Origin of the sequence: Enterobacter sp. EC_50 (assembly GCF_019584525.1) — a bacterium.
Lineage (GTDB): Bacteria > Pseudomonadota > Gammaproteobacteria > Enterobacterales > Enterobacteriaceae > Enterobacter > Enterobacter roggenkampii.
In genome coordinates, this window is record NZ_VDAF01000023.1 from 1 (window position 1) to 57,671 (window position 57,671).

The 57,671-nt window shown below is 54.2% G+C and carries 47 protein-coding genes and 5 pseudogenes (1 of these 52 running past the window's edge); 26 read left to right on the top strand and 26 right to left on the bottom strand.

Annotated features, from left to right (window positions below):
* Positions 1-163 precede the first annotated feature (163 nt).
* On the bottom strand, positions 164-517 hold the full coding sequence (locus FHC48_RS17955; RefSeq protein ID WP_025911432.1) for a helix-turn-helix domain-containing protein: 354 nt from the start codon (positions 515-517) through the stop codon (positions 164-166).
* Between the two features lie 337 nt (positions 518-854).
* Between FHC48_RS17955 and FHC48_RS17960 the strand changes: the two genes are divergently transcribed.
* Both FHC48_RS17960 and oqxB read left to right on the top strand, forming a co-directional pair.
* Entirely contained in the window at positions 855-2,030 is a 1,176-nt protein-coding gene (locus FHC48_RS17960) for an efflux RND transporter periplasmic adaptor subunit (RefSeq protein ID WP_059362909.1), read from the top strand.
* Between the two features lie 24 nt (positions 2,031-2,054).
* Positions 2,055-5,210 (top strand): multidrug efflux RND transporter permease subunit OqxB, encoded by a 3,156-nt coding sequence (oqxB, locus tag FHC48_RS17965; protein WP_021241210.1) that lies wholly within the window; start codon positions 2,055-2,057, stop codon positions 5,208-5,210.
* Between the two features lie 66 nt (positions 5,211-5,276).
* On the opposite strand, the gene FHC48_RS17970 is transcribed toward oqxB, so the two are convergent.
* The 3 genes from FHC48_RS17970 to FHC48_RS17980 form a co-directional block, all read right to left on the bottom strand.
* Positions 5,277-5,756 carry an Rrf2 family transcriptional regulator gene (locus tag FHC48_RS17970; protein ID WP_008502426.1) on the bottom strand — a complete coding sequence of 160 codons (480 nt, stop codon included), beginning with the start codon at positions 5,754-5,756 and terminating at the stop codon, positions 5,277-5,279.
* Positions 5,757-5,893: 137 nt separating this feature from the next.
* Positions 5,894-7,282, bottom strand: coding sequence for a HAMP domain-containing sensor histidine kinase (locus FHC48_RS17975; RefSeq protein ID WP_059362911.1), 1,389 nt, complete (start codon positions 7,280-7,282; stop codon positions 5,894-5,896).
* The gene (locus tag FHC48_RS17980) at positions 7,282-7,959 is read right to left on the bottom strand and encodes a response regulator transcription factor (protein ID WP_021241213.1); all 678 of its coding nucleotides are present in this window, start codon (positions 7,957-7,959) and stop codon (positions 7,282-7,284) included. The genes FHC48_RS17975 and FHC48_RS17980 overlap by 1 nt, the downstream gene beginning before the upstream one ends.
* Before the next feature lie 203 nt (positions 7,960-8,162).
* Between FHC48_RS17980 and FHC48_RS17985 the strand changes: the two genes are divergently transcribed.
* Positions 8,163-8,999 (top strand): MipA/OmpV family protein, encoded by an 837-nt coding sequence (locus tag FHC48_RS17985; RefSeq protein WP_059362917.1) that lies wholly within the window; start codon positions 8,163-8,165, stop codon positions 8,997-8,999.
* 107 nt (positions 9,000-9,106) lie between these two features.
* Here the strand turns inward: FHC48_RS17985 and FHC48_RS17990 are convergent, their stop codons facing one another.
* On the bottom strand, positions 9,107-9,583 hold the full coding sequence (locus FHC48_RS17990) for a hypothetical protein (protein WP_032651682.1): 477 nt from the start codon (positions 9,581-9,583) through the stop codon (positions 9,107-9,109).
* Between the two features lie 175 nt (positions 9,584-9,758).
* On the opposite strand from FHC48_RS17990, the pseudogene FHC48_RS23695 reads away from it, so the two are divergent.
* A pseudogene (locus FHC48_RS23695) lies at positions 9,759-9,975 on the top strand (VOC family protein); the annotation flags it as partial.
* Positions 9,976-10,375: 400 nt separating this feature from the next.
* On the opposite strand, the pseudogene FHC48_RS17995 reads toward FHC48_RS23695, so the two are convergent.
* From FHC48_RS17995 to FHC48_RS18010, 4 genes and pseudogenes are all read right to left on the bottom strand, one after another.
* Positions 10,376-10,959 (bottom strand): annotated as a pseudogene (locus FHC48_RS17995) (IS1 family transposase).
* Between the two features lie 50 nt (positions 10,960-11,009).
* Complete coding sequence (locus FHC48_RS18000) at positions 11,010-11,969, bottom strand: CBS domain-containing protein (RefSeq protein WP_259281175.1); 960 nt, start codon at positions 11,967-11,969, stop codon at positions 11,010-11,012.
* Between the two features lie 438 nt (positions 11,970-12,407).
* Positions 12,408-12,887: a hypothetical protein gene (locus FHC48_RS18005; protein WP_059363329.1), complete on the bottom strand. Its 480-nt coding sequence runs from the start codon at positions 12,885-12,887 to the stop codon at positions 12,408-12,410.
* A gap of 227 nt (positions 12,888-13,114) precedes the next feature.
* On the bottom strand, positions 13,115-13,522 hold the full coding sequence (locus FHC48_RS18010; RefSeq protein ID WP_119312100.1) for a cell envelope integrity TolA C-terminal domain-containing protein: 408 nt from the start codon (positions 13,520-13,522) through the stop codon (positions 13,115-13,117).
* A gap of 292 nt (positions 13,523-13,814) precedes the next feature.
* Between FHC48_RS18010 and FHC48_RS18015 the strand changes: the two genes are divergently transcribed.
* A complete protein-coding gene (locus FHC48_RS18015) occupies positions 13,815-15,536 on the top strand; it encodes a SulP family inorganic anion transporter (protein WP_059363463.1) in 1,722 nt (573 codons plus the stop codon).
* Positions 15,537-15,900: 364 nt separating this feature from the next.
* Here FHC48_RS18015 and FHC48_RS18020 read toward each other — a convergent pair whose 3' ends face one another.
* The 3 genes and pseudogenes from FHC48_RS18020 to FHC48_RS18030 form a co-directional block, all read right to left on the bottom strand.
* Positions 15,901-16,470 (bottom strand): hypothetical protein, encoded by a 570-nt coding sequence (locus FHC48_RS18020; protein ID WP_059363461.1) that lies wholly within the window; start codon positions 16,468-16,470, stop codon positions 15,901-15,903.
* Between the two features lie 153 nt (positions 16,471-16,623).
* On the bottom strand, positions 16,624-17,238 hold the full coding sequence (gene dmsD / locus FHC48_RS18025) for a Tat proofreading chaperone DmsD (RefSeq protein ID WP_059363460.1): 615 nt from the start codon (positions 17,236-17,238) through the stop codon (positions 16,624-16,626).
* A 93-nt stretch (positions 17,239-17,331) separates the two neighbouring features.
* Positions 17,332-18,366, bottom strand: a pseudogene (locus FHC48_RS18030) (molybdopterin dinucleotide binding domain-containing protein); the annotation flags it as partial.
* A gap of 57 nt (positions 18,367-18,423) precedes the next feature.
* Here FHC48_RS18030 and FHC48_RS18035 point away from each other — a divergent pair.
* From FHC48_RS18035 to FHC48_RS18055, 5 genes are all read left to right on the top strand, one after another.
* Positions 18,424-20,025: a site-specific integrase gene (locus tag FHC48_RS18035; RefSeq protein ID WP_220420555.1), complete on the top strand. Its 1,602-nt coding sequence runs from the start codon at positions 18,424-18,426 to the stop codon at positions 20,023-20,025.
* Positions 20,026-20,519: 494 nt separating this feature from the next.
* Positions 20,520-20,888, top strand: coding sequence for a hypothetical protein (locus tag FHC48_RS18040; RefSeq protein WP_220420556.1), 369 nt, complete (start codon positions 20,520-20,522; stop codon positions 20,886-20,888).
* Between the two features lie 652 nt (positions 20,889-21,540).
* On the top strand, positions 21,541-22,299 hold the full coding sequence (locus FHC48_RS18045) for a Rha family transcriptional regulator (protein ID WP_045295918.1): 759 nt from the start codon (positions 21,541-21,543) through the stop codon (positions 22,297-22,299).
* A gap of 329 nt (positions 22,300-22,628) precedes the next feature.
* Positions 22,629-23,120, top strand: coding sequence for a hypothetical protein (locus tag FHC48_RS18050; protein WP_220420557.1), 492 nt, complete (start codon positions 22,629-22,631; stop codon positions 23,118-23,120).
* 81 nt (positions 23,121-23,201) lie between these two features.
* Entirely contained in the window at positions 23,202-24,191 is a 990-nt protein-coding gene (locus FHC48_RS18055) for a hypothetical protein (protein ID WP_220420559.1), read from the top strand.
* Positions 24,192-24,916: 725 nt separating this feature from the next.
* On the opposite strand, the pseudogene FHC48_RS18060 reads toward FHC48_RS18055, so the two are convergent.
* Positions 24,917-26,344 (bottom strand): annotated as a pseudogene (locus FHC48_RS18060) (molybdopterin-dependent oxidoreductase); the annotation flags it as partial.
* Positions 26,345-26,475: 131 nt separating this feature from the next.
* Positions 26,476-26,745 carry a DUF1161 domain-containing protein gene (locus FHC48_RS18065; protein WP_008502417.1) on the bottom strand — a complete coding sequence of 90 codons (270 nt, stop codon included), beginning with the start codon at positions 26,743-26,745 and terminating at the stop codon, positions 26,476-26,478.
* A 98-nt stretch (positions 26,746-26,843) separates the two neighbouring features.
* Between FHC48_RS18065 and FHC48_RS18070 the strand changes: the two genes are divergently transcribed.
* A complete protein-coding gene (locus tag FHC48_RS18070; protein WP_008502416.1) occupies positions 26,844-27,560 on the top strand; it encodes a YnfC family lipoprotein in 717 nt (238 codons plus the stop codon).
* A gap of 142 nt (positions 27,561-27,702) precedes the next feature.
* On the opposite strand, the gene speG is transcribed toward FHC48_RS18070, so the two are convergent.
* Both speG and FHC48_RS18080 read right to left on the bottom strand, forming a co-directional pair.
* Positions 27,703-28,263, bottom strand: a complete 561-nt coding sequence (gene speG, locus FHC48_RS18075; protein WP_008502415.1) for a spermidine N1-acetyltransferase — start codon at positions 28,261-28,263, stop codon at positions 27,703-27,705.
* Complete coding sequence (locus tag FHC48_RS18080; RefSeq protein ID WP_008502414.1) at positions 28,263-28,601, bottom strand: DUF1283 family protein; 339 nt, start codon at positions 28,599-28,601, stop codon at positions 28,263-28,265. Before FHC48_RS18080 ends, speG begins: the two co-directional genes overlap by 1 nt.
* Before the next feature lie 152 nt (positions 28,602-28,753).
* On the opposite strand from FHC48_RS18080, the gene FHC48_RS18085 reads away from it, so the two are divergent.
* The 5 genes from FHC48_RS18085 (at position 28,754) to FHC48_RS18105 (ending at position 34,567) form a co-directional block, all read left to right on the top strand.
* Positions 28,754-29,080, top strand: coding sequence for a YnfA family protein (locus FHC48_RS18085; RefSeq protein WP_059361347.1), 327 nt, complete (start codon positions 28,754-28,756; stop codon positions 29,078-29,080).
* A gap of 111 nt (positions 29,081-29,191) precedes the next feature.
* Positions 29,192-30,406, top strand: coding sequence for a starvation-sensing protein RspA (gene rspA / locus FHC48_RS18090; RefSeq protein ID WP_025911411.1), 1,215 nt, complete (start codon positions 29,192-29,194; stop codon positions 30,404-30,406).
* A 14-nt stretch (positions 30,407-30,420) separates the two neighbouring features.
* Complete coding sequence (locus tag FHC48_RS18095) at positions 30,421-31,440, top strand: Zn-dependent oxidoreductase (RefSeq protein WP_059363459.1); 1,020 nt, start codon at positions 30,421-30,423, stop codon at positions 31,438-31,440.
* Positions 31,441-31,513: 73 nt separating this feature from the next.
* Entirely contained in the window at positions 31,514-32,881 is a 1,368-nt protein-coding gene (locus FHC48_RS18100) for an MFS transporter (RefSeq protein WP_008502410.1), read from the top strand.
* A 222-nt stretch (positions 32,882-33,103) separates the two neighbouring features.
* A complete protein-coding gene (locus FHC48_RS18105; RefSeq protein WP_059363458.1) occupies positions 33,104-34,567 on the top strand; it encodes a mannitol dehydrogenase family protein in 1,464 nt (487 codons plus the stop codon).
* Between the two features lie 43 nt (positions 34,568-34,610).
* On the opposite strand, the gene ydfZ is transcribed toward FHC48_RS18105, so the two are convergent.
* Complete coding sequence (gene ydfZ / locus FHC48_RS18110) at positions 34,611-34,814, bottom strand: putative selenium delivery protein YdfZ (RefSeq protein WP_014883679.1); 204 nt, start codon at positions 34,812-34,814, stop codon at positions 34,611-34,613.
* A gap of 287 nt (positions 34,815-35,101) precedes the next feature.
* On the opposite strand from ydfZ, the gene FHC48_RS18115 reads away from it, so the two are divergent.
* A complete protein-coding gene (locus tag FHC48_RS18115) occupies positions 35,102-35,533 on the top strand; it encodes a universal stress protein (protein WP_059363456.1) in 432 nt (143 codons plus the stop codon).
* 35 nt (positions 35,534-35,568) lie between these two features.
* Here FHC48_RS18115 and FHC48_RS18120 read toward each other — a convergent pair whose 3' ends face one another.
* Positions 35,569-36,255 (bottom strand): GntR family transcriptional regulator, encoded by a 687-nt coding sequence (locus FHC48_RS18120; protein ID WP_008502405.1) that lies wholly within the window; start codon positions 36,253-36,255, stop codon positions 35,569-35,571.
* Between the two features lie 91 nt (positions 36,256-36,346).
* Positions 36,347-37,093 carry a bifunctional NADP-dependent 3-hydroxy acid dehydrogenase/3-hydroxypropionate dehydrogenase YdfG gene (ydfG, locus tag FHC48_RS18125; protein WP_023292548.1) on the bottom strand — a complete coding sequence of 249 codons (747 nt, stop codon included), beginning with the start codon at positions 37,091-37,093 and terminating at the stop codon, positions 36,347-36,349.
* 142 nt (positions 37,094-37,235) lie between these two features.
* Between ydfG and dcp the strand changes: the two genes are divergently transcribed.
* Complete coding sequence (gene dcp, locus FHC48_RS18130) at positions 37,236-39,269, top strand: peptidyl-dipeptidase Dcp (RefSeq protein WP_059363453.1); 2,034 nt, start codon at positions 37,236-37,238, stop codon at positions 39,267-39,269.
* 303 nt (positions 39,270-39,572) lie between these two features.
* Positions 39,573-42,155, top strand: a complete 2,583-nt coding sequence (locus tag FHC48_RS18135) for an EAL domain-containing protein (protein ID WP_059363451.1) — start codon at positions 39,573-39,575, stop codon at positions 42,153-42,155.
* Positions 42,156-42,272: 117 nt separating this feature from the next.
* Here FHC48_RS18135 and uspF read toward each other — a convergent pair whose 3' ends face one another.
* Both uspF and FHC48_RS18145 read right to left on the bottom strand, forming a co-directional pair.
* Positions 42,273-42,707 carry a universal stress protein UspF gene (gene uspF, locus FHC48_RS18140; RefSeq protein WP_045335951.1) on the bottom strand — a complete coding sequence of 145 codons (435 nt, stop codon included), beginning with the start codon at positions 42,705-42,707 and terminating at the stop codon, positions 42,273-42,275.
* Between the two features lie 245 nt (positions 42,708-42,952).
* Positions 42,953-43,624, bottom strand: a complete 672-nt coding sequence (locus FHC48_RS18145; protein ID WP_059363448.1) for an MgtC family protein — start codon at positions 43,622-43,624, stop codon at positions 42,953-42,955.
* A 454-nt stretch (positions 43,625-44,078) separates the two neighbouring features.
* Here FHC48_RS18145 and FHC48_RS18150 point away from each other — a divergent pair, with 454 nt between their 5' ends.
* Complete coding sequence (locus FHC48_RS18150) at positions 44,079-45,284, top strand: MFS transporter (RefSeq protein WP_023327355.1); 1,206 nt, start codon at positions 44,079-44,081, stop codon at positions 45,282-45,284.
* Positions 45,285-45,304: 20 nt separating this feature from the next.
* Here FHC48_RS18150 and FHC48_RS18155 read toward each other — a convergent pair whose 3' ends face one another.
* Entirely contained in the window at positions 45,305-46,294 is a 990-nt protein-coding gene (locus FHC48_RS18155; protein WP_008502392.1) for a 2-hydroxyacid dehydrogenase, read from the bottom strand.
* A gap of 364 nt (positions 46,295-46,658) precedes the next feature.
* Between FHC48_RS18155 and FHC48_RS18160 the strand changes: the two genes are divergently transcribed.
* The 5 genes from FHC48_RS18160 to FHC48_RS18180 all read left to right on the top strand — a co-directional run bounded on the left by FHC48_RS18160 (position 46,659) and on the right by FHC48_RS18180 (position 51,107).
* On the top strand, positions 46,659-47,414 hold the full coding sequence (locus tag FHC48_RS18160; protein WP_023327356.1) for a DUF4225 domain-containing protein: 756 nt from the start codon (positions 46,659-46,661) through the stop codon (positions 47,412-47,414).
* Between the two features lie 2 nt (positions 47,415-47,416).
* Positions 47,417-47,740, top strand: a complete 324-nt coding sequence (locus FHC48_RS18165) for a hypothetical protein (protein ID WP_008502390.1) — start codon at positions 47,417-47,419, stop codon at positions 47,738-47,740.
* A gap of 214 nt (positions 47,741-47,954) precedes the next feature.
* Entirely contained in the window at positions 47,955-50,588 is a 2,634-nt protein-coding gene (locus FHC48_RS18170; RefSeq protein WP_059363443.1) for a YdbH family protein, read from the top strand.
* Positions 50,589-50,590: 2 nt separating this feature from the next.
* Positions 50,591-50,782, top strand: coding sequence for a YnbE family lipoprotein (locus FHC48_RS18175; RefSeq protein WP_008502388.1), 192 nt, complete (start codon positions 50,591-50,593; stop codon positions 50,780-50,782).
* A 7-nt stretch (positions 50,783-50,789) separates the two neighbouring features.
* The gene (locus FHC48_RS18180; protein ID WP_008502387.1) at positions 50,790-51,107 is read left to right on the top strand and encodes a YdbL family protein; all 318 of its coding nucleotides are present in this window, start codon (positions 50,790-50,792) and stop codon (positions 51,105-51,107) included.
* On the opposite strand, the gene feaR is transcribed toward FHC48_RS18180, so the two are convergent.
* Entirely contained in the window at positions 51,108-52,016 is a 909-nt protein-coding gene (gene feaR / locus FHC48_RS18185) for a transcriptional regulator FeaR (RefSeq protein WP_021241324.1), read from the bottom strand.
* A gap of 241 nt (positions 52,017-52,257) precedes the next feature.
* Between feaR and FHC48_RS18190 the strand changes: the two genes are divergently transcribed.
* Positions 52,258-53,757, top strand: a complete 1,500-nt coding sequence (locus tag FHC48_RS18190; protein WP_059363442.1) for an aldehyde dehydrogenase family protein — start codon at positions 52,258-52,260, stop codon at positions 53,755-53,757.
* A gap of 88 nt (positions 53,758-53,845) precedes the next feature.
* Here FHC48_RS18190 and FHC48_RS18195 read toward each other — a convergent pair.
* The 3 genes and pseudogenes from FHC48_RS18195 to paaZ form a co-directional block, all read right to left on the bottom strand.
* Positions 53,846-54,952, bottom strand: a pseudogene (locus FHC48_RS18195) (GGDEF domain-containing protein).
* Positions 54,953-55,070: 118 nt separating this feature from the next.
* Positions 55,071-57,344 (bottom strand): primary-amine oxidase, encoded by a 2,274-nt coding sequence (tynA, locus tag FHC48_RS18200; RefSeq protein ID WP_059363440.1) that lies wholly within the window; start codon positions 57,342-57,344, stop codon positions 55,071-55,073.
* 205 nt (positions 57,345-57,549) lie between these two features.
* A protein-coding gene (gene paaZ / locus FHC48_RS18205; protein WP_059363437.1) for a phenylacetic acid degradation bifunctional protein PaaZ crosses the window boundary here: on the bottom strand, positions 57,550-57,671 show its 3' end. The gene runs 1,918 nt beyond the window's last position; only the last 122 of its 2,040 coding nucleotides appear in the window; the start codon falls outside the window, past its right edge — the gene reads right to left on this strand; its stop codon occupies positions 57,550-57,552.

Here is a 57,671-nt window from a genome sequence, read left to right on the forward strand (position 1 = left end):
GATAAAAGCCAGGGGATACCGAAACCGGGAGCGCTTTAAACTGGGGGTGATGTTCCACTACGGAAAGCTGAATATGGCGTTCTGAGCCTTCCCACCATGATCGGGGAAGACCCATTTATATACAGTATAGCAGCAACAGATCGATGTTGCAGCAAAATATGCATTACTGGCGAAGCTGCTGTGTTTCCGGGCCACCCATACTGCGTCGCCATGCCCCAGGCGCCTGACCATACTGGCGCTTAAAGCTGCGGTTGAAGGACTGCTGGGAGTCAAAGCCCAGCGCGATCGCCACGTTCAGAATCGGTTCGTCGCTGTGGGATAACCGCTCAACGGATTTTTGCAGCTTTTGCGCGCGAATATACCCGGCGAGGGGATAGCCCGTATGCTCTTTGAACAGGCGCTGGAGGTGCCATTTCGAGTAGCCGGAACGCCTGGCGACGGTCTCAATGTCCAGGCGGCTGTCCAGGTTGTTGTCGATCCAGTCGAGTAAATCATGCATAAATGCGCCAGTGTTCATCTGGTTACCCCCACGCAGCGGATGAAAAAGTATCTTTGTCTGTTGCATTAAAAGGTGGCGCGTTTTTGCAGTAATTGCAAGTTTTATTGTTGCATTTAAATCCCTGACCGAAACGGGTCTTTTCACATCCGCTCAAATAGCACATAAAGTGCAACAATTATTCTTGCACTTAGTTAAGCGCCTTCCTACAATCGCCGCGAATAGTGTATTCGCAACTGTTACAGTTTTGTGGCGATGAACGACACAAATGGCCTTAAGACAGCTCCCGGACAAAGGAAGTGGCGCGGTGCCTCCTGCTGCGTCTTGCCCGGTGGCGACAATTATCGGAATAAAAATAATGAGCCTGCAAAAAACCTGGGGTAATTCTCATCTGAGCGCGCTGGGGGCCATGTTGCTCTCCGTGCTGCTCGTCGGGTGCGATAACAGCGTCGCGAAAAATGCCGCGCCACCTGCGCCTGCCGTGAGTGCCGCTGACGTGGTGGTGAAATCGATTAGCCAGTGGGATAGCTTTAACGGCCGGATTGAAGCGGTGGAGAGCGTTCAGCTGCGCCCGCGCGTGTCCGGCTACATTGATAAGGTGAATTACACCGACGGCCAGGAAGTGAAGAAGGGCGAGGTGCTGTTCACCATTGATGACCGTACCTATCGCGCCGCGCTGGAACAGGCGCAGGCAAACCTGGCGAGGGCCAAAACGCAGGCCAGCCTGGCGCAAAGTGAGGCTAACCGTACCGATAAGCTGATCAATACCCATCTGGTCTCACGGGAAGAGTGGGAGCAGCGTCGTTCGGCTGCCGTTCAGGCGCAGGCCGACATTCGCGCCGCGCAGGCGGCGGTTGACGCAGCCCAGCTCAACCTGGACTTCACCAAAGTGACCGCGCCTATCGATGGTCGCGCCAGCCGGGCGCTGATCACCAGCGGGAACCTGGTGACTGCGGGCGATACCGCCAGCGTCCTCACCACGCTGGTCTCGCAGAAAACGGTGTACGTCTACTTTGACGTGGACGAGTCAACCTATCTTCACTATCAAAACCTGGCCCGCAGCGGGCAGGGGGCGTCCAGCAATCACACGGCGTTGCCGGTTGAGATTGGCCTGACGGGCGAGGAGGGCTATCCCCATCAGGGCAAAGTGGATTTCCTGGATAACCAGCTCACGCCGAGTACCGGGACCATCCGCATGCGCGCGCTGCTGGATAACTCACAGCGTCAGTTTACGCCGGGACTGTTTGCCCGCGTACGCCTGCCGGGCAGCGCGGAGTTCAAAGCTACGCTTATCGACGACAAGGCGGTGCTGACCGATCAGGATCGAAAATACGTCTATATCGTGGATAAAGAGGGGAAAGCGCAGCGTCGCGACATTACGCCGGGACGTCTGGCAGACGGTTTACGCATTGTGCGGCAGGGGCTGAACCCTGGCGACAAAGTCATCGTCGAGGGTTTACAGAAAGTGTTTATGCCGGGTATGCCGGTTAACGCCAAAACCGTTGCCATGACCGCCACCAGCGCCCTCAACTGATCCCTTGACCTGAGAATCCAACCCATGGACTTTTCCCGCTTTTTTATCGACAGGCCGATCTTTGCTGCCGTCCTGTCGATTCTGATTTTTATCACAGGGTTAATCGCCATCCCGCTGCTGCCGGTGAGCGAATACCCTGACGTCGTGCCGCCAAGCGTGCAGGTGCGCGCGGAGTACCCGGGCGCCAACCCGAAAGTGATTGCCGAGACCGTGGCGACGCCGCTGGAAGAGGCGATCAACGGCGTCGAGAACATGATGTACATGAAATCCGTCGCGGGCTCGGACGGCGTGCTGGTGACCACCGTCACCTTCCGTCCGGGGACTGACCCCGATCAGGCGCAGGTTCAGGTGCAGAACCGCGTCGCGCAGGCCGAGGCGCGTCTGCCGGAAGACGTGCGGCGTCTGGGCATTACCACCCAGAAGCAGTCGCCCACGCTGACGCTGGTGGTGCATCTGTTTTCGCCAAACGGTAAGTACGACTCGCTGTATATGCGCAACTACGCCACGCTGAAGGTGAAGGATGAGCTGGCGCGCCTGCCCGGCGTCGGCCAGATCCAGATTTTCGGCTCCGGCGAGTACGCGATGCGCGTCTGGCTGGACCCTAATAAAGTGGCGGCGCGCGGGCTGACCGCCTCGGACGTGGTCACGGCGATGCAGGAGCAAAACGTACAGGTCTCCGCCGGTCAGCTTGGCGCAGAGCCGCTGCCGAAAGAGAGCGACTTCCTGATCTCCATTAACGCCCAGGGCCGCCTGCATACCGAAGAAGAGTTTGGCAATATTGTCCTGAAAACAACGCAGGATGGTACGGTCGTCCGCCTGCGCGACGTGGCGCGGATTGAAATGGGCTCCGGGAGCTATGCCCTGCGTTCCCAGCTGAACAATAAAGACGCGGTCGGGATTGGTATCTTCCAGTCGCCGGGGGCGAACGCCATCGATCTGTCTAACGCGGTGCGCGCGAAAATGGACGAACTGTCCACGCGCTTCCCGGCAGACATGAAGTGGGCGGCACCTTACGATCCGACGGTCTTCGTGCGTGATTCGATCCGTGCGGTGGTGCAAACGCTGCTGGAAGCCGTGGTGCTGGTCGTGCTGGTGGTGATTCTGTTCCTGCAAACCTGGCGCGCGTCGATCATTCCGCTGATCGCGGTGCCGGTGTCGGTGGTGGGTACTTTCAGCATTCTCTACCTGCTGGGCTTCTCGCTGAATACCCTCAGCCTGTTCGGCTTGGTGCTGGCCATCGGTATCGTGGTGGACGACGCCATTGTGGTGGTGGAAAACGTCGAGCGAAATATCGAAGAGGGGCTTGCGCCGCTTGCGGCCGCGCACCAGGCGATGCGTGAAGTGTCCGGGCCGATTATCGCGATTGCGCTGGTGCTGTGCGCGGTGTTTGTGCCGATGGCGTTTCTGTCGGGCGTTACCGGCCAGTTCTACAAGCAGTTTGCGGTGACGATCGCGATATCGACGGTGATTTCAGCGATTAACTCGCTTACGCTCTCTCCGGCGCTGGCGGCACTGCTGTTAAAGCCCCACGGCGCGCCGAAAGATTTCCCGACCCGGCTTATCGACCGTCTGTTCGGCTGGATTTTCCGTCCGTTTAACCGCTTTTTCCTCCGCAGTTCAAACGGCTATCAGGGGCTGGTGGGCAAAACGCTGGGACGGCGCGGTGCGGTATTCGTGGTTTACCTGCTGCTGCTCTGTGCCGCAGGCGTCATGTTTAAAGCGGTACCCGGCGGGTTTATTCCCACGCAGGACAAGCTGTACCTGATCGGCGGCGTGAAAATGCCGGAAGGCTCCTCGCTGGCCCGCACCGATGCGGTGATCCGCAAAATGAGCGAAATCGGGATGAATACCGAAGGCGTGGACTATGCGGTCGCGTTTCCGGGGCTAAATGCGCTGCAGTTCACCAATACGCCGAATACCGGGACGGTCTTCTTTGGCCTGAAGCCGTTCGACCAGCGTAAACATTCCGCGGCGGAAATTAACGCGGAGATTAACGCGAAAATCGCGCAAATCCAGCAGGGCTTTGGCTTCTCCATTCTGCCGCCGCCGATTTTAGGGCTGGGTCAGGGGTCGGGCTATTCCCTGTACATTCAGGATCGCGGTGGTCTGGGCTATGGCGCGCTGCAAAATGCGGTGAACACCATGTCCGGTGCGATCATGCAGACGCCGGGGATGCATTTCCCGATCTCAACCTACCAGGCTAACGTGCCGCAGCTGGACGTGCAGGTTGACCGCGATAAGGCGAAAGCGCAGGGCGTGTCGCTGACCGATCTTTTCGGGACGCTGCAAACCTATCTTGGCTCGTCGTACGTCAATGATTTCAACCAGTTCGGGCGTACCTGGCGCGTGATGGCGCAGGCTGACGGGCAGTTCCGCGACAGCGTGGAAGATATTGCGAATCTGCGTACCCGCAACAGCCAGGGCGAAATGGTGCCGATTGGCAGTATGGTGAACATCACGACCACCTACGGGCCCGATCCGGTGATCCGTTACAACGGCTACCCGGCGGCGGACCTGATTGGCGATGCCGACCCGCGCGTGCTCTCATCTGCACAGGCGATGACGCAGCTGGACGCGATGTCTAAGCAGATCCTGCCGAACGGGATGAACATTGAATGGACGGATCTGAGCTTCCAGCAGGCCACCCAGGGCAACACGGCGCTGATCGTCTTCCCGGTCGCGGTGCTGCTGGCGTTCCTGGTGCTGGCGGCGCTGTATGAAAGCTGGACGCTGCCGCTGGCGGTGATCCTCATCGTGCCGATGACGATGCTTTCCGCGCTGTTTGGCGTCTGGCTGACCGGGGGCGATAACAACGTCTTCGTGCAGGTGGGGCTGGTGGTGCTGATGGGGCTGGCCTGTAAAAACGCCATTCTTATCGTGGAGTTTGCCCGCGAGCTGGAAATTCAGGGTAAAGGCATTATGGAAGCGGCGCTGGAGGCGTGCCGCCTGCGTTTACGCCCGATTGTGATGACCTCCATCGCCTTTATTGCCGGGACCATTCCGCTAATCCTCGGCCACGGCGCGGGTGCGGAAGTACGCGGCGTCACCGGGATCACGGTGTTCTCCGGTATGTTGGGGGTGACGCTGTTTGGTCTGTTCCTGACGCCGGTGTTCTACGTGACGCTGCGTAAGTTCGTCACGCGCGGCAAAAAAGAGGAAAGGGACGTGCTGCCCGCGTAGGGATGTTGCTGATAATAAAAAACCGCCTTCACAGTGAAGGCGGTTTTTTTTCGCATCAGGAAAACGTTATGACGTTTTTTGATACTGGGCAATGAGGTCAGGGAGCGGATCCCATCCGCTGCTGTCGGCGTTTTTCACCGCTTCCAGGGCGCTAGCCACGGTATGGCGCTCCAGTACCGCTAACGACGCCTGCTCGGCCTCTTCGGAAATCGATTTAAAGTACCAGCAGGCGTTAGCGCTGACCACGCAGCGGGCCGGTACGTCAGGGCGCGACGCCCACAGTTTTTTATCTTCGATGACCGAAAGGTAGATGTCGCGCAGGGTGATCTCTTCCGGCGGGCGACCAAGATGAATGGAGCCGTTACGGCCAAGCGTTGAGACGATAATGCCGTCTCGCGTCAGCGGAACCATCAATTTGCGGATGAAGCTCGGGTTTGCTTCCAGACCGTAGGCCAGAATCGCGCTCGTCGAACGTTCACCCAATTGCTCCGCCATCGCTACGCTGAGAACCATCTGCAAAGCTGTCGGGAAGCGGTAATCTAACATTTCTCTGTCCTGGGTTGCGGTGAATATTGTTCTTTTTGGCACCGCAGAGGTGAATAAGCAATAAACAACAATATAACAAATACGGTAATTATTTTGAAGCAATCTGCGGCATTTGCGATCAAACCCCCTGTTCTGCTTTAGCTAAACGTGCGGTTCGGGAAGTCAACTGTGACCAGGAGGCCACCTTCTGCAGAAGTACTCAGATTTACGCTGCTGTTGTGCTGCTGCGCCACCGCTTTGACGATGGCAAGCCCCAGCCCGCTGCCGCTTTGCACCTGATTGGGATCGCGGAAAAAGCGGTCGAACACGCGCTCCCGCAGCTCAGGCGGAATACCCGGGCCCGCATCGGAGACGCGCAGCTGAACGACGCGATCGCAGGCGCTCACGTCGACCTGAATCCGCCCGCCCTCGGGGCTGTACTTCACGGCGTTCTCAATGAGATTATCAATCAGCGACACCAGGCGTTCCCTGACGCCGTGGATCCAGACGTCATCCTCGGCAAAGAATTCCAGCTCAATTTTGCGCGCAGACGCTAGCGGTTCCAGCTCGGCCATTCGTTCCTGAATAAGCGTTGTCAGCGGCACGGGTTCCATCGCCGTATCAATGCGCGATTCACTGTGCATCATCAGCAGCAGCTGATTGACGAGGCGTGCGGCGCGGCTGTTGCTGCGAATCACGCCGGCAAGCAGCTCCTGCTGGCTTTCGCTGATGACCCAGGATTGCAGCGCCTCCACGTTGATGCGCATCGCCGCGAGGGGGGTACGCAGCTCGTGTGCAGCATCCGCGATGAAAATCCGCTCCCTTTCCGCGCTTTCACGCACCCTGGCAAGGAAGTCGTTGATCGCGTCCACCATCTGGCGAAGCTCCCGGTGCTTTGGTACGGCTCTTAAAGGGGAGAGGTCGTCCGGCGTGCGTAACGTAATTTCATTGACCACCTTATTCCATGGACGCATCGCAATGTGGATTGAGAGCCAAGCGGGAAACAGCAGAAAAGGGAAGCAGACCAGCAGCGGCAGGATGTAGTACCCGCGCGAGTTCAGATAGATAAAGAAGTTCCAGCCGCTGGCCGGGGTGAAAAGGGTAACCTCCACGTCGGAGTGCGGGGACTTGAGGGTGCGGCTGGTCCAGGTACGATCTCCACTCTGAACATGCTCCAGTTCGCCGAACCGGGTGTTTGTTATCCCTGCGGGCGCACCGTCGGAGGCAAAAATAACGGTATTATTTTTGCGAACGATGAGGTTAATCGACAGCACGGGATCTTCCCCTCCGCCGTAACCTTCCCGCAGGGCCTGGCTAAAGGCTTCCAGCACGGCGGTACGATCCTGCGGGCGTCCGTCCATACGCTCAGCCAGGGTAAAAACGGTTTCGTACGTTTTACTGCCCGTGAGGATGGGAGGGCTGCGCAGGTCCTCCCACAGAATAAAGGTTAGAAAAAGACACCACAGCAGGGTCAGCAGAAGCATCTGGGCGATGATAATTCGGCGCACCAGCGTCGGGCGCCTCAGGTGATACCAGACGTTTTGCATTAACCGCTCACCTTTTGAATGGAGACGGTATCAATGACGTACCCGACGCCCCGGACCGTTCGCACATAGCCGTCGCCGATTTTCCGCCGCAAGTTTCCCATATGCACGTCGAGCGCGTTGCTGAGGTTCTCTTTGTTGCCGAATATCCTTTCTTCCAGAAACCGCCGGGTCAGCACGCGGTCCGCGCGCAGCATCAACGTTTCCAGCAGCGCGTATTCACTGGCCGTTAAATCGATATGGCGCGCACTCACCGTCACGCGGCGCGTTGGGACATGAAGGGATAGCCCGCGAATTTCTATCGCCTCATTTTCAAAACCGTAGCTGCGCCGCGCAAGGGCTCGCACGCGCGCCAGCAGCTCGGCGAGAATAAAAGGTTTGACGAGATAGTCGTCCGCGCCGGCATCCAGGCCGCACAGGCGATCCTGCAATGTCCCTCGCGCCGTCAGGATGATGACGGGGATCCCCTTGAGCTGCTGGCGCAAACGCGTCATCAGGCTCATGCCATCGCCGTCGGGTAGCCCCAGGTCGAGCAAAATTAGTTCCGGCACGCAGACGTCAAGCTGATGCAGCGCATCCTCTTTACGGCGAACCCATATGACGTCAAACCCTTGATCTGAGAGGGCGATACGTACGCCATTGCCGAGATCCAGGTCGTCTTCGATAAGTAGAATTTTCACATTGGTAACGGTATCAACCGTGAATGAAGAATTTCTTAAGAAAAAAACGGTAGCAGGAAATCTGTCCGGATGACAGCGCCCGCGCGCGCTTCAGTCTTTCTTCATTTTCGGCTCATAAGAACCTTAGGGTCACGCTTCAAAATGGGCGTTCCGGCGTTTAACCGCCTGCATCGTCATCATTTGCATCCATAAGGACTTCCTTAATGAGAAATATCGAACTGCGTCATACGTTCCCTCATTTACTTTCGGGCCGCTGCCTGAAAACCCTCGTGCCGGGCGTCGTTCTGGCGTTACTGGCTACGCCTGTACTGGCGGAAGAACAGCGCCAGGGTAACGTCTTAACCCTGGGAGGCGGCGTGGATGTGGGGCCGCGCTACTCGGGTTCAGAGAAAACCCGCGTCTCAGCGGCTCAGGTAGTGGATTATTCCATGGCAAATGGCTTCTTTATCGGCACCACGCGAGGGATCGGTTATGGTAACAATGCTGGCAACCTGGATTACAGCGCAGCGCTGAGCTATCGAACGGGCCGTAAAGATAAAGACGTGAGCAGCGATTCCATCAGCTCCGGCAGCGACGAGCTGCGGGGGATGGGTGAGATTAAAGGCTCGGCTATCGTGGTACCCGGGCTGGGGTACAAGGTGACCGACTGGCTGAATCTGCAGATGCAGGCTGAGGTACCGGTGTCTGAGAGAGACAACGGTGAAGCGGTACATTTCGGCATTTCCAGCCCGTTCTACACCTCACCCAAAAATGAGGTGACGATGGCGGTGACCGGCAGTTGGGGATCCGGCAAGTATATGCAGACGTATTACGGGGTCAACGCCGCCCAGTCGGCCGCATCGGGCTTTGCCCGACATGACGCCGGGGCCGGGATTTATGCCTGGTCGATGAACCTTGACTGGACCCACAAGCTCACCTCGCGCTGGAGCGTGCTTGCCTCTGCGGGCGTGACGCAGCTGACGGGGGATGCGGGTGATAGTCCCATTGTGCAACGCAAAACGTCGCCCATGGGGAGTTTGAAGGTGACGTACAGTTTTTAATTGTGGGTTGCGGCGGCTGGTGGTCTTGAGCCGTATATAAGCCGCTCCGGTTTAGATGGCGGGGCGGAACCTCTTGCTGACAATTACAGCACACGTGGTTGACGGATTTATCTAAAGCTCCATTGTGCTGTGATGACAAAAACGGAGGGGATGATAATACCCACATCCATGCCAAAATAAGACGTAAAATTATACTGGAATCCGTGATATATGTAGGGGGAAAATCCTATCCCGGTTACTTTTTTAAAATCATGGTATGAACCATGGTCGCCACAATCATCGAATGTATCAAAGAAAAATTCGCCTACATATCCATAGATTCCCTTAAAAACCCAACCGTTATTCCACCCAGCCCAGTCTCTTCTTACGCCGGCAGCCAGACATCTGTCATTAAAGCTGTTTTTCATTGTGCCTAGCACAACACTATATTTCGATGTATCCGAAAATTTCCTCTCCACGGATATAAACTTGTTTTCAAAGTTCTCCGTGTATTGTCCGTGATTATTTGTCAGATGATAAACGTATGAGCCCGTGTTTATAGAATACAGATTTATTTCATCTGCAGAGCAATTCCATGTAACCAGATAAAAACTTCCTCACCACAGCCATGCGGGGCATCTCTTACGGGCTGTCTGCTTATGTGGAATATTATCCATACTCGCTCACTTTGGCTAACGTACTGAATTTATAAGAACTAATATTTGGCCTGCAGCTGTACAAATTTTAGCATACATACGGAAAGTTGAGATCTTGCGTCACGGGAACGGGACAATGTTCGCTTTCGGTGCAGACAACGCGGACCTTGTCAGACAGTTCCATGCGGCAGGCCTCCTTGCGGGAGGGAAGAATGAAGGCGCGCCGGGTACACGACCCGCGTATGGCCCTTGCCTATCTGCGCAATCCTGATGGGAATAAGCTGGCATGTGTTTGTCAGCATTATTCTCCGCAAACAGATGAGTATTCAAAGGAACAATAGTTACTTTTTAGGATGTTTAGTGGTGACTAAATCAGCCGTGTAATAGGGCGTCCCCTGCGAGTCATCTCAATTCAGTACACGGCTGGTACAGTCCGCCTCTGGCTCGATGCGGACGATCTGACTGAGCTTAAGGTCCGCTGTGAGCGAGGAGCGAAAGTTAACAGTTCATCTCGCACCCAAATAGTCGCATTACTAACATTGCTGCGTGTTAATCAACAGGGAGCAAGTAACTCTTATTTTCTTGATAAGCTTTGTATGGTATGAATAAACCTTACAAAGTTATGAAGAAGCTCGTGATTTTCCTCTGAGATACCATCTGGATCAAAGTGCATCACGTCGTTACGAATTATTCTGACCTTGTCGAGCTCTTTAGTAAAGATTTTTTGGTAATGACTCCAACTTACTGGTAGTGTTTTATGTTCAGATAATGTCCAATGACTTTGTCATGCAGTTCTCCCTTCAGGCGTGATTCATAAAGCGGCCAGTCATCCGTCATCCATACCACGACCTCAAAGGCCGACAGCAGGCCCGGAAGACGCTCCAGCGTGGCCAACGTGCGTTCACCGAATACGTGCGCCACAACCGTCCTCCGTATCCTGTCATACGCGTAAAACAACCAGCGCTGGCGTGATTTAGCGCCGACGTAACCCCACTGTTCGTCCATTTCCGCGCAAACAATGACGTCACTGCCCGGTTGTATGCGTGAGTTTACCGACTGCGGCCTGAGTTTTTTAAGTGTCGTAAAATCGTGTTGAGGCCAACGCCCATAATGCGTGCACTGGCGCGACATCCGACGCCATTCATGGCCATATCAATAATTTTCTGGTGTGTACCGGGCTGAGAGGCGGTGTAAGTGAACTGTAGCTGCCATGTTTTACGGCAGTGAGAGCAGAGATAGCGCTGATGTCCGGCAGTACTTTTACCGTTACGCACCACGCCTTCAGTAGCTGAGCAGGAGGGACAACTGATGGAGATGGAAGCCACGGGAGCACCTCAAAACCACCATCATACACTAAATCAGCAAGTTGGTAGCATTACCAGATTTTTTTATCTATTTGAAGTTCGGTTTTTTTCCACAATTCTGGATTTTCAAAAAGTCGTATATATTCCCCAAAGGTTAAATCTGCAACCGACTCTATAACCCGCTCGCTGTCAGATGGATTAACTATGCTAACAAGCTCATCTTTCGTAAATTTACCATCTATCAGCTTACGAATATGATTTTCGATTTCAGATAGTAAAAGAAAAGGTTCTGACAACTGTCTGAACTGAGAGCTAAGATCGGTAGTAGTTATAATCCCACTAATTCTTTGATCAGCAGATCGTACTAATACGTAAGCATACTCAATAATTCTAGGTAGTGCAGAAAAAATAGAGTCGCTGGCGTTTATTTCCCTGTGTGGCTTCATATAATCACGCACAACCGCAGATTCGGATTTGGTCAACGCTAGTTTTGGAGCAATGCTTTCCCAACTAATGACACCTTTAACATCTCGCTCGCTGGTCATAACGGGTAGTTGAGAGTAGTCATGCCGTAACATCAATGTGATGGCTTCTGTTAATGTGGCGTCAGGTTTCACGGTCACTAGCTTAACATCTGATGCTTCGAGTCGACTAACACGGAAGGCTGGCTCGGAAACTGCACCGGAAATTAGTTCATCTTGCGGCTGAAATACTGTTTCAGGTATAGCTAATTCGCCGTTACCTGATTCGGTTGCTTCGTCTAAGCATTCACCCGCTTCATGGGTCGTTGCGTCACTCCTAGGAGGTGCATAGATAGTAATTTTTGCATCCAGCGGCACACTATCAAAATCAGGTTCGGTTTTAACTCCTAAGTTTTCTAATGCTTTGCGAATTTTGTACGCAACCATGTAGCCTCGACGCTCTGCGCCAAACCAGCTTATGAATTCTCGCACTGATATTGGGTTTGAGGGCATACCGGCTTTTAGTTCACGAATGATTTCGTTAAGTCTTTCTCGATTTTCTACTGCCATAAAATTTTCTCCATGTAGGTTGGCGACTACAGTTAGCTTTCAGTCTTGATCTTGGGCTTCTCATGCTTTTTTTAAATCTGGACAACGAGGCTGGATTGGCTTTTTCAGCTCACCTCAGATTGCACCATCCCATACACATAGCTCAGATTCCTAATGTTCAGTATAAGGAGGCCAGAATACGAATTGCCCTTACCGCTAGTGCCAGCGCGTTGAGTTTAGTAGATGCCTTATTCATTTAGAATTTGATAAAAATACAAGACTCGGACAACAAGCTGCAATATTAATCGTTATTTTTCGACTCGAGGCTAACTTTCCGCCCTTGGCACAAAACTGACATTGCAGAAATAGTAGGTCAGTTTGGATCGAGGAGCGGAAGTTTGCAATCGCTCTCATAGCTGGTGTCAGCGGCACTCATGTCAGCCCAGGAAATGTTGTCAGTTACTCTATCCAGGGGACAGGTTCACCAAGATAGGTGTGTGTGCAGCAGCGGCAAGTTACTTTCACGTCCTTTCCCGAAATTGAAGGATTTACCTGTTGAAGAATTCCATTCTCATCAACAAACAGACCTGGATAAAAACTACTTTCACCAATGCAGACTAAATCTCTTCGCTGATGCTCATGTCGTGCGACTAACCAGAATACAGGCTCGGTAGTATCAAGACGCCCACCTACTTCACTGAATATTTCATCCCATGGTTTGCCAATGTGTTTGATCAGGAAATAAAACAAGGGTGTATAATCTCGGCCACGCTTCAGTCTGCCATGCATTGTCCCGCGCTTTGCCAGTAGCTCATTTCCGACTTTTTTACAGTTGCGTTCCCAGCGATACTCAGCACCAGGATTATTAGATTGATGTCGTGTAGTGGTGTTGACGCTGCGATACAGCTTACGGGACTTATTCTGTTGATGAGTACGCATAGCTCGATCTCGTGCATCCTTTCTTTTGTGGGTCGGTAGCGCCTGCCGGAGCTAGATTCAGTAGTGTGTGGCTGTATTAAAAACAACCATGCTTACAGACAGTCGCATTATGCTGAAATACCGTCCTACTGAAACTACCCAAAAATCCGCTCATGACAAAGAGAACATGGCCTGAAGCAGCATGGCGGAGTTTAGCAAAGCGCGCCATTCAAGACATAATCTTGAAGCTAACCGCGCATGTCGAAGCCTGATTTTTGAAAATCTCTATAAACTTCCGGATTGCTGAAGGCCGGGAATTTGGCTTTATGGGCGGCTGATTTTATCGCTTCGCAATAGGCGCTATTGCCGTTACTGGTTGAAATGCTTAAAGGTGTGCCATCCTGAGCAAATTCAATATGCAACCTGCATTGTTTCCCTTTCCAGTTTTGCGGCTCTTCAATTTCGGCGTTTATTGCCGCCCTGATTGCCCGCGCCTGCGCGCCCCATTCATCCCGATCGTCCCAGCGTCCTGAACCGCAATTACCCGTTGCCGTGGTCTTATGGCAGCCGGAAGGGTGTAGCGGCGCGCATCCGGCGGCCAGGTTCACCACTATAGCCACCACAGCGATTTTCTTTACTGCTTGAGACATTCCCATCTCTTACCCCGCAATCCATTTTAGCTTCAGTAATGTTTAAATATTCTTCCGCACTTCCTGGCCTCTTTTCAACTACCAATAACGGGTTACAACGTCGGCGACCATGCTACCGGTTCCATCTCCGACTAACCGTTCGTTTTTGAACTATGTTTAACACCAGTCAGAATAATAAAATGATTAAGTATTTACAGGACCTGAGCGGCGGGGCCTCCCTCCGGAGCATTTGAAAGCCAGAACCTCACTTAAAAGTGTGGCAACATTTCGTGGGTAATATTCATGTCCGGAGAATAACGTGTTCGGAAAACTGTTGTTAAACTACATGCCCGGTTTACAAAATTTGTTAGCCTACGATAAAAGCTGGCTAAAACATGATGTTAAAGCCGGGTTATCCGTTGCGGCCGTAGCGCTCCCTGTTGCGATTGCTTACGCTGAGCTGGCGGGGGTGGGGGCAATTGTAGGGCTCTATTCCTGCGTTTTACCGATGATAGCTTACGCACTGTTTGGCTCTTCACGCCAGCTTATTGTGGGCCCTGATGCCACAACCTGCGCGGTGATTGCGGCCGTCGTATTTCCGCTTTCTGCAGGAAACCCCGAACTGCACTGGCAGCTGACGATCATCATGACATTGATGATGGGCGGGTGGTGTTTGCTTGCCAGTAAATTTCGGCTGGGCGCGCTCGCCGATCTGCTTTCTCATCCCATTCTTACCGGTTTACTTAATGGCGTAGCCGTGACGATTATTGTCGGGCAATTAGGCAAGGTGTTGGGGATTAAGCTTGATGAAGCGCAGGTTATTGAAAAAATAATCGCCTTGCCAGGTCGACTTTCAGATAGCCATTTATTAACCGTAGGAATATCCCTTTTTACGTTAATTATTTTAATGGTGATCAAAACGTATCGCAGCCAGTGGCCAGCACCTTTAATCGCCATTGTGATAACAACGGCACTGGTATGGGTGACCTCTGCGCAACAGTACGGCATTGCCACGATTGGGGGAGAAGGCTTCCAGCCTGGTTTACCGGTCGTTCACTGGGGGGCGTTCCAGCCGGGGCCGATGCGTGATTTGGTGATCCCGGCGCTGAACCTGGCGTTGGTCAGTTTTGTCAGTCTGATGCTGACCGCCCGCAGTTTCGCCGCAAAAAATGGCTACGAAATTAATGCGGATGCAGAGTTCCGGGCTTTGGGTATTGCGAACATTATGTCGGGGTTATCTCAGGGGTTTGCTATCAGTGGCGCCGATTCCCGGACTGCGGTGAATGATTCGGTTGGGGGGAAAAGCCAGCTGGTTTCCGTGGTCGCCGCCTTGATCATCGGTCTCGTCGTAGTATTTTTCACTCAGCCATTACAATTCATTCCGGTATCTGCGTTAGGGATTGTTCTAATGTACGCATCGTGGTCATTGATTGATTTACGTGGGCTATGGAACCTGAGGCGCAGAAATAAACAGGCCTTTCGCCTGGCCTTCTTCACGTTTGGCTGTGTGTTAATTATCGGCGTTATCCAGGGGATTGGCCTTGCGGTGTTGCTTGGGTTATTACAATTCCTTCGTACGGTGTTTCGCCCCTCTGAGCACCTGCTGGGCACTGACGAAGAGGGAATGATTCACTCGTTAGGGAATACCACCGATATAAAAATGGTCCCGGGCGTGCTGATGTATCGATTTAACTCACCGTTGACCTATTTTAATGTGGCTTATTTTAAACGTCGGGTATTGAACCTGGTTGATGGAGCAGCCATACAGCCTAAATGGGTGGTCATTGATGCCGTTGCCTGCTTCACCTATTCAGACATCAGTGTCCTGGCAACCATTAATGAGTTAAAGCGCGATCTGAAAGGTCGACAGATTAAATTAATTCTTGCGGGCAGGAAAACGGAGTTAACACGCTGGTTTAAAGACAGTCGGCCAACAATGAATGATGATGACATGATTCTGGCGCCAGACCTCTACCTGGCACTTCGGTTCATTCAAAGCAAAGAGAGTGCGAGTGAGGGGGAATCAGTCGGTGATACATAACCAAATAGTGGTGAAAGGCTTGTAGCAAATGCTACTGGCAGGCAGGGAACACTCACAATTACCCACAGGATGAGAATAAAGATAATGATGGTTTTCTGAAGTATGGGATTATCCACTAAAAATGACTCCGACTTGCTCGCTGAAAAAGCAGAATAGATGAACAGTCGTCACGTATCCACCACTAAATGTGGGGGTATGAATGAAATTTACCCTGATTCGATTTTGAGATGACCCTGCCCGTAGCCGGTTTCTCCGCTGTGAATGCGCAATCTCTGGTGCGACGTATCAGGCTGACGGCTATAAGCAAGGAGCGGGCCTTGAGCGCCATTCATTTTCACCGGAACAAAAATAGATAGGGTCGTGCCTACAAATAAATAAACTCATAACTCACAATGTAACTTCCAATATTATTCACACGGGCCGTTACCCACACCCCAGTCATTCCCTGCTTACGGTGGCTGTGCAGATATTCTTTGTTTGTACAAAGCTGAATCCATCTGTTGGTGTTCTGATCTTTTAACCAGAGACCCGCTTCACAATGGCCATGCTTACCTCTCGAAGGACCCGGAAAGACAACCTCATATTCAGATTCATAGCCAATTATTTTGTCCGGGAAGAGATAGACATAAATATCATAACCATTTAAGCTCAATACAAACCCAAGGCAAAAACCGCATAAGAAAGTATTAGCAAAGTATTTTAAAGTTTGGTTAAAGGCGTGCACAAAAAAAGCACGTATAACCAAAAGCGCGCCAATCGCTACTCCAACAGAAATATATGTTGTCCATTCAGGAATCGATTTTTGCAAAATGGTATAATTGGAGATGCTTGTTGTCCATGACATATACCAGATCCATGCACCTAAAATGGTAAATGTTATGGCTGTTATAAGTAGCCTTTTAAACTTATTTTCGGAAGGGTGTTTTCCAGTCATTTTTTATTTTGTATGTATCAACAGATAGCATCATTTTTTTAGGAAAGGCCATTATATATCATTAACCTTAACATGACTCATGTTTCGATATGAATTTTTAAACGCCATCTTCTGACTGCAGCTTGCCCGCTACCCGCGAGCAAGCCACACCCCTTAGCGATACAGCGTCTTTTCCGCAACCGGAATAAGGAGCCCGGATCGCCAGTCCGCGAGCGTCAGCTGCGCAAGCTTACCCAGCGCGGTATAAAACGGATGCCCGGCGTTGTCGACAAACACGGACAGGAAGCGGGTGCTCCACGGCAGCAGGTGCCACGCCAGAAGTTGAGCGCACTCCTCCTCGCGGCCGTTCTCGGCCAGCCATGCCGTCAGCAGCAGCAAAGTCCCGAAGTGATCTTCCGGTTCATTCTGCTGCATTTCAAATGCGATAGCGTTCTCCCGCATCCACTGGCGCAGCGCGAGGGTCGAATCGCCGAACAGCACGGATTCGCGGTCCAGCCAGACGGAGCCCCACGGTGGCGCGGGTAGGGCGTAAGGGCCAATAAACAGCCGTTGCCAGGCGTCCGTCAGCGGTTCGTCGGCAGACGCGGCAAAGGTGTCGGCTACGGGTCGCAGCGTTTCCGAAGGCAGAGGCCAGTCCTGAACCCATTCGCCTGCGGTGAGGGCCTGCACCAGCGGCGCGGCCTGCTCGCTGTCTGGCGCGAAATAAAACAGCGCACCCAGCACCCGGGCGCTGAACGCGAACGATTCACGATGTGAGACATCTTTCATTACATCTTCCTTGCTCGCGCGGAGGGTGTCCGCGCGACTGAGTTAACCGATAATACAAACCATAGAATAAACCACGGTCACGCCATTCACCCGTTACACCTTCTCGATCTGTACCAGATTGGTGTGCTGCGGGTTGCCTTTGGCCAGCGGTGACGGGCGGTGCGTGGTCAGGGTGTTGATGCATGAGCCGTGGTCGACACGATCGCCACTCATATTGGCGTCGTGCCAGGCCCCCTGGCCCATGGCGCTGACGCCTGGCATGATGCGCGGCGTCACTTTCGCTTCAATTCGTACCTCGCCGCGGTCGTTAAAGACCCGCACCGTATCGCCGTTCTTAATGCCGCGTTTTTCGGCATCGACAGGATTAAGCCAGACCTCCTGGCGGCAGGCGGCTTTCAGCACGTCCACGTTACCGTAGCTCGAGTGGGTACGGGCCTTAAAGTGGAAGCCAAACAGCTGCAGCGGGAACCGCGCGCGCTCGGGCGCATCCCAGCCGTCGAAGGTTGACGCGTAGACGGGCAGCGGGCTGATGGTCTCATCTTTTTCCAGCTCCCAGGTGGCCGCAATCTCCGCCAGCTTGCTGGAGTATATTTCAATCTTACCCGATGGGGTTTTCAGCGGATTGGCTTCCGGGTTTTCACGGAATTTTTTATAGGCCACAAAATGGCCGTTCGGATCTTTGCGCTTGTAAATGCCTCTTTTTTTCAGCTCGTCATAGGACGGCAGTTTGGGATCTTTTTCGAGCATTTTGGCATACAGATACTGCAGCCACTGTTCCTGCGTCCGTCCTTCGGTGAATTTCTGGTGGATATCCGGCCCGAGGCGTTTCGCCACTTCGCTCATGATCCAGTAGATGGGCTTGCGTTCAAACTTCGGCGCGGTCACGGGCTGAAGGAATATCAGGTAGCCCATGTTGCCCGCATAATCGTTTGGAATGATGTCTTCCTGCTCGACGGTCATCAGGTCCGGCAACACGATATCGGCATACTTCGCTGACGATGTCATGAAGTTATCAATGACCACAATCATTTCGCACTTGCTTTCATCCTGCAGGATATCGTGGGTTTTATTGATATCGGAGTGCTGGTTGATGAGGGTGTTGCCCGCGTAGTTCCAGATGGACTCCACTGTCAGACGGATGGATGGACTTGAAGTAGTTGACTCAACGCTACTTAAGGTCCTGATATGACTGACATTAACCATGATAATACTGTATATGCATCCAGTTCTTTCTCTGGGTCTCCCTATCTGTATCAGCAAGTCTACACCTCAAGTCCTGACACAAGGCTGACACAAATCAAGGACCTTGCAGTCCCGCACTTGCTCGCAAGGCTCGCTACGCCACAGATAGTCCGTAGAGCTAACGGTCGATATACTATCCGCTTCAGACTCAAGGGACAGACCACACCGTTTCTTTCAGTATCGACCCGCAGCACAGACAGGAGAGTAGCCACAATGCGTCAGAGAGAGCTTGCAGCCACCGCTAAGGCCTTCATGTTGGATAGGCCTGAAGTCTCACTACAGGAGCTTACAGAGCATCTCCGGTCTATGGCTGAGCAGTTCCTGACAGACGCTAGTGACGATTACTGGAATGGAATTGAGGTCGCTACTCTGGTCGACGAGAAGTCCAACCTGAAGGAGCTAGCCGCTACGCAAGCATTGAGTCTGGACCAGCAGAAGGGCATAAGGTTAGCGCTTGAAGTCCTGACCGCAGCACAGCAGAGGGTAGACACTGGTGATACCTCTGGTCTGATTAAGCTGATTGATGATAATAACCTTACTGATGACTCAACTATAGGCGACTCTACGTCAATTCTGAGGATCGAGCAGGGGGTCAGCCCACAAGTATTCACGAGAGAGCGCCAACCATCTGTAGTTTTTTCAAGCCTAGTGTCCTCGCTGCTGGCTGAGAAGGTCCAGACCCTGAAGACATCCAGCTACAAGGACCTGTCGTCCTCACTCAATACTGTCTCCCGGTTCCTGCCTGAAGACATGGACCTGATGTCCCGCTCTGGGTGGCTGGCTGTCAGGGACTCTATGCTGGCTGCTGAGGTGAGACCGTCGACGATTAACAAGCTGCTGACCAAGGCGAAGATGTGTCTTGATTATGGTCTTATGAATGGGCATCTGGAGGGCCGTAACCCTATCGAACGGATGAAGCTGACCAAGGATGTTGACTCCAAGCGCAGAGCGTTCACTGACGAGGAGTTGGAGAGACTTCTGGTCCGTGTTGAGTCTGAGTATCAGTTCACACGACATACGGCTCACACGACCTCAGAGGCCCGTAGATGGGCGTCTCTGGTGTCTGTGGTCACTGGCGCTCGGTCTGCTGAGGTCTGCCACCTGACTAAACGTGACATCGTAACCTTGGACAATGGACTGGTCTGTATCGACATCAATGAAGATGGGGACGGCAAGTCAGTGAAGAACAAGCATTCAGTCCGACTTGTGCCGTTGACCGATGGGGCCTGTGGTCTTGACCTGAAGTCCTTCCTCGAATGGGTAGACACGCAGCCTACCGATGGTCCTCTCTTCGGGATGACTCCGAGTGCCTACTCAAGCTGGTTTAACTCAAGGGTCATGACTGAAGCTCTGGGGGGCGCTACGGATGTCTCTCTCCACAGTCTGAGGCACTGGCTAGCGACCAGAATGAAAGAGCGTGGAGTCAATCTGGTGGACGCTCAGGGCATCTTAGGTCACAGCAGTCAGTCCATTACGTATGACCTGTACGGGAAAGGACACGCTGTTGGTAGGCTGGCTGAGGTGCTGAAGACAGCTTTACTTTAAGTAGGAAGACCCAAGGTGGAGACCATATACGGCTTGATGGTTGAGACCTTGGGTCACTGAAGTCTGACTGAAGTTAGGGAGGGTGATAATAATCATAATCCCTCCTGACTATAGGCCCACTGGTTCGCCTTCGGCTGTCCGACTCTAAGTCTGTCTGTGCTCTTATTTAAACTGCGTCCTAAACTCCGGTCCCTCCAAATTCCTATGGTCTCCTCTTGACATTCCTGTTTAACTGTGAGTCGCCTCTGGTCTCTCTTTATATATACTTCCTTAATTCCTGAGGCGTCTTTAGTCCTTGACATTCGGTCCAACCTGTGAGTCATATCCGGCCCTCCCTCTTTATATTTACTTCCTTAATTCCTAGGGTCGCCTTAATCCTTGACATCCAGTCCAGCCTGTGAGTCACATCCTGTCGCGCTACTGTATGCATCACCAGTGGTGGACTTGATTATCACTATAGGGGAACCAACTAATTCAACTACAGGAGATACTCTATGGCACGACCAATCGCAACTCACGACAACACGTTCACCAAAGCCTACTTGCAGCAGCACTGCGGGGACCTGCTGTCATTCGATGGTCAGGGTGACTTGAGTGGCTGGCTGGATGATGTCCTTACTGGTGCTGGTCGCCTGAGCGAATCAATGGCAAGCAATACCAAGCCTGTCAGCCCATACTTGATTCTGACCCAACTACTAACGCACGACACATTAACTGTAAGCGCTGTGCAGGAGTCCCTGAGCCGTAAGCGTGTTGCCTTGGGTGAACCTATGATTTCAACTCGCTACGCTCGCTACGTCTATGCTGCCGTCGTCAGCGCCAGTAAATCCGTCCAGTACCACGCCAGTAAAGCTGGTTCATGATTACGGACCCTAAACTATCACTATAGGGAGACCAACCTTGCCTCTGAGTCTGATGCGTCAGAACATGCGAGCATCTGGTCAACCGACATTAAGTATCTCTCCTAAGTAGTCAAGGTCTGTGACCGCCTCTGTCAGACCTCCTGTATGACCTCCAGCTCGTTAGCGTTCTTCAGTCATCTCATTGGCTTAAGTTTATCACCGCTCACCATCTGGAGTCCTTACAGCTCGTCTTGACATGCGGTCGCACCTTTATATGGCTGGAAGAGACCTCCTCTGTCAGACGCTATCTAACCAACCCAGAAAACGGGTTTGTTAAAAAGAGTAACATGGGTCTCCACCTTCATGAGGACCACTCCGGTAAAATTGCGGAGTGAACGGGTGGCTCTATCACAGGTCGCGAAAATGGAAACCTGCTTAACGTCCCCAAAACTGAGCAGTGCTCAAAGCTGAGGAATAGGCAGAAAATCCGCCTTATCCGAACGGAAAACTTTTCCGACCGAACCAATCACCGCAATGGTCATCGCAGACCACATCACAATTACCTCAAGTCATTCTGTTTGCGTCCTGTTGCCTGCTGGTCTCCCTTTACGTGGGGGCTTGAGTAGGTCAGTAGGGTGCGACTTCAGGGTGCAAACAAAAGGAGTACACGTAAATGTCTCAACAAGAAATCAGCATCATTAACCTCGACCAGCTTGTGTCCATGACCTCAGTTGAAATTGCGGAGCTGACAGGAAAAGAACATAAACACGTTTTACGAGATATTCGTAATATGGTCGAAGAGCTTAACGGGTCCAAAACTGAGCAGCGAGATTCTGGCAGCTCAACTTTGAGCAGCGAGCTTAACGGGTCCAAATTTGGGCGCGTTGGCGAGGAAGTATACAAGGACGCGAAAGGTGAGAGCCGAACAATGTATCGTCTCGACCGTAAGCATACTTTTATTCTGGTCGCTGGCTATTCCGTTCACCTCCGCGCCAAGTGTTACGACCATATTCAGACGTTAGAGCGTCGAGTCCTTCAACTGGAAGAGCAGAAGACCCGAGCCGCCGCTCAGTCCGCTAACCGTCGAGGCGTGACTTGGGGTGACTACTGCAAAACCTATGGTCTACCCGCTCAGAAGCTAATGACCGCACTTCTTCAGCATCGTGGTCTCTTTCGTAAGAACCCAATCAGCAACGAGTGGTCTGTAAATCCGAAGTATTCCGACTGCTTTCGTATCATTAAGCCGTCAGACCAGAAGTTCTCAGCAGGTGGTTATAACTTCCGGTTCAATGCTAAGGGGCTGGAGGTCTTCGGTAAGCCTGCGACAGTCGATAGGCTGAGAGGCATCCTTATTGCCTTCACTGGCACCGACCAGCAGAAGCAAGAGCACCTCCTGAAGCAGGCCCAATCCGGCAAGCTGGAGGGACTCTAAGATGATTGACCCTCGCACACCTATCGGCAAAGCGACCCTCCGTTACCGTGGTCTTCCTACACGTCATCTGCTGTCTCTGCTGAGACTTGGTGTCGAAGACCCCGATCGCCCTTACTACAGTCGAGACGAGCTGATATCCATGCTGGTGGACCGTGATTTGAATAATCAGTTACGCCGAGCCTTTGCGAAACTGGAGTCTTGACCGCTCCGGAAATCTCCGGACCGTAAACCTTAATTTAAACCTTTTGAGATGACCGATGCGGGGAGACCCGTAGGCGCTACTGCGTCTGCGATACCGATAGTCTCAACTCTCAAGAGGAGAATTACCTATGATGTTCAACAACAACAACTGGAAGCTGTCAGTCACCGACATCAACCTTTATGAAAACACTGTGAGTCTGGACGGTCAGCCCTATCCGCTGTCATTCGCTATTAAGACCCTGATTCCGGGCTATCTGTCAGGACTGCCGTCCACCAGCCGCGAGGCAATGGAAATGCTGGAAGCGCTGGCTGAAGCTGGCGTGACCATCGGCAACTTCTTCAGTAATGAACTGATGACAGCCTACCAGCGTCGCCAGCTTAACAAACGAGCTGAGGCCGAGCGTATCGCCAAAGAGCAGAGACTTCAGGCAGACCGTATGCGTGAAGAGAACATGACAGACGCAGAGTGGCAGAAAGAGCTACAGCGCCGCGAACAGGTCAAAGCTGAACGCCGGACCTATGGTGAGAACCTCCGCAGTGCTACCCATTCCGCTGGTCGCTCCCGTGCCGCTATTGTCGCTGACCTTGAGTCAGGCGCTAACTGGATGGACAGCTTATAAGACACACAGTCCCTGACCCGATGTTAGGGACTCCTCAGTTTTGAGGACCCACAGTATTTAAACTAATTTAGGAGATTGATTATTATGACGATTAAAGACGCTTTCCAGTTCGGCATTGAGCCAGTACATATCACCGACACCGACAACATTCGGGTCAATGAAGGTCTGCCGACTAACGCCGACCCTCAGGTCTATGCCCTCCAGTTAGCTAAGACGGTTAAAGCTATGCTGAACGGTGTACTTAAAGACGCTCAGGAGAACATCCCGTTCCCTGTAGAAGTCCTGCCGACCCGTAACAGCTTACCGACGCCAATCATTGCTCACACTCTGGCTGACCGCTCTGTGGTCGTTCCTGTCCGTGGTGGTAAGCGACCTGAAGTCGTTACCGTTCCGTCCGGTCAGGAGATTGTGGTCGAACCGATTGAACAGGCTATCCTCGTGTCCCACCAGACCAAGCTATGGGACACTAAGTCTTCCACTGGTTTCACTCAGGGGACGCTACAGCAGGATGCTCTGAACATCTGCGATAACGTGGTCCGTACCATTAACTCTAAGATGGTTGACGTTCTGGAGTCCTCTAAGCTGTTGAAGACAGTAGAGCTTCCGGTCCTGACTGGTAGCCTGACCGCTAAGGCAGACACTATCATGGACGCTCTGTACGAGAACACCGAGTCTTCCTTCGGCTCTGAGGTTACTGATTACGGTATCATCGCCCATGAGTCACACCTTAAGGCTCTCTCCCGTCTGGCTGCTAAACAAGGCTTTGGTGGTGAAGACGCTATCGTCGATATGCTAGGAACAGACATCGCCTATTACAACGGTGAAGACCGTGGCGTGTTCATGATGGCTAAGCGTTTCACGGCTCTGAGCTTCGGTTGCTTCCGTCACGATGGTGAGAACATTACGGTGGTCCTTTCACGTGATGGCGACAGCCAGTCCAATGACCTTGAAATCCTCGGTAAGGTCTTCGTGGTCGCTGAAGCTGCTACAACTGTTAAGATGGGGACTGGTAGCGCTACTGCCGTCCTGCCTGTAGTCAAACGCCTGAAGTTCACCAAGACCGAAGCGTAAGACCAATGGGTAAGAGCATTAGTAAAGGCTTCAGGTCCATCGCCAAGGGCCTGACAGGTGGTGGTGGGACTCAAGGTGGGGCTTCGGTCCCGCCTCCTGTAGCTCCTCCAGATGACGCTCAGCAAGCTGTAGTCGATACCCAAGGTCAGGAGACCGAGGGAGGTAAGACCATGAGCAGAGGTAAGTCTGGACTGAATATCAGCAGGACTTCAGGTGGTGGGCTATCACTGTGATTAACTAACTATGGTCTGGACCAATGGTCTGGACCTGTTGTTAATGTAATAATATAACATAACAGATAGGGGCTTTATGTCTATGACTTCCGCAGACCTGAAGTCCCTCCTGACTCTGGTCTATAAACTCGTGTTCCTCTCTGTGGGTCTCTACATGGTCCTCTCTGGTCGACTCGGTGTGGATGTGTTCGACACTCTGTCTAAGGCTGTGGGTGGACTTCTAGGTCCTTAGGTTTGGACTCACAGTGGGACCGATGGTTTCTGACAGAAAAATGTGAATGACCATCTAATACATTAAGCCAGCAGACTTCCCCCCCATAGGCCCACCTCAAGTCCAGACCGAGGCCACCGGGGGTCCTGACCAGCCGTCTAGACATCCCGTCTAATGACACAAGTCTGGCACAAAGAATGACACAAGGTCTTGACTCAATGCAGGACCTCAGGCCTACTAAGGTCTCTCGTGACTCTAACGAGTAACCGCTTCAAGTCCTTGTAGTTCCAGATGAACTTAATCGGCACGTCCAGCTTATCCTTGCCGCGCACGCCGTCGCGCAGGGCGGTCATCTCCGGCCCACGGGCGATGGCGTCCGTCCAGCTGAAGCAGGAAATTTGCGTTTTGACCGGGTTATCCGGCAGCGGCATACGTTCGATGGTGATGGTGTAGGTGGACTCACGCGCGCCGCTGTTCCCGCCGTTGATCCCCACGTTTCCGGTGAGGATCGGCAGCATGGCGATAGCGCGGGAGGTCAGCTCGCCGTTCGCCTGACGCTGAGGTCCCCAGCCCTGACAGATATAAGCCGGTTTAGCGGAGCCGATTTCCCGGGCAAGCTTAACGATGCGATCGGCGGGAATACCGGTGATGCGGGAGGCCCACTGCGGCGTTTTCGCCGTGTGGTCATCGCCCTGGCCGAGAATATACGCTTTGTAGTGACCGTTAGCAGGCGCGCCTTCCGGCAGCGTTTTTTCGTCGTAGCCAACGCAGTATTTGTCGAGGAATGGCTGGTCGACCAGGTTTTCGTCGATTAATACCCAGGCAATACCCGCCACCAGCGCGGCATCGGTTCCCGGACGGATCGGGATCCATTCATCTTCGCGTCCGGCTGCCGTGTCGGTGTAGCGCGGGTCGATAACAATCATGCGCGCATTGGACCGCTCGCGAGCCTGTTCCAGATAGTACGTAATCCCGCCGCCGCTCATGCGCGTTTCCGCCGGGTTATTGCCGAACATGACCACCAGTTTGGTGTTTTCGATGTCCGAGGTGCTGTTGCCGTCGTTGCTGCCGTAGGTGTAGGGCATCGCGCAGGCAATTTGCGCCGTGCTGTAGGTGCCGTAGTGGCTCAGGAAGCCGCCGTAGCAGTTCATCAGGCGCGCCACCAGCGAAGCGTAAGGGGAGGAGCGGGTGATATTGCCGCCGACAATCCCGGAAGAGTAGTTGATATACACCGCTTCGTTGCCGTAGTTGGCCACCACGTCTTTCAGGCTGGCGGCGATCGTGTCGAGCGCTTCATCCCACGTGATGCGCTCGAACTTGCCTTCGCCGCGTTTGCCCACGCGCTTCATCGGGTAGTTCAGACGGTCAGGGTGATTGATGCGGCGACGAATAGAACGTCCGCGCAGGCAGGCGCGCACCTGGTGATCGCCATACACATCCTCGCCGGTGTTATCCGTTTCGACCCAGTACACTTCGTTGTCGCGGACGTGCAGACGCAGCGCACAGCGGCTGCCGCAGTTGACCGAGCAGGCGCCCCACACCACGGTATCTTCAGGAGGCTGGACGGCGTGCTTTACCGCAGCGGCAGCGCTTTTAAGGCCAAAGGGAAGCGAGATCCCACCAGCGGCAAGCGCCAGAGAACCTATCGCCGTAGATTTCACGAGAGTTCGACGGCTAATTCCGCCGTCGTAATGTTCAGCATCGGACATGGCTCACCCCATCATTATTATTGCGTATTATTTCTCCCGAAATGATATCCGGGCTAATGATGGGGTGAGTGTTACTTATTTGGGGGTAGTAGATCTTAATCCTTATCAAATCAAAGGGAATTGACGCTCAATTACTGAGGTTCAGCTGCGGCACCGCTGCCTGTGCGGGTGTACAGAATTTTAAAGGTGTCGTTAGCGCAGTGGCCTACGACCTGCGTGCCCGCCTGATCGGCCTGGTCGTTTGGCACAATGTTCAGCGTAAAACCTGACTCAGGCACGCCGTTGTTGACGATCTTCTGCTGAATGTCGCTTTTCACGCGCTCGCAGGAATCCGGTGCCGCCAGCGCGGCCGTTGAGGCACTCATTAACAGCAGGGCGGTAATCCAGGGTAACCGTTTCATCTGTAGCTCCTTTTCTCTGTGTAGAGATTAATTTTAGCAGGCTTCGTGTAAACATCTGTATTTGCTAATATGATTGAGAATAATCTCCCTGTACGGAAATGAATGTGAAGAAATATGCAGCGATAACGCTCCTGGCAGCAACACTGGTGGGGTGCGACAACAGCTCCGCGCCGCTGTCGTTTACGCCCGAGATGGCGAGTTTTTCAAACGAATTTGATTTTGATCCGCTGCGCGGCCCGGTCAAAGACTTTACCCAGACGCTGTTCAACGAGAAGGGCGAAGTCTCTAAACGGGTCACCGGCACCGTCTCGACGGAAGGGTGTTTCGATACGCTGGAGCTACACGACCTGGAGGCCAACACCAGCGTGGCGCTGGTGCTGGATGCCAATTACTATCTTGATGCGGAAACCCAGCAGCGCAAAGTGAAGCTGCAGGGCAAATGCCAGCTGGCCGAACTGCCGTCAGCCGGGGTAACGTGGGATACCGACGACAACGGATTTGTGGTGGCGGCGCACGGTAAAGAGATGGAAGTGAAGTATCGCTACGACGCGGATGGTTACCCGCTGGGCAAAACCACCGTCTCCGGCGATCAGCATCTGTCCGTCCAGTCGACGCCGTCGAAAGACCTGCGCAAAAGAATGGATTACTCGGCAGTCAGCATGTTGAATGACAAGCCGCTGGGCAACGTGACGCAGAGCTGCGACTACGATCGCCACAATAACCCGGTGAGCTGCGATCTGACCATCACGGACGACAGCGTCAAACCCGCCGTTGAGCACAAGTACACCATCAAGAACACGATTGAATATTACTGAGCGTAAAGTGCATTTTGTGCGTTTCGCCGGCGGCGCTACGCTTGCACGGGCCTACAATGAAGCACCCTGTAGGCCGGGTAAGCACAGCGCCACCCGGCAAGAAAGACAGCTCAACGGTTTATGACACGGTTTGTCATCAATCTTACTGCGCGGTAGGTTTCAGCAGGCTGGCGCCTGACGGTTTATGTCCGGCCAGGTGCTGATGCTGGAAAATGCACATGCGGATGGTGTTGCGATATTCACCGTTGATAAAGAACTCGTGAATCAGCTCGCCTTCCACCATAAAGCCCAGCTTGCGATAGATATGGATCGCTTTTTCGTTCTCTTTGTCCACAATCAGGTAAAGCTTGTAGAGATTCAGAACGTTGAATCCGTAATCCATTGCCAGCCTGGCCGCGCGTGACGCAAGGCCTTTTCCCTGATGCTCAGGGGAGATGATGATCTGGAACTCCGCCCGACGGTGAACGTGGTTGATCTCAACCAGCTCCACCAGCCCGGCTTTTTCACCTTCACACTCCACAACAAAACGACGTTCACTCTGATCGTGAATGTGCTTATCGTAGAGATCGGACAGCTCGACAAAGGCCTCATAAGGCTCTTCGAACCAGTAGCGCATTACGCTGGCATTGTTGTCGAGCTGGTGAACAAAGCGCAGGTCTTCACGCTCCAGCGGACGGAGTTTAACGTCGCAGGGCGCCGACATTATGGGGCTACCGTGCGGCCAGTGCGGCGATCCAGGCAGCGCAGGGTGTTAGGCTCCCAGTAGGCATTGACGTTTGCACTTTGCTGACACTTATCGCGCGCGTCAAAAGCGACATCTTCTTTGTCCCACTCTTTTTCGGCACGTTTGTTGACCTTCTGGCGAAGGCTACGGGTGTCATTCCATTGTTCTTTGTCCATCGCGGCGTTCTGGCGGCTTTGCGCGCTGTCACCAGACTCAATAATGAGCTTGCTGGTTTCCGCTGTCGCAGAGGCGGCAAAGGCGAACGATGACAGCGCCAGCAGGGCTGTCAGACAAAGGCGTTTGCTTAATGTGGTCATAGCGTTTCCTTTTAAATGGGTGCAGATAATCAAGTTACCCCGTACAGATTCTACACTAAAGCGAAATGACGGCATACCCGCGGAGCAAGTATGGAAAAGTAAAGGGCATCATCAGGTATGATGGTTAAATAAATCCTCACCTGACGTGAAATATGCTTAAAACGACGCTGCTTTTTTTTGCGACTGCGCTGTGTGAAATCATCGGTTGCTTCCTGCCCTGGCTCTGGCTCAAAAAGGGGGGAACCGTATTGCTGCTCATTCCGGCAAGCGTTGCGCTGGCCCTGTTTGTCTGGCTGTTAACGCTGCATCCGGCGGCCAGCGGGCGCGTTTATGCGGCTTACGGCGGCGTCTATGTCTGCACGGCGCTGCTGTGGCTACGCGTGGTGGACGGCGTCAAACTCAGCGTCTATGACTGGGCCGGCGCGCTGATTGCCCTGTGCGGTATGCTGATTATTGTGGCGGGATGGGGGCGCGCGTGAGCCCTCGGGTTTTGTGATCGCTAGCTGATTTTATGATCGTTATACTTGTATGGTAGTAGGGTTGATGGGTAAATTTCCAGCATCACAACGAACGATGTAAGGAAAGGAATTATGAAGATTGTCGCGGCTGACGTGTTTGTTACCTGCCCGGGGAGGAACTTTGTCACCCTTAAAATCACCACCGATGAGGGGATTGTCGGCCTCGGTGACGCTACGCTAAACGGACGCGAGCTCTCCGTGGCCTCATACCTGAAGGATCACCTTTGCCCCCAGCTGATTGGCCGCGATGCGCACCGCATCGAAGACATCTGGCAGTTCTTCTACAAAGGTGCTTACTGGCGTCGCGGTCCGGTCACCATGTCGGCCATCTCAGCCGTGGATATGGCGCTGTGGGATATCAAAGCCAAAGCGGCCAACATGCCGCTCTACCAGCTGCTGGGCGGCGCCTCCCGGGAAGGGGTGATGGTCTACTGTCACACCACCGGCCACACCATTGACGACGTGCTGGAAGATTACGCCCGTCACAAAGAGATGGGCTTTAAGGCGATCCGCGTGCAGTGCGGCGTGCCGGGCATGAAAACCACCTACGGCATGGCCAAAGGGAAGGGGCTGGCCTACGAGCCTGCGACCAAAGGCGACTGGCCGGAAGAGCAGCTCTGGTCCACCGAAAAATACCTCGACTTCACGCCGAAGCTGTTCGACGCGGTGCGTAATAAATTCGGCTTCAATGAGCACCTCCTGCACGACATGCACCACCGCCTGACGCCCATCGAAGCGGCGCGCTTCGGCAAGAGCATTGAAGCATACCGCATGTTCTGGATGGAGGATCCCACCCCTGCGGAAAACCAGGCCTGCTTCCGCCTGATCCGCCAGCACACCGTTACGCCCATTGCGGTAGGCGAAGTGTTTAACAGCATCTGGGACTGCAAGCAGCTCATCGAAGAGCAGCTGATCGACTATATCCGCACCACCATTACCCACGCAGGCGGCATCACCGGGATGCGCCGCATCGCGGACTTCGCGTCGCTCTATCAGGTGCGCACCGGCTCGCACGGTCCGTCGGATCTGTCGCCTGTCTGCCACGCCGCCGCGCTGCATTTCGACCTGTGGGTGCCGAACTTCGGCGTGCAGGAATATATGGGCTACTCCGAACAGATGCTGGAGGTCTTCCCGCACAGCTGGCGCTTTGATAACGGCTATATGCATCCGGGCGACAAGCCGGGGCTGGGCATCGAATTTGATGAGAAGCTGGCGGCGAAATACCCGTACGATCCGGCCTATCTGCCGGTGGCCCGTCTTGAAGACGGCACGCTGTGGAACTGGTAAGCGAGGAGCAAACGATGAAAAGCGTAGTGATTCAACAGCCGAACGAACTGGTAATTGAAGAGCGTCAACTCCCGGTACCTGGCGCAGGTGACGTCCGCGTCAGTATCAAGCTTGCCGGGATCTGCGGGTCGGATAGCCACATCTACCGCGGCCATAACCCGTTTGCGAAGTATCCGCGCGTCATCGGTCATGAGTTTTTTGGCGTGATTGACGCCGTGGGCGAGGGCGTTGACAGCGCGCACCTGGGCCAGCGCGTTTCGGTCGATCCGGTAATCAGCTGCGGGCACTGCTACCCGTGCTCCGTGGGAAAACCGAACGTCTGCACCTCGCTGGTGGTGCTGGGCGTTCACCGTGACGGCGGCTTTAGCGAATATGCGGTCGTGCCCGCACAAAACGCCTGGCCCATTCCGGATGACATTCCTGATAAGCACGCCGTCATGGTTGAGCCCTTCACCATCGCCGCCAACGTAACGGGGCAGGCGAAACCGACTGAACAGGACGTCGCGCTGATATATGGCGCCGGGCCGATGGGGCTGGTTACGGTTCAGGCCCTGAAAGGCGTCTATAAGGTGAAGCAGGTTATCGTGGTTGATCGCATAGACGAGCGTCTGGCGATGGCCCGGCGCAGCGGCGCGGATTGGGTCTTTAATAATGGCGAGCAGTCGCTGCAGGCCGCGCTGGAGGAAAAAGGCATCAAACCGACGTTAATCATTGATGCCGCCTGCCATCCCTCCATTTTGCAGGAAGCGATAACCCTGGCCTCGCCGGCGGCGCGCATCGTGCTGATGGGGTTCTCCAGCGAGCCGAGCCAGATTGTTCAGCAGGGCATCACCGGCAAAGAGCTGGCGATCTTCTCCTCGCGCCTGAACGCCAACAAATTCCCGGTCGTTATCGACTGGCTGAAGAGGGGGCTGATCGACCCGGAAAAACTGATCACCCATACCTTTGACTATCACCACGTTAAAGACGCTATTGAACTGTTTGAGAAAGACCAGCGGCAGTGCTGCAAAGTTTTGCTCACGTTCGGCCAATAATCATTTACGCGGTTAAGCGCCTGCGCAGACAGGCGCTATGTGGTACGCATCTTACCTTTCAGAGATAGCCATTATGACGCAAGTACAACCTCAAAGAACCACATCCGATCTGGTGAAAGCCGCCGTTTCCGGCTGGCTGGGCACCGCCCTGGAGTTTATGGACTTCCAGCTTTACTCGCTGGGTGCCGCTCTGGTCTTCCATGAGATCTTCTTCCCGGAACAGTCCGCCGCGATGGCGCTGATCCTCGCGATGGGCACCTACGGCGCAGGCTATATTGCGCGCATCGTCGGCGCCTTTATCTTCGGCAGAATGGGCGACAGCATTGGTCGTAAGAAGGTGCTGTTCATTACCATCACCATGATGGGGATCTGCACCACGCTGATTGGCGTCCTGCCGACCTACGCGCAGATCGGGATTTTTGCCCCCGTGCTGCTGGTGACGCTGCGCATTATTCAGGGCCTTGGTGCCGGGGCCGAGATCTCCGGGGCCGGGACCATGCTGGCGGAGTACGCGCCGAAAGGTAAACGCGGCATCATCTCCTCGCTGGTGGCGATGGGGACTAACTGCGGGACGCTGAGCGCAACGGCGATCTGGGCCATCATGTTCTTTGCCCTCGATCGTGAACAGCTGCTCGCCTGGGGCTGGCGCGTGCCTTTCCTCGCCAGCGTCGTGGTGATGATCTTCGCCATCTGGCTGCGTATGAACCTCAAGGAGAGCCCGGTCTTTGAGAAAGTGAACGATGTGCAAGCTGCGCAGCCGGACACCTCACTGGGTTCCATGGTGAAAAGCAAATCCTTCTGGCTGGCGACCGGCCTGCGTTTCGGCCAGGCAGGCAACTCAGGTTTGATCCAGACCTTCCTCGCGGGCTATCTGGTCCAGACGCTGCTGTTCGATAAGGCCATCCCGACCGATGCGCTGATGATCAGCTCCATTCTCGGGTTTATCTCCATTCCGCTGCTGGGCTGGCTTTCCGATAAAGTGGGGCGCCGTCTGCCGTACATTATCCTCAATATCTCCGCCATTATTCTGGCCTATCCGATGCTGTCGATCATCGTCGATAAGAGCTATGCGCCGGGGACGATCATGCTCTGCATCATCGTTATCCATAACTTCGCCGTGCTGGGGCTGTTTGCGCTGGAAAATATCACCATGGCGGAGATGTTTGGCTCGCGAAATCGCTTTACCCGTATGGCGATCTCCAAAGAGGCGGGCGGTCTCGTAGCGGTGGGCTTTGGTCCGGTACTGGCAGGGATCTTCTGCAATATGACCGGCTCCTGGTGGCCGATTGTCGCCATGCTGGTGGCCTATTCCGTGATTGGACTGATCTCGGCGATCCTGATGCCGGAAGTGCGCGACCGTGATTTAAGCGCGGCGCAAGACGCAGCCGAGTCTGCGCCGAAAGAGACGGTCGGTTACGGTGCCGTCTCCTCGCGACGCTGATGGTTTATAACTTGCGTTGCCTGTCACACAACTTTGATTTTGTGTCACACCACATGAACAAAAGTTAATATAAATCAAAAACTCAAACGGCAGTATCAGTATGGTTGATGGCAGTTCACTTTTTTTACTCCAGCTACCATTCTAGTTGGTGTAGTCAGCAGGCGCTGCCGCTTCAGCATGGGCGGCAGCGATCCACAGCTTTCTAATTAACGAGTCTTAATCATGGAAAATACCTTATTACAGGCCAACGCGACGCTGCCACAGTACGATCGCGACAGCCTTAAAGCACGCATCGTTCATTTAGGGTTTGGCGCGTTTCACCGTGCGCATCAGGCAGTGTACGCCGACATCCTCGCCGCGGAACACGGTAGCGACTGGGGATACTGTGAGGTTAACCTGATTGGCGGCGAACAGCAGATTGCCGATCTGAACGAGCAGGATAATCTCTATACCGTGGCGGAAATGTCTGCCGATGCGTGGACCTCCCGCGTGGTTGGCGTGGTAAAAAAGGCGCTGCATGCGCAGGTTGACGGGCTGGAGACCGTGCTGGCCGCGATGTGCGAACCGCAGGTGGCGATTGTCTCGCTGACCATCACCGAGAAAGGGTACTGCCATTCCCCGGCGACCGGGCAACTGATGCTCGATCACCCTTTTATCGTCGCAGACCTGCAAAACCCGCACCAGCCGAAATCTGCGCCGGGTGTGGTCGTGGAAGCGCTCGCGCGGCGTAAGGCGGCGGGTCTGCCTGCGTTTAGCGTGATGTCCTGCGATAACATGCCTGAGAACGGTCACGTGATGCGCAATGTCACCTGCGCGTACGCCCGTGCGGTAGACGGTGAACTGGCGGACTGGATCGAATCCCACGTTACTTTCCCGTCAACGATGGTGGATCGCATCGTGCCTGCGGTCACCCCCGACACGCTGGATAAAATTGAACAGCTTACCGGCGTGCGCGATCCGGCGGCGGTGGCCTGTGAACCGTTCCGTCAGTGGGTGATCGAAGATAACTTTGTGGCCGGCCGTCCAGCGTGGGAAAAAGCCGGAGCCGAGCTGGTGTCAGATGTTATCCCATTTGAAGAGATGAAGCTGCGCATGCTTAACGGCAGCCACTCATTCCTGGCGTACCTGGGCTATCTGGCGGGCTATCAGCATATTAACGACTGTATGGAAGATGAAAACTACCGCGTCGCCGCGCACGCCCTGATGCTTAACGAGCAGGCGCCTACGCTGAAGGTCAAAGGCGTCGATTTAGGACGCTATGCCGATCTCCTGATTGCCCGCTACAGCAACCCGGCCCTGCGCCATCGGACCTGGCAAATTGCAATGGACGGCAGCCAGAAGCTTCCGCAGCGCATGCTGGATTCCGTGCGCTGGCACCTGGTGTATCAGAAGCCTTTCCCGCTGCTGGCGCTGGGTGTGGCAGGGTGGATGCGCTATGTCGGCGGCGTGGATGAGCAGGGTAACGCAATTGACGTGAGCGATCCGCAGCTGGAAGTGATTCAGGCGGCGGTTAAAGGCAGTGCGGAAGGGGAAAGCCGGGTCAGGGCGCTGCTTGGCATTGAAGCCATCTTTGGCAAGGAGCTACCGCGTGAAGCCGTCTTTGTTGATGCGGTGATGAAGGCATACCAGACGCTGCTGCAAAAGGGCGCGAAAGCGACCGTGGCGCAGTACGTGTCTCAACGGTAATTCAGCACATGCCGCCGTTCGCGGCGGCATGTCTGCGCACCGTTTAGTGCATGCCCAGGCGAATCAGCTCAATCGGTTCGAACTTACCTTCGCATCCTTCCACTTCAACCGTTTTGCTGCGGCGCACCTGCGCGGCATCCAGCCCGTCGCTGTGGATCGCTTTAATCACGCCAGTTTTGCCTGTGCCGCTAATCATGACGCGGCTGCCGGTGGTGATCGCATTGCGGTTACGGTCGTATGTCATCATGGTATTTTCTCCTCTCTAACCTGTTCGTTACGGCGTTATTTCAGGGTTGCCGTTCACGGGGCATATAAATACGCCTGTCTGCATCAGATGTTTTTGTTTTTGATCAAACTCACACTTTTTTCTTTATTGCCTCGGTCGCTGACCGTTCACGACAGCAATTTACAAAGCAGACCGTTATTTTCATTACCTGATAGTTTCAGCAGGGAAGCGTTGAGGGTTGGTTTATATTCCCGATGCCATTCTGGATACAGGAAATAACCCTTTCATCTGAATAAGGAGCCAGGCTTATGTATAAGAAGATTTTGATGCCTGTTGATGTATTTGAAATGGATTTGAGTGACAAAGCGGTTCGCCACGCGGCTAACCTCGCGAAGGCCGAGGGCGCGTCGATTACCCTGGTCAATATTCTGCCGACCAGCAGCCGATCCCTGCTGCGTGGTTTTAACGCCGATATTAAAAAGCTCGAAGAATATATGACTGAGGAATCCGGGAGAAAAATGAACGCCTTAAAAAGGCTGTTCGACATCTCGCCGGAGAAAATTGACAGCCTGGTTCGCTTTGGCAACGTCCGCGATGAAATCATCAGGCTGAGCAAGGAAGGGGAATATGACGCGATCGTCATCGGGTCGAAAAATCCGGGCATCACCACCCATCTGCTGGGATCAAATGCGGAATCTATCCTGCGCTACGCCACAATTCCGGTGTTAGTCGTTCGCTAAACCCATCGCCGCGTCCGAAAGGGGGCGGCGTAATATTACTCTTCGCTAAACCACTCGCTATTTTCCTGACGAATCAGCTGCACGGATTCGCTGATTTCCTGCAGATGCAGCGTCATCGCTTTTTCCACGCCGTCCGGGTCGCGTTTTTCCAGCGCGCTGAAAATATCATGATGCTGTCGGAGCAGCATTTCCGGCGGAGAGACGTGATCGAGACTCATATAACGCACGCGGTCGATGGTGGCCTTGATGTTTTCGATGGTGTCCCAGGCCAGCTGGCAATCTGCAATCTGCGCCAGTTTCTGGTGGAATTCATCATCAAGCTGGAAGAAATCATTCAACTGCTTACGGTCAATCGCAATCCGCTGCTGATGCAGGTTTTGCTCCAGCAGGTAACACTGCTTGTCGTTGATGAGCGTTGCGGCACGGCGCGCCACCGCGCATTCAATGGCCTGGCGAACAAAACAGCCGTTGCGCACCTGAGAGAGTGAAATTTTGTTCACGTAGCTGCCGCGCTGCGGGCGGATCTGAATCAGACCGTTTTCCGCAAGCTTAATAAACGCTTCACGCACCGGCTGACGGGAAACGTCAAAACGCACGGACACCTCTTTTTCAGAAAGCGGCGTTCCCGGTGGGATCAGGCAATGGACAATATCACGTCGCAAAATGCGATAGATTTGCTGGTTTACGGGCTGGGTGGGATTGAGTTGCGATTCAGCGGCCATGAGTTGTCATTTCTCAGAGAGTTAGCCTGAACATACTACCATTCTTTTATAACCCGAAACAGACCCGGCCCGCAGGCCGGGAAGGGCAGCGTTAGCCACGATGCACGCTAAGCCCGGCAAAACTCTGGCTGACCGGCATCATTTCTACGGTATTGATGTTGACGTGTTTTGGCAGCGTCGCCACCCACCAGACCGTTTCGGTGACATCTTCCGGCGTCAGGGCGTTCGCGTTTTCGTAGGTCTTGTCTGCTTTCGCGTCGTCGCCCTTGAAACGCACGTTGGAAAACTCGGTGCCGCCCACCAGGCCCGGCTCGATGTCGGTGACGCGAATGGCGGTGCCGTGCAGATCGGTACGCAGGTTAAGGCTGAACTGGCGCACAAACGCTTTCGTTGCGCCGTAGACGTTGCCGCCTGCATAAGGCCAGCTTCCGGCGGTGGAGCCGATATTGATAATGTGGCCACGATTGCGCTCGACCATGCCCGGCAGCACCGCGCGGGTCATATAGACCAGCCCTTTGTTGTTGGTGTCGATCATGTTTTCCCAGTCTTCCACGCTGGCTTTGTGGGCTGGCTCCATGCCCAGCGCCAGACCGGCATTGTTGACCAGCACGTCGATGGCGCGCCACTCGGCGGGCAGATTCGCAATCATCTCTTCGATCGCCGCGCGGTTACGCACGTCCAGCTGCGCGGTCAGAATGCTGTCGCCTAGTTCGTCCTTCAGCTCCTGCAGACGTTCCTGACGGCGGCCCGTTGCAATAACCTTGTGCCCGTTGGCGACGAAGCGACGCGTGATGCTTTCACCAAAACCTGCCGTTGCCCCGGTAACTAAAATAATCATCTCACTGTTCCTCAACGCTTTTTGTGTTTAACTAACATAGCACGGCCGCAGAGGGTGCGTTAAGGCAACATTTGTATGACAGCGTTGCAGGGGATGGCGGCCTGGCCTACTCTGGGAGGATACCCGTACTCAGGAGTGAAAGATGACGGCCACGAATCCTTTTTTTGACATCAGCCTGCTGCCTTACCAGGCCCCCCATTTTGATCAGATCAACGACAGCCACTATCGTCCGGCCTTCGATGAAGCCCTTCGCCAGAAGCGCGCGGACATTGACGCGATTGTCGCTCAGGCCGCTGCGCCTGACTTCACGAACACCGTGCTGGCGCTGGAGAAGAGCGGCGCCATGCTCTCGCGTGTCAGCAGCGTGTTCTTCGCCATGACTTCCGCGCACACCAATCCGTTTTTACAGGAGCTGGAAGAACAGTTCTCCACCGAGCTTGCCGCGCTGGCAAACGATATCTGGCTGAATGACGCGCTGTTCGCCCGCGTGGAGAGCGTCTGGCAGGACCGTGCCGCGCTGGACGCCGAATGCCGTCGTCTGGTCGAGGAGTTGTATCAGCGGTTTATTCTGGCCGGCGCGCGTCTGAATGAGACAGAAAAGGCCGAGCTGAAGGCGCTGAATACCGAGGCGGCCTCCCTGACCAGCCAGTTTAACCAGCGTCTGCTGGCTGCCGATAAGACCGGTGGGCTGGTGGTGGATTATGCGCACCAGCTTGACGGGCTCAGCGCAACGGAGATCGCTGACGCGGCGCAGGCTGCCGCGGAGCGAGGGCTAAACGATCGCTGGCTGATCCCGCTTTTGAACACCACCCAGCAGCCCGCGCTTTCCGCGCTGCGCAATCGTCAGACCCGCGAAAACCTCTTCAACGCAGGCTGGACGCGTACCCAGAAAGGGGACGAAAACGACACCCGCGCGCTGATCCTTCGTCTGACGGCGCTGCGCGCGCGGCAGGCCCGTCTGCTGGGCTTTGAGGATTACGCTAGCTGGAGCATCGCTGACCAGATGGCGAAAACCCCGGCCGCCGCGCTGGAATTTATGCGCGGCATTGTGCCTGCCGCCCGCGCCCGCGCGGAACGCGAGCAGGCCGATATTCAGAAAGTCATCGACGACGAGCAGGGCGGTTTCACCGTGGAGGCCTGGGACTGGGCCTTTTATGCGGAGCGCGTGCGCCAGGCAAAATATGCCCTCGATGAGTCGCAGATCAGGCCCTACTTTGCGCTCAATACCGTGCTGCAGGATGGCGTATTCTGGGCTGCCAGCCAGCTGTTTGGCATTCGCTTCGTCGAGCGCTTCGATATCCCGGTGTATCACCCGGACGTCCGCGTATGGGAAATTTTCGACCACACCGGCGAAGGCATGGCGCTGTTTTACGGTGACTTCTTTGCCCGTGATTCCAAACAGGGCGGGGCATGGATGGGGAATTTCGTCGAGCAATCCTTCGAGTTTGCTGCCCGTCCGGTGATCTACAACGTCTGTAACTACCAGAAACCGGCGAATGGCGGTATCGCGCTTCTCTCCTGGGATGACGTAATAACCCTGTTCCACGAGTTTGGCCATACGCTGCACGGTCTCTTTGCCAGCCAGCGTTTCGCCACCCTTTCCGGCACCAATACGCCGCGTGATTTTGTTGAGTTCCCGTCGCAAATCAACGAGCACTGGGCCAGCCATCCTCAGGTGTTTACCCACTATGCGCGCCATTACGAAACCGGCGAACCGATGCCGGACGCGCTGCGGGAAAGCATGCTCAACGCGACCCATTTCAATAAGGGTTATGACATGACCGAACTGCTGGGTGCCGCGCTGCTGGACATGAACTGGCACGGCATCAGCGAGGCCGTTTCGGACGTGGAGGATTTTGAAGCGGCAGCGTTGAAGAAAGAGGGGCTGGATCTGCCCGCCGTTCCGCCGCGCTACCGCAGCAGCTATTTTGCCCATATCTTCGGCGGCGGCTACGCGGCGGGGTATTACGCCTACCTGTGGACGCAAATGCTGGCCGACGACGGCTATCAGTGGTTTGTCGAGCAGGGCGGGTTGACGCGTGAAAACGGGCAAAAATTCCGCGAGGCCATTTTGTCGCGCGGGAACAGCACAGATTTAGCCGAACTGTATCGCAACTGGCGCGGGCACGCTCCGAAGATTGAGCCGATGCTGGAGAATCGCGGATTGAGCGAATAGAGTCAATGCCGTATGAAAAAAGAATCGGGCTTTACGCCCGGTTTTTTATACGCCTGTAACCGTTACAGCATAAAAACTAAGATTATGTTCTTTATAAATAAAACCGGCGAGGTTTAAGGTTACGCCCACCGGGAGATGTATTTAACCGAATTCAGGCTGTAAGAGAACTAATAATTTGATCTGGATTGTAAAAATCAAATGTTCTTTAAGCTTAAGGGTTTTAACTATAAATTTTTATTATTCTTTGCCGATAAATAAAGGTGGCATAAAAATTGACGTATTAGCAGTATAAGAAGGCGAATGATGACCCTACCTCTGAACAATCCCGGTTTTACGGATGCCGAGCCTTCTAAGGGGCTGATAAATAAAACCTTTACCTATATAGTGACATTGTTGATAAGTATTTTCATTGCGGCAATAATTTCCCTGCTATTAATAAAAAATAATGTTAATAAAATCAGCGATAAGCACGATGAATTTTTGTTAAGGAAAGCCCTGGATTCCCGCCAGGAAAGCATGCGAAGTCACTTGAAAGATAATGCTGAATGGGGAGATGCCTACAAACATCTTCATTTGAACACTGACGTTCACTGGGCATGGGATAAGCAGAACCTGGGTAAGTCCCTGTATGACAACTTTGGCTACGAAGGGGTGTTTATTCTCTCCCCGGAAGGAACCACGCGATACAGCGTGCTTGACGGGAAACTGAAGCTTCAGGATCTCGGGCGCTGGTTAGATAAATCAACCAAGGAGCGATTACTCCGTGAGGTGAGCGTTAACAATGGATTGCCGGTTTCTATACTCACGCTTATCGATTCCGTTCCAGCCATTGTTTCTGCTGAATGGATAACAACGGGCGATGACGCGAGCGTGCAACCCTTGCCGGGGAAACCGTCGGTAATGGTGTTTGTAGACAAGTTAACGGCTAAAAAACTCCTCGCGATTGGGCAGGATGCCGGTATTAAAAATGTTCGTACTTCGCCTAATGCAGTCACTTCTCAAATAAACAATCAAACAGAATTTACCTTAAGCACCCAGAATGGTGATGTGCAAATTATCTGGGACGGTGAAAATCCCGGCCAGGCATTGATTATTTATTTTTTACCATTACTCATTCTTTCAGTTATTCTGACGGTATCGATGACGGTTATTCTCATGCGCCATATTATGCAGAAGGCGAGAATGCTTGACGAAAATACCTTTCTCCTCGAGCAGGCGCGGTTGAATCTTATCACCAGTGAAAAACGATTCCGGGACGTCAGTGAAACAACCAGCGACTGGTTCTGGGAAACAGATTTATCGTTAAAGATAACCTGGCTTTCAGGTCGTTTTTCTACAGTAACGGGATATGAAAATAGCAAATGGATAGGCCGCAGGCTGGATGAGCTCTTTCCTTCTACAACCGGATTATTACAAGACTGTGTGAGGTTCAGGGAATTAACTGAACGCTTTGAATTTAAGAGCTGTCCTTATATTCATGCGCAACAATCTACGGCCTATTGCACGCTTCTGGCAAAGCTTTCTGCTCAGCCTGATGGAACGGTGGTCTTGCGAGGCGCGGCAACCGACGTTTCTCTGGAAGTTGAAGCAACTAAACGGGTGGAGTTCCTGTCACGTCATGATGAATTAACCGGTCTGCCGAACCGCTATCATATTAAGGAATTTCTGGCAGGCCAGTTGGCTAAAGAAGACCTTAACCATTATCCCTTTGCCATGATTTGCCTCGATTTAGACAAGTTTAAACCCGTCAATGATATTTTTGGGCACTCCACGGGGGATGCGCTGCTTGGCGAGGTCGCTCTACGTCTTAAAAATTGCGTTCGTCGAGGTGATTTTGTCGCACGGCAGGGAGGGGATGAGTTTATGCTTCTTCTCGGCAATACCAGCCAAAAAGACCAGATTGATGAGGTGTGTCACCGCATCGTACAGGAACTCAACCGTCCTTTCTCCATTGAGGGTAATGATGTCGCAATAGGCGTAAGCATGGGGATTGCGCTGGCTCCCCTGGATAGCAGCAGCGCAAACGATCTTTTACGCTATGCCGATATTGCGCTTTACCAGGCTAAGCAATCCGGCAGAAACCGATGGGTCTATTATCGCCCGGATATGTCGGAAAAGTTAACTGAACGGAGAAAACTGGAACTCGAACTGAAAACCGCGATTCGCGAAGAACAACTCTATCTGGTGTACCAGCCCCGTTATAACCTCCGATATTCTAAGATAGAGGCCGTCGAAGCGCTGGTACGTTGGCAGCACCCGCACCGGGGGACGATGATGCCCGATCAGTTCATCCCGCTGGCTGAAGAAACAGGTCTGATTATTAACCTCAGCAACTGGGTCATACGCAAAGCGTGTGCGGAGACAAAAGATAAATTGCCGGGGCTATCGGTATCCGTAAATATTTCCGCTATCGAATTCCAGGCAAGCGATCTTGCTGAAAGGATAAAAGAGATCCTGCACGAAACAGGGCTAGAACCTGACCGACTGGAAATAGAAGTGACGGAAAATGTCACGCTTTCCGATCCTGAAAAGACCTTGCATACCATGAAGGCTCTCAAAAAAATGGGCGTCCGTATTTTGATTGACGATTTCGGTACCGGCTATGCCTCTCTGAGCTATCTCCGTAAGTTTCAGTTTGATGGACTCAAGCTCGACAAGAGTTTTATTTTTACCCTGGCCGATTCTCCACAGAACCAATCAGTCGTAGAAAAAATTATCGATCTGGGTAAGGCCTATTCAATGGCGGTCACTGCAGAAGGGGTGGAGACCACCGAACAGCTCTCTTTTCTTAAAAAAAATAGATGTGATGAAGTTCAGGGCTACTTGCTTGGAAAACCGGCTTCCATTACGGAATTAAATTTAAACGCAAACAGAATAGATCTTTAAAGTGTGCTTCCATCAGCTTCACACGCTTTACGCCGGGAAGCGAAAATGAAAAACCGGGCTTCTCGCCCGGTTTTTTGTCATCTGCTATCTGACCGTATACAGAGGCGCAAGCGCGTTCTATCTAACGACCAGCACAGGGCATTTCGCATGCCGCACCACTGCCGCAGCGTTCGAACCCAACAGATACGTCGATATGTCAGGCTTATGGGAGGCAATGATGATCAGGTCGGCGCCGATCGTGTCAGCGAGCTTAAGGATTTGATCCTTAGGCGATCCCGTCACGGCGTGAGTCTGTATCTTATCTGCAGGAATTTTGAATTGCTTAACAATCTCATCCAGTTTCGCTAAAGCAGCGTGCTGAAATTCTTTTATCTTTGGCATTTCCACGGAGTAGGCCAAACCTAACGATGAATAATAGGGAAGCGATGGAATAACAGTAAGAAAGTGAACCTTGGCCGTGTTAAGTGCGGTGTGTGCCTGAACGAACGGGATAACCATGTGCGTCAGGCTATCCTCGGAAATGTCAATGGGAACCAAAATTGAGTTGTACATGTGTCCCTCCTGAGTGTTTTTCACACAACTCAAGGTAGATCGTTAATTTCAGCAAAACAGAGAGCAGGGTGTCATAACGGGGACAAATTTCGGTTATGTGATAGGCGTACAGTCGAACCTGTCCGTGATCTTGCCAACGTGGCGTGACAACGAACAGGGACATCCGGGGATGAATCTCTTCGCGTCACGGTCCGTTTTCTGCAAAACGGCAAAGCCTCAACCGGGCGCAATGCCCGGTATCGTGTTCATATTGCGTGGCAGCTTACGGAAGCCATAATTTTATTCCCGCCAATATTACCCATAATTAGCTCGAGTAATTTCCGGTATTCCTCACGGGTCATTACCTCGGCCCGTATTTCAGTTTTTCCTTCTGCTTGCGCCGTATCGCAATAAATGGCTTTCAGACTCAACGTCAACTCTTTCGCCATGTTGACCACACTCTGCCGCACCGCATCTTCATGCTCGTCATCACAGGTGATTTTTAGGACATAGCATTTTTCGCCTTCATGGATCGCGGGCAGTTGATTAATCCGCTGCGCAGCTTCGCGAAGCAGGATGTTGGCGCACAGAATAATCACGCTGGCCATACCGGCATTCCAGAATTGACCTAATCCACATAGCACGCCAATTCCGGCCGAACACCACAGTGTCGCGGCGGTATTAAGACCGCGAATATTCATTCCCTCACGCATAATAACGCCAGCGCCAAGAAAGCCTAATCCGGAGACAATCTGCGCTGCAATACGCCCCGGGCTATCGGGTGACGTCGAGAGGGAACTTAAAATAAACACGGCCGCACCCGTTGCAACCAGAGCATTGGTGCGAAGCCCGGCCATACGCTGGCGCCACTGTCTTTCCGCGCCAATAATTGCGCCCAGCAGCATCGCTGCGAGCAGATGAGAGATATAAGGGAACATCAGCCTGTCGCCTGTTAACATGGTTACACGATAAGCGTCAGCGCTTCACAAAGCAGAGTATGACGCCGTTAAAACGCAAAGCATGTCAGCGCGAGGGCGGCGGAAAGAGTGAATGATGAAACATGAACATCGCGATGCCCCACAAATTTGGTCGTTCTTAATGTATTGGGATGCAATCACGTCAAGAGGATTGCTGCCCACCGTTAAGGTAAGCAGCGAGAAAATCGCGTCAGCTTACCTTCGTATCAACGATAAAATGGCTTTCCAACGAAGGACTCCTGTGGAATTTTTTGCCAGTATAAGCAGGCGCAATAATGAGTAAAGTAAAAAAACAGCGCCCTTGATGTATTGTTTAAGTTTGCAGGGAATATTTTTCAGACGTCATCTGATTTTCAAAAATACCCGGTATACTGCATTTTGCTTATTTCAGGCAATAACAGGCAAGGCAGGAAGTATGTCTCTTCGTTCGCTGCGGGCGTTATGCCTGACAAGTTTTTTCATTGCAGATGTCCGTGATGGTCTGGGGCCTTTCCTCGGTATTTTCCTGACCGAACGCCACTGGACCCCTGATGATATTGGCATCCTGATGACGGCCGGCGGGCTGGCGGGGTTACTGGCCACGCTGCCGGCGGGATTCATCACCGACACCTCCCGCAACAAGCGCGCTGTGCTCGCGCTACTGTGCATTCTGATCACGCTCAGCACGCTTCTGCTCTGGTTTAGCCAGCAGAGCAGCGTTGTCGCCGTGTCGCAAGTCGTCACCGGTATCTGTGCGGCATTTGTCGGGCCGTTAATCGCCGGGATTACGCTGGGGTTGACCGGGCAGGGCGGGTTCAGCGCGCAAATGGGTAGAAACGAGGCGTTCAATCACGGCGGCAACTTTGTTACTGCACTGATCGCGGGCGGCATTGCGTGGTACTGGGGCGTGGGCGGGATTTTCCTGCTGATGACCAGCACCACGCTGCTAACGCTGTGTGCGCTGCTTGCCATTCGCAACAGCGATATCGATAACGACGCGGCGCGCGGGCTGCCCTCTTCAGCGAGCCTGCCGGTCCCCGGTTTTGCCGTGCTGATGAAAAACCGGGCGCTGTTTGTGACCGGGCTGACGCTGCTGCTGTTCCACCTGGCGAACGCCGCGCTGCTGCCGATGCTGAGCATGAGGGTTGCCGCGGCACCTGCCGCGATCAACCCCGGTTTGTATGCGGCAGGTACCGTCATCATTTCTCAGGCCGTGATGATCCCCGTCGCCATCTGGGCCTCGCGCCGGATCGAACACTATGGCTACTGGCGCTTGATTATGTTGGCGCTGCTGGTTATGCCGGTGCGTGCGGCGCTGGCGGCATCCACGGATGCGCCGTTAATGATGATCCCGGTACAAATTCTCGACGGCTTGGCCGCCGGGATCCTGGGAGTCGTCGTACCGTCGTTTATTGTGGTGCTGCTGCGCGGAAGCGGGCACGTCAATGCCGGGCAGAGCGTGGTGATGTTGATGCAGGGAGTAGGGGCATCCATGAGTCCGGCATTAACCGGGACGATCGCCGGTCATTACTCGTTTGCGACGGCATTCAGTGTCCTGAGCGCGATTGCGCTGGCTGCCGTCCTGCTCTGGTGGCGCGTTGCACACCGGAGCTGGGAAACAAACGCGCCGGGTGAGGCTTAGCCGCCCACCCGGCGTAGCACTTAAGCCAGCTCGTTAGGGCACGCTTCGCCCTTTTCCAGCTGCTGCAGGTTCCCCAGCGTGGTTTCAGAAATGCTGATCAGCGCTTCGGCCGTCAGAAACGCCTGGTGACCGGTAAACAGCACGTTATGGCAGGCAGAGAGGCGACGGAACACGTCGTCCTGGATGACGTCATTAGACTTGTCTTCAAAGAACAGATCGCGTTCGTTCTCATACACGTCCATCCCCAGCGCGCCAATCTTCTGGGTCTTCAGGGCTTCGATAGCAGCCTGAGAATCAACCAGCCCGCCGCGGCTGGTGTTGATGATCATCACGCCATCCTTCATCTGGTCAAACGCCGCCTGGTTAAGCAGGTGATAGTTTTCCGGAGTCAGCGGACAGTGCAGGGAAATCACGTCGGACTGCGAGAACAGGGTCGGCAGGTCGACGTACTCCACGCCCAGATCCAGCGCTGCGGCGCTTGGGTACGGATCGAATGCCAGCAGACGCATGCCAAAGCCTTTCAGAATGCGCAGGGCAGCCACGCCAATTTTACCGGTGCCGATCACGCCAGCGGTTTTGCCGTACATGGTAAAGCCGGTCAGCCCTTCCAGCGAGAAGTTGGCGTCACGGGTGCGCTGATAAGCGCGGTGAATACGACGGTTGAGGGACATCATCATGCCAATCGCATGTTCAGCCACCGCTTCCGGGGAGTACGCCGGAACGCGCACTACCTTCAGACCCAGCTCTTTTGCCGCGTCGAGGTCCACATTGTTGAAGCCCGCACAGCGCAGGGCGATGTACTTCACCCCCTGTTTTTTCAACTCTTCCAGCACCGGGCGACTGCCGTCATCGTTTACGAAAATGCAGACGCCTTCACAGCCGTGCGCCGTTTTGGCGGTTTTTTCGGACAGCAGAAAGTCGAAAAATTCAAGCTCAAACCCGTAAGCCTCGTTAACATGTTGCAGATACTTTTTGTCGTACTGCTTTGTGCTGTATACCGCGAGTTTCATAAGACTTTCTCCAGTGATTTTGCATTCACGTTAGCATGATTAAAATTATCTTACAATTTCTAAAATATTATTGAATTCAATAAGTTCTATCAATTATTCTAGAGCATATGTGCACCCTAACTCCATGATATTCATATCCACCGATTTCTTAAGCGGGACTGACACCAGCGACATGTCTGCTTGTTTTACTCTAAGGGGGCTATGGGGGAGACTAAAGTCACAACAAGTGCGTATGTATGGGTAAGTGGTTTCCCAATGCTTGAAAATGTGACTACCTTTAGCTGTTAAAATGACGTAGCTCTTTGAATGTCCTAACATCGAAGGTAGTATTATTACTATCATTTTAAAATGACAGGGAGACCGAATGTACAACCATAATCGGGATAAAAGTCATTTCGAAGAGAAAGTCTTAGAGATTGAAAATCTTGCGCAGCGAATTGCCACAAAGCATTTGCTTTATGGTACCGCTGGTATGTTTTTTGAAACTCAACAACTTGTTGCTCACCTGAGAAGGGAGATCGAGTCGCATTGCTTGACCTGGTCAGGCGGGATTCAATTACTTGATGAACAGATACATCATCTTAAGGAACAGGATGATTTACTCACCTTCAATAAAGCTAAGTTATTTATTGTTGTTGAAAAAAACCGAACAACAACGACGACTTTAGCGCTTAAACAGATCGGTTTCGTTGCCGGTGGGGCGCAAGTGTATGGGGGCGCTAGTTTATGCGTCGGTTCGCTGGGTCTGGCCTGTGCTGCGTATGGTGCACCTATGATTACTCATGGGCTAAACAACATGTATGAAAATGGATACTATCTTCTTTATCGTGAAGATCGGTCTGGCACGCTAAGAGATGCTTATCGTTACGTAGCAGCGAAACTCGGCTATGGGAATAATGAAGCTGATATTGTCTATGGAGTAGTTGATATCTCTTTATCAGCCTATGGCGCGGGCAGGAGAGTACTGGCTCCCCGAGAAAAATCCTGGAGTCTGTTTCGCAACATTGAATCTGATTATATCAGAGGATGGCAAGAGGCTTCTAAAACAGCGATGGCTCTGGATTTAACCAGTGGAAGCGTCACAGGTTGGCAGATGTACCAGATAGCTAAAGAGAATTAATTATGTCGGAACAATTCGAGTTGTCATTAACCCCACCGATTCTACCTGCCGTATGCTATTTTATTGTATCTATTGTCGTTTTTTTCTTGTTGTACCTCGGGAAACTCAAGGTCAACAGGCTTCATAAATATCCTCTGTTCATTGCCTATACGCTATTTGTGATAGCCATCGCAGCCATTCAAATTAACGTTTTTGCCAACGGCTATGAGTTTGTTAGCGGTTTTTTACATATTGATTTTGATCCCTGGCGGTACGACTCGGTGTATTGGGGGTCATTGATATTCGCCATGCTTTACCTGCTGGCAATGCCACGGAATAGGTATTAATGTCGCAAATCTGCTCTGCGATTATTCTTGAACTTATGCGTAACCAATTGAACCGAAACTTTATTCTTTAGGTTACGCATAGCAAAAAAATTACCGCTTACTATTACAGCATCTATTCTTAACTTGGCGTCAACTTCAACTCAACCGCTAAACATGCGACAATGATCGGCACTGCCGGCTTAATTCTTTCGCTAAATCAGGATATTAACTGCCCATGAAGGGTAAATACAAAGCCGCTCTTGCGCTTTTACTGCTGTTCATATTGTTGCCGCTGACGCTGCTGATGACGCTCGCTCAGTGGGTACCGACGCTCGCCGGGATCTGGCTTCCCGTCGGGACGCGCATCGCGTTCGAAGAGAGTCCGAAACTGACTCGCCGCGCGCTGGTGATCCCCGATCTTCGCTATCTGGTGGAAGACTGCGAAATTGCCCGCATCGATAACGTGACGCTGTCACACCCCAGCCGCTGGAAGCTGGATATCGGCGCGCTGGATCTTAACACCGTCTGCCTGAGCAAAATTCCCCAGTCGGCGCCCTCAACGGTCGCCCCGAAAACGCTGGCACAATGGCAGGCTGTGTTACCCAATACCTGGCTCACGATTCACCGCCTGACGCTGTCGCCCTGGCAGCAGTGGCAGGGCGAGCTGCAGGCGTCGCTAACCCCCTCCAGCCAGGAGATCGCCTATAAAGGCGAGCAGGTCAGCATTAAAGGCACGCTTCGCGGTCAGACGCTCTCGGTCAGCCAGTTCGATGTTCAGCTCCCGGATCAGCCGCAGCCGATTAAGCTGGTGGGCGAGTTTACCCTGCCGCTGGTGCCGGACGGCGTGCCGGTGAAAGGCCACGCGGTGGCGACCTTTAACGTGCCACAGTTAACGTCTCTGGTCGATGCCGATCTCGACTGGGAAGACAATCAGGGACAGCTGGTGGTGATGGCGAGAGACAACCCCGATCCGCTTCTCGACCTGCCGTGGCAGATCTCGGCGCAACAGCTCAACATCAGCGACGGGCGCTGGAACTGGGATCTCTCGGGTATGCCGCTGAGCGGGCGGGTGTCCCTTCGCGCCGACAACTGGCAGCAGGGGCTGGAGAAAGCCACCCTGACCGGACGACTGAACGTGTTGACGCAAGGCGATGCGGGTAAAGGCAACGCGGTACTGAATATTGGGCCCGGCAGGCTCAGCATGGAAAACAGCGACATGCCCCTGCACCTGAGCGGCGAGGCGAAGCAAAACGATCTCATTCTTTACGCCAAATTACCGGCAAAACTGACCGGCAGCCTGTATGAACCGCAGCTCGCCTTTGAGCCGGGCGCGCTGCTTCGCTCGCGCGGGCGCATCATTGACTCGCTCGATATCGATGAAATCCGCTGGCCGCTGGCGGGCGTGAAGCTCACCCGGAAGGGGGTGGACGGTCGTTTACAGGCGATTCTGCGCGCCCATGAAAACCAGATGGGCGATTTTGAACTCCACCTGGACGGTCAGGCCAACGACTTTTTACCCGATAACGGCCTGTGGCAGTGGCGCTACTGGGGCAAAGGTGGCTTTACGCCGATGCATGCCCGCTGGGATGTCGCCGGGAAAGGCGAGTGGCGCGACAACCTTATTGAGCTGACGGCGCTCTCCACCGGCTTTGACAAGCTTCAGTACGGCACGATGGAGGTCAGCACGCCGCGTCTGGTGCTGGATCGGCCTGTACGCTGGCTGCGCGATGCCGAAAAACCAACCTTCAGTGGGGCGTTGTCGCTCAACGCAGGGCAAACCCGTTTCTCCGGCGGCAGCGTGTTGCCGCCCTCGGTCCTGACCTTCAGCGTCGACGGCACCGACCCGACGATTTTTCAGTTTAAGGGTGACCTCCATGCGGACAACATCGGCCCGGTACAGGTGAACGGACGCTGGGATGGCGTGCGCCTTCGCGGGCAGGCCTGGTGGCCGAAACAGTCCCTCACCGTATTCCAGTCGCTTATTCCGCCGGACTGGAAAATGACGCTGCGCGACGGGGCGCTTTATGCGCAGGTCGCCTTCTCGGCGGCGGCCGATCAGGGCTTTGAAGCGGGCGGGCACGGGGTGCTGAAATCCGGCAGCGCCTGGATGCCCGATAACCAGATTAACGGCGTCGATTTTGTGCTGCCGTTCCGCTTCAGCGAGGGCACCTGGTCTCTGGGCACGCGCGGTCCGGTCACGTTGCGCATCGGTGAAGTGGTAAACCTGGTGACCGCGCGCAACATTACCGCGGATTTACAGGGCGATTATCCCTGGACGGAGGACAATCCGCTGCTGCTCACCAACGTGAAGGTGGAAACCCTCGGCGGGAAGATCACCATGCAGCAGCTGCGAATGCCGCAGCACGATCCGGCTCTGCTGCGGGTGGACAATATCTCCTCGAGCGAGCTGATTAGCGCCGTCAATCCGAAACAGTTCGCCATGTCGGGGCCGGTCAGCGGGGCGCTGCCGTTCTGGCTGGACAATGAAAAATGGATCATTAAGGATGGCTGGCTGACCAACCCGGGGCCAATGACGCTGCGCATCGACAAAGATACGGCCGACGCCATCGTGAAAGACAATATGGTCGCGGGCGCCGCGATTAACTGGCTCCGCTATATGGAAATTTCGCGTTCGTGGACGAGAATCAATTTAGATAACCTGGGTGAATTAACCATGCAGGCGACCATCAAGGGGACCAGCCGGGTCGATGGCAAAAGCAGCTCCGTCAACCTGAACTATACCCATGACGAGAATGTCTTTACCCTCTGGCGCAGCCTGCGTTTTGGAGACAACCTGCAAACCTGGTTTGAGCAACACGCGGCGATACCCGGTCTCCGCAGTTCGACAGGCAAGGAAAGTGAGGAATAACAATGAAAAAGATGGCTGGTGCGCTCACCGTTGCCGTTGCCGCGCTACTGTCCGGCTGTACGCCGCGCATTGAAGTCGCTGCGCCAAAGGAGCCGATTACCATCAACATGAATGTCAAAATCGAACATGAGATCCACATTAAGGTCGATAAAGACGTTGAAACCCTGCTGAAATCGCGCAGCGATCTGTTCTGAGGATGCCATGAAACGAGTAGCTCTGATTTTGCTGGCGCTGGGGATGAACGTACAGGCGGCTACGCTCACCCTCAACGATGCCCGGGCCCAGGGGCGCGTGGGGGAAACCCTCAGCGGTTATCTGGCCCCGATTCAACAGGATGCCGAAACGCTGGCGCTGGTCAATCGCATCAACGCGGCGCGCACGGAAAGCTACCAGAAGCTGGCTGACAGCAATAATTTGCCGGTCGATGAAGTGGCCAAAATGGCAGGGCAAAAACTGGTTGCTCGCGCCCAGCCGGGCGAGTATGTGAAGGGCATTAACGGAAAATGGCTGAAAAAATAGCTAGCGGTAGCGCTTGCGGTATTCACCCGGCGAAACGCCAAAGCGCTGCTTAAACGCCGTTGAAAAATGGCTATGGTCGGTGAACCCCCAGCTGTAGCCAATGCCCGCCAGCTTTTCGTCATCACCGGCTGCGCGCAGCACCTCCGCGCAGCGATCCAGGCGGCGGTTTTTAATGTACTGCGCAACCACCAGCCCCTTCTCGGCAAACATACGGTAAAGGCTGCGCACGGACATACCGCTTTCGGCGGCAATCCATTCCGGGCGCAGCGATTCAGACTGAATGTGGTCGTCAATCAGCGCCACCACATGCTGGAACTGGCGTTCCTTACGAGGCTGAATGATTTCGCGCTGCTGGAAAGCGGGGCGCAGCAGGCAGATCATCGCTTCGAGCGCCGCTTCACTCTCCCGGTCACTCAGGCTGGCATTGCTCATGCTCTCCATCAACAGGCGGTGGCTTAGCTGCACCGTGGGCAGCGTGCGGGAAAGGGCGGTGGCGCAGCTTATCTCCTGAAAACGGCACTGCTGCTCAATAATCTGACGGGGAACCAGGAGCGAAATCTGGCGGGATTTTTCCTGCCAGTTGATCGAGCAGGGGCGTGAGGCGTCAATCAGCGTGATATCCCCGGTTCTGAGTACCGCGCGACGGTCATCCTGCTCAATCTCCGCGCTGCCTTCGAGCTGAAACACGGTATAGAACCAGGCATCGTTACTCTGTTTGATCTCCTCACGGGAGCGGAACAGGTTGACACCACCGGCGGTGACGGTGCTGAGCTTCAGGCTGCGCGCATAGCTGGTCTCCAGCTCGCCGTAGAATCTGCCCCCGGTGGGCTGCGCGTTAAAACGCCCGCAAACCTGGTTAATTTGCGCCAGCCACTGCTGATACTGTTCCTGCTCGCTTGCACACGCCATCGTTTCTCTCACTGCACCGTCAACGTTTTCGCATTGTTGCATTTGTGTTGCATTTTGTCAGAGCTATGAGGCTGACTATAGGAAAGAACACTCACCGGTAACAGCGATATAAGCGGCAATTATCGCGATTTGCGGCGCCTGTCACAGGTGGCAAAGCGAATGTCACAGAGACAAAAGCGAGAATGCAAAACCCCTCTTAGACTGGATGAACACCCTGCGGAGAATAACGAAGGAGTATCCTATGTCTGAATCACTGGTGGCTATTCAGCCTGCCGTGCAACAATTTTTAGACCGACAGCATGGCCTGTGGATTGAAGGGCGTCAGGCCGCGTCGGACAGTGAAAAGCGGCTTAATGTCTACAACCCGGCCACGGGCGAGGTGATTGCCTCAACTGCCGACGCCAGCGTCGACGACGTTGATCGTGCCGTCATGTCCGGCTGGCGCGCCTTTGTGGCCCGTAACTGGGCAGGAAAGCTCCCGGCGGAGCGCGAGCGGATCCTGCTCCATTTCGCCGATCTCGTCGAACAGCACGGCGAGGAGCTGGCTCAGCTTGAAACGCTGGAGCAGGGCAAGTCCATCAACATCTCCCGTGCCTTTGAAGTCGGCTGCACCCTGAACTGGATGCGCTATACCGCCGGGCTGACCACCAAAATTGCGGGCAAAACCCTCGATCTCTCCATCCCGCTACCGCAGGGGGCACGCTATCAGGCGTGGACGCGTAAAGAGCCGGTTGGCGTGGTGGCCGGGATCGTGCCCTGGAACTTCCCGCTGATGATCGGGATGTGGAAAGTAATGCCAGCGCTGGCCGCGGGGTGTTCCATCGTTATTAAGCCGTCGGAAACCACGCCGCTGACCCTGCTGCGCGTGGCGGAACTCGCCAGTGAAGCGGGCATCCCGGACGGGGTGTTCAACGTGGTGACCGGCAGCGGCGCGGTGTGTGGCGCAGCGCTGACCTCGCACCCGCATATTGCGAAGGTGAGCTTTACCGGCTCAACGGCAACGGGTAAGCAAATTGCCCGCGCGGCGGCGGACACGCTCACCGGCGTGACCCTGGAGCTGGGCGGGAAAAACCCGGCAATTGTGCTCAAGGATGCGGACCCGGCGTGGGTGATCGAAGGCCTGATGACCGGCAGCTTCCTGAACCAGGGGCAGGTGTGCGCGGCCAGCTCGCGTATCTACATAGAGGCGCCGCTGTTTGACACGCTGGTCGGCGGGTTCGAACAGGCGGTGAAATCCCTGAGCGTCGGGCCGGGCATGTCGCCGGAGGCCTTTATCAACCCGCTGGTGTCGCGTGCGCACTGCGACAAGGTGCAGTCTTTCCTTGATGAGGCGACGTCGCGCAACGCGGAGCTGATCGTCGGTAACCGTGGTCCGGAGGGCAAAGGCTATTACGTGTCGCCGACGCTGGTGGTGAACCCGGATGCCTCGCTGCGGCTCACCCGTGAAGAAGTATTCGGTCCGGTGGTCAACCTGGTACGCGTCGCCGACGGGGAAGAGGCGCTCCAGCTGGCAAACGACACCGAATATGGCCTGACGGCCAGCGTCTGGACGCAGAATATCAGCAAGGCGCTGGAGTACACCGACAGGCTGCAGGCGGGCACCGTGTGGGTGAACAGCCATACGCTGATCGACGCCAACCTGCCGTTCGGCGGGATGAAGCAGTCCGGAACAGGGCGTGACTTTGGCCCGGACTGGCTGGACGGCTGGTGTGAAACCAAGTCGGTGTGCGTGCGGTATTAAAAAGCAAGCCGGGTGGCGGCTACGCCTTACCCGGCCTACAACGACTCGAACCGTAGGCCGGGTAAGCGCAGCGCCACCCGGCTTTTATCTACAGCGACCACCGATCCCGCCCGGCCTCTTTCGCCCGATACAGCGCCGCATCGGCGCGGGCGATAATCTCGGTGCCCGCGAGTCCCCCCGCCATCCCCGCAATCCCCATGCTCACGGTGACATGGTCGCTGACCGTCGAGGCGCCGTGCGGTATGGCCTCTGCGCGAAGGCCGTCCTAGATACGCAGGGCGACCTTTTCAGCGATGTTCTCCGGGCAATTAAACAGAATCACCAGAAACTCTTCGCCGCCGTAGCGTGACACCACATCCTCAGGTGTGCGCACCGACTGCTTAAGCACGCGCGCCACGCGCGTCAGACAGTCGTCACCCGCCTGGTGTCCGTAGGTGTCGTTGTAGCGCTTGAAGTAGTCGATATCCAGCATAATCAGCGAGAAGGGCTTCTTCTGCTCAACCGCGTTCTCCAGCACCACCTCCATTTTCCGTCGATTGGCGGTTTTGGTTAACGGGTCCTGATGCGCCAGCGCATCCAGCCGCGAAATCAGCAGCTGATTCTGCTGGTTACGTCGCCAGGCTTCGTCAAACCAGCTCAGCAGAATAAAACGCCCGCAGATCAGGATCAGCGTAAAGACGCTCCAGATAACAACGAAGTGAAGGTTGAGACCATCGTTTCGTATCCAGCTTGCTATCGGCAGGGTGATCCAGAGCGGGAGCACAAAGGCGAGCAGCCCTTCAGGGTAAAAATAGAGCGCCGTCAAACCGGCGAGTAACAGAATAACGCACAGCGGCCAGACGTGCGGGAGCAGCAGCTGGGTGATAAACCAGAAGCAGGAGACCGACCAGATGGCGCTGCAGATAAACAACACCACGCTGATGCCGGCGATGCGCCGCCAGGCCATAAGGATCAGCGCAGCCGAGAGGATGATAATACCGAGCATGGAGGCATCGACGATTCTCGTCAGCTGCGGCGAGTGGGGATAAAGGGGATCGCTGGCCTTAAGCAGAACGTGTCGCAGCAGAATCATCACGGCGAAGCTGATATTGACGAAGGCCAGCCACGGCAGGTTCATCGCCAGTCCATGCATGACCATGGCCTGGCGCGTTGGCCAGGTTGCCCGTTCCAGCGTCGGTTTTTTTCTTTTTTCCATAAAGCCCTTTCCCGTCCGGGGGATAAATCATGCAGGTGAGATATCAGTAACTATAAGCAAGCCAGGACGATCCTCAAACGCCAGGGCAAAAAAAACCGGGCAATTGCCCGGCGGATGGTTATTTTTCGTCTTTTTTCTTCCCGAGCGTTGGCGTCTCGTCGAAGAAATTCCACGGTTTAAGCAGGGTATGCACCCATTCCGTCGGCATAATCGGCCACTCCTCCGCGCGTGCCACGTGGGTGGTGCCGGTGGTCATCCAGACCACGTCATCCTGATCGTTCAGCGACTCGTTATCCTTGCTGTACTGCCCAAGGCCCGTGTCGTGGATGGAGCGGTTCGGGAATTTCCCTTCCGGGTAGAGCTCATCCGGATGATAACGGGTCACCCACAGCTGTTTGTCCATAAAGCTCAGGCGATGGTAAATCCACTCGTCCGGTGCAAATTTCGCGCCGGTCGCCACCGGGTGCGTGCCGCCCGCGTAAGGGATAATCTGGTACGAGACCGGGTTGCCCATGCGGTTCTCTTTACTTGTGTTGCTCAGCAGTCGAATGGTGCCCGGGTCGAATTTCTGTGCCGCCTGCTGTTCGGTATCGATATCGTACTGATTAATCTGCATGGTGCTGGTGCGCGGGCCCCCGGCGGTATTCGGCTTCACTTCCGGATCCATCGCCACCAGCTTGTTGTTGATGCCGTCCACGTCCATATCAAGACGGAAATTGTAGATGTGCTGGTGCGTGGTGCCCACGATGTTGTGGTCGATCAGCGTGCCGTATTTTGTATCATCTTTGGCGGTGGCGTCGTGCATGGTTTTCGCCTGAACGCCTTTCACCGCCTCGATACCCGTCGCGCCGGCATCAATGCCGATGGTGCCATTTTCATGGAACACCCAGTCGAAGATGTAATCGTAGTTGCCCACGGTACTCACCCAGCGCACCACCAGTTCGCGGCGCTCGGTGCTGACGTTAGGCTGGCCCATCTCCTGATGCTTATATTCCGGCCCCGCGTAGCGTTCGAAAATCGCAATCGCGCGCGGGATCTCCATCGGCGCGCCGGTGTAGTCCGGGATAGTTTCGTTGAGCATCACCGCGTTGGACGGCACGTCTTTCCCGCGCACCAGCGGCGAGGTCAGGGTGCCCATGCCGTAGTCGCCGGAATCAAGATAGGCCTTGAAGTACCAGCCCACGTCCGGATCGCCGTAAGGAACGATCATGCCGCCGAGCGACCCCTGATACATAATCTGGCGTTTTTTGCCGTTGTCGTTATAGGTGACGGTTGAAATCATCGGGCCGACGCGGGAGTCCAGGCTCAGGTGGAAGTCCCAGTTCTGCCAGTGCACCATATCGCCGGTAATGGTGTAGTTCTTGCCTTCCGGCTCAATGATGTCGAGCGGTTTTTTCGGCGTCTCTATACGGTCGCGGCCATCGTAGGGGCGCGGCGTCATCGGAACCGGAACAACGGCACCTTCCTCAATCTTCTGGATTTTCTTCTGCTCAAGATCGACCACGGCCACCAGGTTTTCAATCGGGTGCGCCCAGTAGTTGCCGTCGCCGACGTCGAGATAGCTCACCACCTTCAGCAGGCGATCTTCCTGCTTCAGGCCGTCTTTACCGTCGAAATAGCCGACGGTCAGCGGCGTGGTAATCACTTTTTTCGGGTCGGTGATGCCGTGTTTTTTAAGCACCTCGGCAAACTCCGTGCTCTCGTTAACGATCTGCTGCACCGCGGTGAAATCATCCAGCAGCACCATGCCGTGCGCGTCTTTCACCGGCTCCCAGCGCAGGATTTTTTTATCCTTCAGATCCACCAGGCTTTCGATAACGTGCTTCCCATCGAGCATCACAATCTTTGCCTGACGCGGGGCATCCACAGCCGTACCGTTAAGCACAAAGTCCCACACTTTGGCTTTCTCTGGCTCAGCAAGGGCAATCTGGGTAAAGCGGGTATTCGGTTTAAAATCCGCCGAGGCTTTGACAATCTCAACGGCCTGCTTAATTTCGTCCGCCGTCAGCGCGTTCAGCGGGTGAGGGCGTTTTTCAACCTGGAAAGTCTGGTCAAGACCGGACTGGAAAACATCATTGATGAAGCTGTCAGAGATAAAGGCTTTCTTGCCTTTCATCACCACCGGCACCTCGAGCTTGAGGGTTTTCCCATTGACGATGGCGGTTTTAGCGCCCGGTTTGACCTTCACAAAGGCGCCGTCTTTCGCAATGGTAAACAACTGTGCGTAATCATCCCACTGCACGTCGGCGCCAAAGTCCTGCAGCGTTTTGTCCATCGGGACCATATGCGCCTCGCTGCCGTGGGCGAAAACAGGGGATTGCCAGGCGCAACACAGCGCAACGGCCATAGCCAGCGCCGTTCTACGGGCAGAAAAAGAAGAATTGCTTCCCATCGTAGACCTCATCTTGTTGTGTTTATAGTGTTGTGACAGTCCTATCCTGACAGGCGCCTGATAAAAGCGTTTGCCTGCATCTGCCAGATTATTTGCCAGTCTTGCCAGGTTAAAAAAAGAGCGGGGCGATGTCACACCCCGGCTGGTCGTCGTAGGCCGGGTAAGCATCGCGCCACCCGGCAGGAAAGGTGGTGAAGGGAAGGTGTCAGAAATCCCCCTGCTGGCGCGCCACCAGCGTCAGGATGGAGTAGAGCGCCACGGCCTGCTGGTGCTGGTTGAAGATCTCAACCGCCCATTCCACCACGCCGGTTGGTTTTTCCTCGGCAC

Bases quoted from the DNA above. Each gene is read 5' to 3' on its own strand.
- FHC48_RS17955 (WP_025911432.1), bottom strand. From the start codon at position 517: ATGAACACTGGCGCATTTATGCATGATTTACTCGACTGGATCGACAAC.
- FHC48_RS17960 (WP_059362909.1), top strand. From the start codon at position 855: ATGAGCCTGCAAAAAACCTGGGGTAATTCTCATCTGAGCGCGCTGGGG.
- oqxB (WP_021241210.1), top strand. From the start codon at position 2,055: ATGGACTTTTCCCGCTTTTTTATCGACAGGCCGATCTTTGCTGCCGTC.
- FHC48_RS17970 (WP_008502426.1), bottom strand. From the start codon at position 5,756: ATGTTAGATTACCGCTTCCCGACAGCTTTGCAGATGGTTCTCAGCGTA.
- FHC48_RS17975 (WP_059362911.1), bottom strand. From the start codon at position 7,282: ATGCAAAACGTCTGGTATCACCTGAGGCGCCCGACGCTGGTGCGCCGA.
- FHC48_RS17985 (WP_059362917.1), top strand. From the start codon at position 8,163: ATGAGAAATATCGAACTGCGTCATACGTTCCCTCATTTACTTTCGGGC.
- FHC48_RS18000 (WP_259281175.1), bottom strand. From the start codon at position 11,969: ATGGCAGTAGAAAATCGAGAAAGACTTAACGAAATCATTCGTGAACTA.
- FHC48_RS18005 (WP_059363329.1), bottom strand. From the start codon at position 12,887: ATGCGTACTCATCAACAGAATAAGTCCCGTAAGCTGTATCGCAGCGTC.
- FHC48_RS18010 (WP_119312100.1), bottom strand. From the start codon at position 13,522: ATGGGAATGTCTCAAGCAGTAAAGAAAATCGCTGTGGTGGCTATAGTG.
- FHC48_RS18020 (WP_059363461.1), bottom strand. From the start codon at position 16,470: ATGACTGGAAAACACCCTTCCGAAAATAAGTTTAAAAGGCTACTTATA.
- dmsD (WP_059363460.1), bottom strand. From the start codon at position 17,238: ATGAAAGATGTCTCACATCGTGAATCGTTCGCGTTCAGCGCCCGGGTG.
- FHC48_RS18035 (WP_220420555.1), top strand. From the start codon at position 18,424: ATGACTGACATTAACCATGATAATACTGTATATGCATCCAGTTCTTTC.
- FHC48_RS18040 (WP_220420556.1), top strand. From the start codon at position 20,520: ATGGCACGACCAATCGCAACTCACGACAACACGTTCACCAAAGCCTAC.
- FHC48_RS18045 (WP_045295918.1), top strand. From the start codon at position 21,541: ATGTCTCAACAAGAAATCAGCATCATTAACCTCGACCAGCTTGTGTCC.
- FHC48_RS18050 (WP_220420557.1), top strand. From the start codon at position 22,629: ATGATGTTCAACAACAACAACTGGAAGCTGTCAGTCACCGACATCAAC.
- FHC48_RS18065 (WP_008502417.1), bottom strand. From the start codon at position 26,745: ATGAAACGGTTACCCTGGATTACCGCCCTGCTGTTAATGAGTGCCTCA.
- FHC48_RS18070 (WP_008502416.1), top strand. From the start codon at position 26,844: ATGAATGTGAAGAAATATGCAGCGATAACGCTCCTGGCAGCAACACTG.
- speG (WP_008502415.1), bottom strand. From the start codon at position 28,263: ATGTCGGCGCCCTGCGACGTTAAACTCCGTCCGCTGGAGCGTGAAGAC.
- FHC48_RS18080 (WP_008502414.1), bottom strand. From the start codon at position 28,601: ATGACCACATTAAGCAAACGCCTTTGTCTGACAGCCCTGCTGGCGCTG.
- FHC48_RS18085 (WP_059361347.1), top strand. From the start codon at position 28,754: ATGCTTAAAACGACGCTGCTTTTTTTTGCGACTGCGCTGTGTGAAATC.
- rspA (WP_025911411.1), top strand. From the start codon at position 29,192: ATGAAGATTGTCGCGGCTGACGTGTTTGTTACCTGCCCGGGGAGGAAC.
- FHC48_RS18095 (WP_059363459.1), top strand. From the start codon at position 30,421: ATGAAAAGCGTAGTGATTCAACAGCCGAACGAACTGGTAATTGAAGAG.
- FHC48_RS18100 (WP_008502410.1), top strand. From the start codon at position 31,514: ATGACGCAAGTACAACCTCAAAGAACCACATCCGATCTGGTGAAAGCC.
- FHC48_RS18105 (WP_059363458.1), top strand. From the start codon at position 33,104: ATGGAAAATACCTTATTACAGGCCAACGCGACGCTGCCACAGTACGAT.
- ydfZ (WP_014883679.1), bottom strand. From the start codon at position 34,814: ATGATGACATACGACCGTAACCGCAATGCGATCACCACCGGCAGCCGC.
- FHC48_RS18115 (WP_059363456.1), top strand. From the start codon at position 35,102: ATGTATAAGAAGATTTTGATGCCTGTTGATGTATTTGAAATGGATTTG.
- FHC48_RS18120 (WP_008502405.1), bottom strand. From the start codon at position 36,255: ATGGCCGCTGAATCGCAACTCAATCCCACCCAGCCCGTAAACCAGCAA.
- ydfG (WP_023292548.1), bottom strand. From the start codon at position 37,093: ATGATTATTTTAGTTACCGGGGCAACGGCAGGTTTTGGTGAAAGCATC.
- dcp (WP_059363453.1), top strand. From the start codon at position 37,236: ATGACGGCCACGAATCCTTTTTTTGACATCAGCCTGCTGCCTTACCAG.
- FHC48_RS18135 (WP_059363451.1), top strand. From the start codon at position 39,573: ATGACCCTACCTCTGAACAATCCCGGTTTTACGGATGCCGAGCCTTCT.
- uspF (WP_045335951.1), bottom strand. From the start codon at position 42,707: ATGTACAACTCAATTTTGGTTCCCATTGACATTTCCGAGGATAGCCTG.
- FHC48_RS18145 (WP_059363448.1), bottom strand. From the start codon at position 43,624: ATGTTCCCTTATATCTCTCATCTGCTCGCAGCGATGCTGCTGGGCGCA.
- FHC48_RS18150 (WP_023327355.1), top strand. From the start codon at position 44,079: ATGTCTCTTCGTTCGCTGCGGGCGTTATGCCTGACAAGTTTTTTCATT.
- FHC48_RS18155 (WP_008502392.1), bottom strand. From the start codon at position 46,294: ATGAAACTCGCGGTATACAGCACAAAGCAGTACGACAAAAAGTATCTG.
- FHC48_RS18160 (WP_023327356.1), top strand. From the start codon at position 46,659: ATGTACAACCATAATCGGGATAAAAGTCATTTCGAAGAGAAAGTCTTA.
- FHC48_RS18165 (WP_008502390.1), top strand. From the start codon at position 47,417: ATGTCGGAACAATTCGAGTTGTCATTAACCCCACCGATTCTACCTGCC.
- FHC48_RS18170 (WP_059363443.1), top strand. From the start codon at position 47,955: ATGAAGGGTAAATACAAAGCCGCTCTTGCGCTTTTACTGCTGTTCATA.
- FHC48_RS18175 (WP_008502388.1), top strand. From the start codon at position 50,591: ATGAAAAAGATGGCTGGTGCGCTCACCGTTGCCGTTGCCGCGCTACTG.
- FHC48_RS18180 (WP_008502387.1), top strand. From the start codon at position 50,790: ATGAAACGAGTAGCTCTGATTTTGCTGGCGCTGGGGATGAACGTACAG.
- feaR (WP_021241324.1), bottom strand. From the start codon at position 52,016: ATGGCGTGTGCAAGCGAGCAGGAACAGTATCAGCAGTGGCTGGCGCAA.
- FHC48_RS18190 (WP_059363442.1), top strand. From the start codon at position 52,258: ATGTCTGAATCACTGGTGGCTATTCAGCCTGCCGTGCAACAATTTTTA.
- tynA (WP_059363440.1), bottom strand. From the start codon at position 57,344: ATGGGAAGCAATTCTTCTTTTTCTGCCCGTAGAACGGCGCTGGCTATG.